This window comes from Pseudophaeobacter sp. 1A16562, assembly GCF_041008785.1.
Lineage (GTDB): Bacteria > Pseudomonadota > Alphaproteobacteria > Rhodobacterales > Rhodobacteraceae > Phycobacter > Phycobacter gallaeciensis_A.
Window position 1 is genome coordinate 171,240 of the sequence record NZ_JAXGFT010000006.1, and the last position, 54,510, is coordinate 225,749.

Annotated in this window: 59 protein-coding genes (2 of these 59 running past the window's edge); 21 read left to right on the top strand and 38 right to left on the bottom strand. The window is 61.0% G+C overall.

The window, feature by feature from the left end; all coding sequences use genetic code 11:
- The 10 genes from SM764_RS10580 to dctP form a co-directional block, all read right to left on the bottom strand.
- Nucleotides 1-805 carry the 5' portion of a glycerophosphodiester phosphodiesterase family protein gene (locus SM764_RS10580; RefSeq protein WP_369001760.1) on the bottom strand. The gene continues 98 nt to the left of window position 1, outside the view, so the window shows 805 of its 903 coding nt (coding positions 1-805); it begins with the start codon at nucleotides 803-805; its stop codon lies beyond the left edge, outside the window.
- A gap of 9 nt (nucleotides 806-814) precedes the next feature.
- A complete protein-coding gene (locus SM764_RS10585) occupies nucleotides 815-1,894 on the bottom strand; it encodes a sn-glycerol-3-phosphate import ATP-binding protein UgpC (protein WP_065271593.1) in 1,080 nt (359 codons plus the stop codon).
- A complete protein-coding gene (gene ugpE / locus SM764_RS10590) occupies nucleotides 1,895-2,743 on the bottom strand; it encodes a sn-glycerol-3-phosphate ABC transporter permease UgpE (protein WP_274830339.1) in 849 nt (282 codons plus the stop codon). It abuts the gene before it with no gap.
- Nucleotides 2,743-3,624 (bottom strand): sn-glycerol-3-phosphate ABC transporter permease UgpA, encoded by an 882-nt coding sequence (gene ugpA, locus SM764_RS10595; RefSeq protein ID WP_065271591.1) that lies wholly within the window; start codon nucleotides 3,622-3,624, stop codon nucleotides 2,743-2,745. Before ugpA ends, ugpE begins: the two co-directional genes overlap by 1 nt.
- A gap of 81 nt (nucleotides 3,625-3,705) precedes the next feature.
- On the bottom strand, nucleotides 3,706-5,019 hold the full coding sequence (gene ugpB, locus SM764_RS10600; protein WP_065273600.1) for a sn-glycerol-3-phosphate ABC transporter substrate-binding protein UgpB: 1,314 nt from the start codon (nucleotides 5,017-5,019) through the stop codon (nucleotides 3,706-3,708).
- Between the two features lie 447 nt (nucleotides 5,020-5,466).
- Nucleotides 5,467-6,984: a malonate--CoA ligase gene (locus SM764_RS10605; protein ID WP_369001761.1), complete on the bottom strand. Its 1,518-nt coding sequence runs from the start codon at nucleotides 6,982-6,984 to the stop codon at nucleotides 5,467-5,469.
- A 3-nt stretch (nucleotides 6,985-6,987) separates the two neighbouring features.
- On the bottom strand, nucleotides 6,988-8,244 hold the full coding sequence (locus SM764_RS10610) for a malonyl-CoA decarboxylase (RefSeq protein ID WP_369001762.1): 1,257 nt from the start codon (nucleotides 8,242-8,244) through the stop codon (nucleotides 6,988-6,990).
- A complete protein-coding gene (locus SM764_RS10615; RefSeq protein WP_369001763.1) occupies nucleotides 8,241-9,557 on the bottom strand; it encodes a TRAP transporter large permease in 1,317 nt (438 codons plus the stop codon). The genes SM764_RS10610 and SM764_RS10615 overlap by 4 nt, the downstream gene beginning before the upstream one ends.
- 3 nt (nucleotides 9,558-9,560) lie before the next feature.
- The gene (locus SM764_RS10620; RefSeq protein WP_065271587.1) at nucleotides 9,561-10,106 is read right to left on the bottom strand and encodes a TRAP transporter small permease; all 546 of its coding nucleotides are present in this window, start codon (nucleotides 10,104-10,106) and stop codon (nucleotides 9,561-9,563) included.
- A gap of 70 nt (nucleotides 10,107-10,176) precedes the next feature.
- Entirely contained in the window at nucleotides 10,177-11,163 is a 987-nt protein-coding gene (gene dctP, locus SM764_RS10625) for a TRAP transporter substrate-binding protein DctP (protein ID WP_369001764.1), read from the bottom strand.
- A gap of 136 nt (nucleotides 11,164-11,299) precedes the next feature.
- Between dctP and SM764_RS10630 the strand changes: the two genes are divergently transcribed.
- Nucleotides 11,300-11,956 (top strand): GntR family transcriptional regulator, encoded by a 657-nt coding sequence (locus SM764_RS10630; protein ID WP_369001765.1) that lies wholly within the window; start codon nucleotides 11,300-11,302, stop codon nucleotides 11,954-11,956.
- A 16-nt stretch (nucleotides 11,957-11,972) separates the two neighbouring features.
- Here SM764_RS10630 and speB read toward each other — a convergent pair whose 3' ends face one another.
- The 9 genes from speB to hmgA all read right to left on the bottom strand — a co-directional run bounded on the left by speB (nucleotide 11,973) and on the right by hmgA (nucleotide 20,274).
- Nucleotides 11,973-12,929, bottom strand: a complete 957-nt coding sequence (speB, locus tag SM764_RS10635; RefSeq protein ID WP_274830335.1) for an agmatinase — start codon at nucleotides 12,927-12,929, stop codon at nucleotides 11,973-11,975.
- 52 nt (nucleotides 12,930-12,981) lie between these two features.
- A complete protein-coding gene (maiA, locus tag SM764_RS10640; protein WP_369001766.1) occupies nucleotides 12,982-13,623 on the bottom strand; it encodes a maleylacetoacetate isomerase in 642 nt (213 codons plus the stop codon).
- Between the two features lie 81 nt (nucleotides 13,624-13,704).
- Nucleotides 13,705-14,247, bottom strand: coding sequence for a VOC family protein (locus tag SM764_RS10645; protein WP_274833316.1), 543 nt, complete (start codon nucleotides 14,245-14,247; stop codon nucleotides 13,705-13,707).
- Nucleotides 14,244-14,456: a DUF2783 domain-containing protein gene (locus SM764_RS10650; RefSeq protein ID WP_065271581.1), complete on the bottom strand. Its 213-nt coding sequence runs from the start codon at nucleotides 14,454-14,456 to the stop codon at nucleotides 14,244-14,246. Before SM764_RS10650 ends, SM764_RS10645 begins: the two co-directional genes overlap by 4 nt.
- A 5-nt stretch (nucleotides 14,457-14,461) precedes the next feature.
- A complete protein-coding gene (locus SM764_RS10655) occupies nucleotides 14,462-16,075 on the bottom strand; it encodes an FAD-dependent oxidoreductase (protein ID WP_369001767.1) in 1,614 nt (537 codons plus the stop codon).
- Nucleotides 16,076-16,277: 202 nt separating this feature from the next.
- The gene (locus SM764_RS10660) at nucleotides 16,278-17,228 is read right to left on the bottom strand and encodes an MBL fold metallo-hydrolase (RefSeq protein WP_341641840.1); all 951 of its coding nucleotides are present in this window, start codon (nucleotides 17,226-17,228) and stop codon (nucleotides 16,278-16,280) included.
- A gap of 4 nt (nucleotides 17,229-17,232) precedes the next feature.
- Nucleotides 17,233-17,589 carry a VOC family protein gene (locus SM764_RS10665; RefSeq protein WP_368948411.1) on the bottom strand — a complete coding sequence of 119 codons (357 nt, stop codon included), beginning with the start codon at nucleotides 17,587-17,589 and terminating at the stop codon, nucleotides 17,233-17,235.
- 3 nt (nucleotides 17,590-17,592) lie between these two features.
- On the bottom strand, nucleotides 17,593-18,849 hold the full coding sequence (fahA, locus tag SM764_RS10670) for a fumarylacetoacetase (protein ID WP_369001768.1): 1,257 nt from the start codon (nucleotides 18,847-18,849) through the stop codon (nucleotides 17,593-17,595).
- Nucleotides 18,850-18,918: 69 nt separating this feature from the next.
- Nucleotides 18,919-20,274 carry a homogentisate 1,2-dioxygenase gene (gene hmgA, locus SM764_RS10675; protein WP_369001769.1) on the bottom strand — a complete coding sequence of 452 codons (1,356 nt, stop codon included), beginning with the start codon at nucleotides 20,272-20,274 and terminating at the stop codon, nucleotides 18,919-18,921.
- A gap of 71 nt (nucleotides 20,275-20,345) precedes the next feature.
- Between hmgA and SM764_RS10680 the strand changes: the two genes are divergently transcribed.
- Together SM764_RS10680 and SM764_RS10685 are read left to right on the top strand one after the other, a co-directional pair.
- Nucleotides 20,346-20,786 carry a MarR family winged helix-turn-helix transcriptional regulator gene (locus SM764_RS10680; protein WP_369001770.1) on the top strand — a complete coding sequence of 147 codons (441 nt, stop codon included), beginning with the start codon at nucleotides 20,346-20,348 and terminating at the stop codon, nucleotides 20,784-20,786.
- A gap of 89 nt (nucleotides 20,787-20,875) precedes the next feature.
- Entirely contained in the window at nucleotides 20,876-22,102 is a 1,227-nt protein-coding gene (locus tag SM764_RS10685; protein WP_369001771.1) for an adenylate/guanylate cyclase domain-containing protein, read from the top strand.
- 42 nt (nucleotides 22,103-22,144) lie between these two features.
- Here SM764_RS10685 and SM764_RS10690 read toward each other — a convergent pair whose 3' ends face one another.
- From SM764_RS10690 to rplS, 4 genes are all read right to left on the bottom strand, one after another.
- The gene (locus tag SM764_RS10690; RefSeq protein ID WP_369001772.1) at nucleotides 22,145-22,954 is read right to left on the bottom strand and encodes a division plane positioning ATPase MipZ; all 810 of its coding nucleotides are present in this window, start codon (nucleotides 22,952-22,954) and stop codon (nucleotides 22,145-22,147) included.
- Between the two features lie 194 nt (nucleotides 22,955-23,148).
- The gene (locus SM764_RS10695; RefSeq protein ID WP_369001773.1) at nucleotides 23,149-24,789 is read right to left on the bottom strand and encodes a tetratricopeptide repeat-containing sulfotransferase family protein; all 1,641 of its coding nucleotides are present in this window, start codon (nucleotides 24,787-24,789) and stop codon (nucleotides 23,149-23,151) included.
- A gap of 268 nt (nucleotides 24,790-25,057) precedes the next feature.
- Nucleotides 25,058-25,279 carry a 50S ribosomal protein L31 gene (gene rpmE / locus SM764_RS10700; protein WP_274830325.1) on the bottom strand — a complete coding sequence of 74 codons (222 nt, stop codon included), beginning with the start codon at nucleotides 25,277-25,279 and terminating at the stop codon, nucleotides 25,058-25,060.
- Between the two features lie 11 nt (nucleotides 25,280-25,290).
- The gene (gene rplS, locus SM764_RS10705) at nucleotides 25,291-25,662 is read right to left on the bottom strand and encodes a 50S ribosomal protein L19 (RefSeq protein ID WP_065273597.1); all 372 of its coding nucleotides are present in this window, start codon (nucleotides 25,660-25,662) and stop codon (nucleotides 25,291-25,293) included.
- Between the two features lie 403 nt (nucleotides 25,663-26,065).
- Here rplS and SM764_RS10710 point away from each other — a divergent pair, with 403 nt between their 5' ends.
- The gene (locus SM764_RS10710) at nucleotides 26,066-28,153 is read left to right on the top strand and encodes a coiled-coil domain-containing protein (RefSeq protein ID WP_369001774.1); all 2,088 of its coding nucleotides are present in this window, start codon (nucleotides 26,066-26,068) and stop codon (nucleotides 28,151-28,153) included.
- 39 nt (nucleotides 28,154-28,192) lie between these two features.
- Here the strand turns inward: SM764_RS10710 and trmD are convergent, their stop codons facing one another.
- Nucleotides 28,193-28,990: a tRNA (guanosine(37)-N1)-methyltransferase TrmD gene (gene trmD, locus SM764_RS10715; RefSeq protein WP_274838249.1), complete on the bottom strand. Its 798-nt coding sequence runs from the start codon at nucleotides 28,988-28,990 to the stop codon at nucleotides 28,193-28,195.
- Nucleotides 28,991-29,045: 55 nt separating this feature from the next.
- On the opposite strand from trmD, the gene SM764_RS10720 reads away from it, so the two are divergent.
- Nucleotides 29,046-30,101, top strand: coding sequence for an aminoglycoside phosphotransferase family protein (locus SM764_RS10720; protein ID WP_368948404.1), 1,056 nt, complete (start codon nucleotides 29,046-29,048; stop codon nucleotides 30,099-30,101).
- Nucleotides 30,102-30,131: 30 nt separating this feature from the next.
- Here the strand turns inward: SM764_RS10720 and rimM are convergent, their stop codons facing one another.
- The 7 genes from rimM to ffh all read right to left on the bottom strand — a co-directional run bounded on the left by rimM (nucleotide 30,132) and on the right by ffh (nucleotide 34,855).
- Nucleotides 30,132-30,635 (bottom strand): ribosome maturation factor RimM, encoded by a 504-nt coding sequence (gene rimM / locus SM764_RS10725; protein WP_274838251.1) that lies wholly within the window; start codon nucleotides 30,633-30,635, stop codon nucleotides 30,132-30,134.
- Nucleotides 30,636-30,764: 129 nt separating this feature from the next.
- The gene (gene bluB, locus SM764_RS10730; protein ID WP_368948403.1) at nucleotides 30,765-31,421 is read right to left on the bottom strand and encodes a 5,6-dimethylbenzimidazole synthase; all 657 of its coding nucleotides are present in this window, start codon (nucleotides 31,419-31,421) and stop codon (nucleotides 30,765-30,767) included.
- 4 nt (nucleotides 31,422-31,425) lie between these two features.
- Nucleotides 31,426-31,803, bottom strand: coding sequence for a 30S ribosomal protein S16 (gene rpsP, locus SM764_RS10735; RefSeq protein WP_274833327.1), 378 nt, complete (start codon nucleotides 31,801-31,803; stop codon nucleotides 31,426-31,428).
- Between the two features lie 58 nt (nucleotides 31,804-31,861).
- On the bottom strand, nucleotides 31,862-32,161 hold the full coding sequence (locus SM764_RS10740) for a chorismate mutase (protein WP_065271567.1): 300 nt from the start codon (nucleotides 32,159-32,161) through the stop codon (nucleotides 31,862-31,864).
- Between the two features lies 1 nt (nucleotide 32,162).
- Nucleotides 32,163-32,765: a GNAT family N-acetyltransferase gene (locus tag SM764_RS10745; RefSeq protein ID WP_368948402.1), complete on the bottom strand. Its 603-nt coding sequence runs from the start codon at nucleotides 32,763-32,765 to the stop codon at nucleotides 32,163-32,165.
- A complete protein-coding gene (locus tag SM764_RS10750; RefSeq protein ID WP_368948401.1) occupies nucleotides 32,765-33,310 on the bottom strand; it encodes a GNAT family N-acetyltransferase in 546 nt (181 codons plus the stop codon). Before SM764_RS10750 ends, SM764_RS10745 begins: the two co-directional genes overlap by 1 nt.
- A 6-nt stretch (nucleotides 33,311-33,316) precedes the next feature.
- On the bottom strand, nucleotides 33,317-34,855 hold the full coding sequence (gene ffh / locus SM764_RS10755; protein WP_274868442.1) for a signal recognition particle protein: 1,539 nt from the start codon (nucleotides 34,853-34,855) through the stop codon (nucleotides 33,317-33,319).
- A gap of 315 nt (nucleotides 34,856-35,170) precedes the next feature.
- Between ffh and SM764_RS10760 the strand changes: the two genes are divergently transcribed.
- Nucleotides 35,171-35,710 carry a prolyl-tRNA synthetase associated domain-containing protein gene (locus SM764_RS10760; protein WP_274839984.1) on the top strand — a complete coding sequence of 180 codons (540 nt, stop codon included), beginning with the start codon at nucleotides 35,171-35,173 and terminating at the stop codon, nucleotides 35,708-35,710.
- 49 nt (nucleotides 35,711-35,759) lie between these two features.
- Nucleotides 35,760-36,209: a ribose 5-phosphate isomerase B gene (rpiB, locus tag SM764_RS10765; RefSeq protein ID WP_369001775.1), complete on the top strand. Its 450-nt coding sequence runs from the start codon at nucleotides 35,760-35,762 to the stop codon at nucleotides 36,207-36,209.
- Nucleotides 36,210-36,307: 98 nt separating this feature from the next.
- On the opposite strand, the gene SM764_RS10770 is transcribed toward rpiB, so the two are convergent.
- The gene (locus SM764_RS10770; protein ID WP_065271562.1) at nucleotides 36,308-36,889 is read right to left on the bottom strand and encodes an FMN-dependent NADH-azoreductase; all 582 of its coding nucleotides are present in this window, start codon (nucleotides 36,887-36,889) and stop codon (nucleotides 36,308-36,310) included.
- A gap of 130 nt (nucleotides 36,890-37,019) precedes the next feature.
- Between SM764_RS10770 and SM764_RS10775 the strand changes: the two genes are divergently transcribed.
- Together SM764_RS10775 and SM764_RS10780 are read left to right on the top strand one after the other, a co-directional pair.
- On the top strand, nucleotides 37,020-37,898 hold the full coding sequence (locus SM764_RS10775; protein ID WP_065271561.1) for a LysR family transcriptional regulator: 879 nt from the start codon (nucleotides 37,020-37,022) through the stop codon (nucleotides 37,896-37,898).
- Complete coding sequence (locus SM764_RS10780) at nucleotides 37,886-38,797, top strand: DMT family transporter (protein ID WP_369001776.1); 912 nt, start codon at nucleotides 37,886-37,888, stop codon at nucleotides 38,795-38,797. Before SM764_RS10775 ends, SM764_RS10780 begins: the two co-directional genes overlap by 13 nt.
- Before the next feature lie 18 nt (nucleotides 38,798-38,815).
- Here SM764_RS10780 and SM764_RS10785 read toward each other — a convergent pair whose 3' ends face one another.
- Nucleotides 38,816-39,166 (bottom strand): ArsR/SmtB family transcription factor, encoded by a 351-nt coding sequence (locus tag SM764_RS10785; RefSeq protein ID WP_369001777.1) that lies wholly within the window; start codon nucleotides 39,164-39,166, stop codon nucleotides 38,816-38,818.
- A gap of 276 nt (nucleotides 39,167-39,442) precedes the next feature.
- Here SM764_RS10785 and SM764_RS10790 point away from each other — a divergent pair, with 276 nt between their 5' ends.
- From SM764_RS10790 to SM764_RS10820, 7 genes are all read left to right on the top strand, one after another.
- The gene (locus SM764_RS10790; RefSeq protein ID WP_197492345.1) at nucleotides 39,443-39,787 is read left to right on the top strand and encodes an AtpZ/AtpI family protein; all 345 of its coding nucleotides are present in this window, start codon (nucleotides 39,443-39,445) and stop codon (nucleotides 39,785-39,787) included.
- A 40-nt stretch (nucleotides 39,788-39,827) separates the two neighbouring features.
- A complete protein-coding gene (locus tag SM764_RS10795; protein WP_347509732.1) occupies nucleotides 39,828-40,631 on the top strand; it encodes a F0F1 ATP synthase subunit A in 804 nt (267 codons plus the stop codon).
- Nucleotides 40,632-40,714: 83 nt separating this feature from the next.
- Entirely contained in the window at nucleotides 40,715-40,951 is a 237-nt protein-coding gene (locus tag SM764_RS10800) for a F0F1 ATP synthase subunit C (RefSeq protein ID WP_008205040.1), read from the top strand.
- A gap of 85 nt (nucleotides 40,952-41,036) precedes the next feature.
- Nucleotides 41,037-41,585 (top strand): F0F1 ATP synthase subunit B', encoded by a 549-nt coding sequence (locus SM764_RS10805; RefSeq protein WP_274833337.1) that lies wholly within the window; start codon nucleotides 41,037-41,039, stop codon nucleotides 41,583-41,585.
- A 4-nt stretch (nucleotides 41,586-41,589) separates the two neighbouring features.
- Nucleotides 41,590-42,150 carry a F0F1 ATP synthase subunit B gene (locus SM764_RS10810; RefSeq protein WP_065271557.1) on the top strand — a complete coding sequence of 187 codons (561 nt, stop codon included), beginning with the start codon at nucleotides 41,590-41,592 and terminating at the stop codon, nucleotides 42,148-42,150.
- 211 nt (nucleotides 42,151-42,361) lie between these two features.
- Complete coding sequence (locus SM764_RS10815) at nucleotides 42,362-42,568, top strand: hypothetical protein (protein ID WP_065271556.1); 207 nt, start codon at nucleotides 42,362-42,364, stop codon at nucleotides 42,566-42,568.
- Nucleotides 42,569-42,759: 191 nt separating this feature from the next.
- The gene (locus SM764_RS10820; protein WP_274830310.1) at nucleotides 42,760-43,134 is read left to right on the top strand and encodes a CZB domain-containing protein; all 375 of its coding nucleotides are present in this window, start codon (nucleotides 42,760-42,762) and stop codon (nucleotides 43,132-43,134) included.
- A 54-nt stretch (nucleotides 43,135-43,188) separates the two neighbouring features.
- Here the strand turns inward: SM764_RS10820 and SM764_RS10825 are convergent, their stop codons facing one another.
- On the bottom strand, nucleotides 43,189-43,959 hold the full coding sequence (locus SM764_RS10825; protein ID WP_065271554.1) for a FadR/GntR family transcriptional regulator: 771 nt from the start codon (nucleotides 43,957-43,959) through the stop codon (nucleotides 43,189-43,191).
- A 205-nt stretch (nucleotides 43,960-44,164) separates the two neighbouring features.
- Between SM764_RS10825 and SM764_RS10830 the strand changes: the two genes are divergently transcribed.
- From SM764_RS10830 to SM764_RS10850, 5 genes are all read left to right on the top strand, one after another.
- Nucleotides 44,165-45,424: an aminotransferase-like domain-containing protein gene (locus SM764_RS10830; protein WP_369001778.1), complete on the top strand. Its 1,260-nt coding sequence runs from the start codon at nucleotides 44,165-44,167 to the stop codon at nucleotides 45,422-45,424.
- A 51-nt stretch (nucleotides 45,425-45,475) separates the two neighbouring features.
- Nucleotides 45,476-45,763, top strand: coding sequence for a hypothetical protein (locus SM764_RS10835; protein ID WP_368948392.1), 288 nt, complete (start codon nucleotides 45,476-45,478; stop codon nucleotides 45,761-45,763).
- A 166-nt stretch (nucleotides 45,764-45,929) separates the two neighbouring features.
- Complete coding sequence (locus SM764_RS10840; protein WP_274868452.1) at nucleotides 45,930-49,385, top strand: chromosome segregation SMC family protein; 3,456 nt, start codon at nucleotides 45,930-45,932, stop codon at nucleotides 49,383-49,385.
- 105 nt (nucleotides 49,386-49,490) lie between these two features.
- Nucleotides 49,491-49,964: a YbjN domain-containing protein gene (locus SM764_RS10845; RefSeq protein ID WP_369001779.1), complete on the top strand. Its 474-nt coding sequence runs from the start codon at nucleotides 49,491-49,493 to the stop codon at nucleotides 49,962-49,964.
- Between the two features lie 78 nt (nucleotides 49,965-50,042).
- Nucleotides 50,043-50,420 (top strand): hypothetical protein, encoded by a 378-nt coding sequence (locus tag SM764_RS10850; protein WP_065271549.1) that lies wholly within the window; start codon nucleotides 50,043-50,045, stop codon nucleotides 50,418-50,420.
- Here SM764_RS10850 and SM764_RS10855 read toward each other — a convergent pair.
- The 4 genes from SM764_RS10855 to SM764_RS10870 all read right to left on the bottom strand — a co-directional run.
- Nucleotides 50,417-51,586: a lytic murein transglycosylase gene (locus SM764_RS10855; RefSeq protein WP_369001780.1), complete on the bottom strand. Its 1,170-nt coding sequence runs from the start codon at nucleotides 51,584-51,586 to the stop codon at nucleotides 50,417-50,419. The genes SM764_RS10850 and SM764_RS10855 overlap by 4 nt on opposite strands.
- A 43-nt stretch (nucleotides 51,587-51,629) precedes the next feature.
- Entirely contained in the window at nucleotides 51,630-52,544 is a 915-nt protein-coding gene (gene cbiB, locus SM764_RS10860) for an adenosylcobinamide-phosphate synthase CbiB (protein WP_369001781.1), read from the bottom strand.
- Entirely contained in the window at nucleotides 52,541-53,503 is a 963-nt protein-coding gene (locus SM764_RS10865) for a threonine-phosphate decarboxylase (RefSeq protein ID WP_368948387.1), read from the bottom strand. Before SM764_RS10865 ends, cbiB begins: the two co-directional genes overlap by 4 nt.
- Nucleotides 53,504-53,646: 143 nt before the next feature.
- Nucleotides 53,647-54,510: the 3' portion of a glutathione S-transferase family protein gene (locus SM764_RS10870; protein WP_369001782.1), read on the bottom strand. It continues 111 nt past the right edge of the window; 864 of the gene's 975 nt are visible here — the last part of the coding sequence; the start codon falls outside the window, past its right edge — the gene reads right to left on this strand; it ends in the stop codon at nucleotides 53,647-53,649.

The window sequence follows — 54,510 nt, forward strand, 5'->3', positions numbered from 1 at the left end:
CTTTGCGGATCGCCTCTTCGCCGCGCATGGTCCAGACCATGACCTGCAGGCCAAGGCTCCGGGCCAGCTCCCGATGGGCGGGCGTCAATTCCCAGAACAGCGGGCTCCAGACGGTTGCGCCGGTGTCGGCAAGATGGCGCAGCATCGCCTCTGGATCGGCAGGGGCGCCGTCCAGCCAGGGCGAGCCGTCGTAGAGGTTGCCTGAGGTGTGGATTTCGCGGCTCATCGACAGGTGCGAGCGGCGGAACTGCGGCGCTACGCGTTTAGCCGCCGACAGGATCTGCCAGTCAAACGCATGGATCAGGCAGTAATCCTGGGTTCCCGTGGCGGTGATGACATCGACCGCAGCGCGCACGAAATCCTCGGGCGCGGGTTCTGCGGCGTCTTCGGGGTCGTGCTTCAGCTCGACCAGAACATCGACGGGACGGTCGGCCTTGGCCACCAGATCCAGCACCTCGGACAGGCGCGGCACACGGGCGCCGGGCAGGTCCTGCTGCTGCGGGTGCTTCTTCGCGTACTCCGAACCCGGACGAATACCGCCCACGTCAAAAGCGCAAAGCTCCTCGTAGGTCAGCGCGCCGATGGCCGGGCCTTCCTCTGACAGGAACACACCCGCGCTGTCGCGGGTGGTGTCGGCCAGAAGACGGTGATTGTGGGTGACGACGGGCACGCCGTCGCTGGTCAACAGCACATCCAGCTCGATCCCATCCGCGCCGGAGGCGATGGTATGCGCGAACCCGTCCAGAGAGTTCTCGGGGAGAACATCCGGGGCGCCGCGATGTCCGAATATCTTGGGCAACTGCATGATCCGTCCTCAGGCCAGTCGTTTGCCAGAGGCCAGATCGAACAGGTGTAGCTGATCGGCGCCACAGCCCAGTTCCAGCGTCTCGCCGCTGTCATGCTGCTGCACGCCGGGCAGGCGCACGGCCAGCGGGACCGAGGTGCCGGAGACCTTGCCGTGGACCACGGTATCTGCGCCCAGCTGTTCGACGAAATCGACTTCCAGATGGAACTGCGCTGCGCCCGAGGCATCAAGCGACAGATGCTCGGGGCGGATGCCCATGGCGATCTTGGCGCCTGCCATTGTGGGGATCTCATCGGCAAAGCGGATGTCGCGGCTGCCATCAACCAGCAGGCTGCGGCGATCCTCGGTGACGGTGCCTTCGACCACGTTCATCGCGGGACTGCCGATGAAATCGGCAACAAACCGGCTGGCAGGACGCAGGTAGAGATCCATCGGCGTGCCGATCTGCTCCACCTTGCCCGCGTTCATGATGATGATCCGGTCCGCAAGGCTCATGGCTTCGACTTGATCGTGGGTCACGTAGATGAAGGTGGCGCCAAGGCGCTGGTGCAGGGCCTTCAGCTCGGCGCGCAGCTGGGTGCGCAGCTTGGCATCGAGGTTCGACAGCGGTTCATCGAACAGGAACACCTTGGGATCGCGCACGATGGCGCGGCCCATGGCGACCCGCTGGCGCTGACCACCCGAGAGCTGCGCCGGTTTGCGGTCGAGGTATTCCTCAAGCCGCAGGGTGCGGGCGGCCTCGGCGATGCGTTCGGCGATCTGGTCCTTCGGCAGGCCTTCGTTCTTGAGGCCGTACTCCATGTTGCCGCGCACCGACATATGCGGATAAAGCGCGTAGTTCTGGAACACCATCGCGATGTCACGCTCACCCGGTTCCAGATCGTTCACACGGCGCTCACCGATGCTCAGATCACCGGCGGTGATGCTTTCCAGGCCCGCAATCATCCGCAGGATGGTGGACTTGCCGCAGCCCGACGGGCCGACCAGCACGATGAACTCTCCGTCGGCAATATCCGCGTTCACATCGGATACGGCAGTGACGCCGCCGGGATAGGTCTTGCCCAGGGATTTGATGTTGAGAGTAGCCATTTATTTCTCGCTTTCGACCAGCCCTTTGACAAAGAGCTTTTGCATTAGAACGACGACCAGAACCGGAGGGATCATGGCAAGGACGGCAGTGCCCATGATGTAGTGCCAGACCGGCAGCGACTCGCCCGAGTTGACCATGCGCTGGATGCCCATGACGACGGTGTAGAGGCTTTCGTCGGTGGTGATCAGAAGCGGCCAGAGATACTGGTTCCAGCCGTAGATGAAGAGAATGATAAAGAGCGCCGCGATATTGGTGCGCGACAGCGGCAGCAGGATGTCCTTGAAGAAACGGATCGGACCTGCGCGGTCGATGCGGGCGGCTTCTACCAGCTCATCCGGGATGGTCAGGAAGAACTGGCGGAACAGGAAGGTGGCCGTGGCCGATGCAATCAGCGGGACGGTTAGACCTGCATAGGTGTTCAGAAGACCCATCTTCACCACCACATCGAATGTGGGCAGGATCCGCACTTCGACGGGCAGCATCAGGGTGACGAAGATCATCCAGAAAAAGCCCATGCGGAAGGGGAAGCGGAAATAGACGATGGCATAGGCTGACAGGATCGAGATGAAGATCTTACCGAAGGTGATGACCAGCGCCATGATCAGGCTGTTGAACATCATCATGCCGATCGGCACACCGCCGGCCTCGGGCAAGCCACCGGCCAGAAGCTGGGAATAGTTTTCCCAGGCCTGATCTCCGAACCACAGCGGGATCGGCGATTGCGACAGTGCGCCGGGACCGTGGGTCGAGGCGACCAGCGCCATCCAGACCGGAAAGCACAGGAACAGGACGCCGGCGATCAGGATGGCATGGGTAAAGAACGTCAGAATGGGGCGATTTTCGACCATCAGTATTGCACCTTGCGCTCGACGTAACGGAATTGGATGAAGGTCATCAGGATCACCATGCCCATCAGGATCACCGACTGAGCAGCCGAGGAGCCGTAGTCTTGACCAATAAAGCCAGTGTTGTAGACGCGGAACACCAGGATCGAGGTGGCGTCTGCAGGGCCACCTTCGGTGGTGGCGTGGATCAGGGCGAAGGTGTCAAAGAAGGCATAGACGAGGTTGACGACCAGCAGGAAGAAGGTGGTGGGCGTCAAAAGCGGGAAGGTGATCGACCAGAAGCGGCGCACCGGCCCGGCCCGGTCGATGGCGGCTGCCTCGATCAGGGACTTGGGAATGCTTTGCAGCCCGGCAAGGAAGAACAGGAAGTTGTAGCTGACCTGTTTCCAGGCGGCGGCCACCACGACGAGCAACAGGGCCTGATCACCGTTCACATAGTGGTTCCATTCGATCCCGATCCCTTTCAGCCAGTAGGCAACGATGCCAAGCGAGGGGTTCATCAGGAAGTACCAGATCACACCGGCAAGGGCGGGCGCGACAGCGTAGGGCCAGATCAGCAGGGTCCGGTATCCGGTCGCGGCCTTGATCACCCGGTTGGCGGCAACCGCCAGGATCAGCGAGATGGCCATGGCGAGGAAGGCAACCGAGAAACCGAACAGCAGCGTCGTGCGGAAGGACTTCAGGTAGCCGGGATCGCTGAACAGTTCGTAATAGTTGTCCAGCCAGACCCATTCACGGGAAAACCCAAAGGCGTCTTCGATGAAGAACGAACTTTCAAGCGCCTGATAGGAGGGCCAAAAGAAGAAGGCGATGGTGATCGCGATTTGCGGCAGTACCAGCAGGTATGGCAGCAACCGGGAGCGGAAGACGACACGCTTTTGCACGGGCAGGAACCTTTGGGGTGGTCTTTTTCAAAAAGGGGAGGCCCCGCCAGGGACCTCCCTATAGCCAACATGTGGGGATGATCAGTCGTTGGCTTTTTCAAACTTGCGCAGCAGGGCATTGCCGCGCTCTACAGCTTCGTCCAGGGCGGTCTTGGCGTCTTTGTCGCCTGCCCATACGGCTTCCAGCTCTTCGTTGATGATGTCACGCACCTGCACGAAGTTACCGAAACGGACGCCTTTGGAGGCCGGTGTCGGTGCGTTCAGGGACAACTGCTTGATCGCGGTGTCGGTCAGCGGATCGGATTCATAGAAACCCTGTTCCTTGGACAGATCGTAGGCCGCGGTGGTGATCGGAACATAACCGGTGTTCTGGTGCCAGTAGGCCTGCTGCTCGGGGGCAGAAACGAACTGGAAGAAGTCGGCGACACAGCTGTATTCCGCCTGCTCGTGACCGTTCAGAACCCACAGGGTCGCACCGCCGATGATCGAGTTCTGCGGCTTGTCCGCCACTGCGGTGTCAACCGGCAGCATGGTCTGGCCGAATTCGAAATCGGTGATGTCTTTCTTGAAGCCACCGTAATAGGCCGAGGAGTTGATCCACAGCGCGGTTTCGCCGTTCACGAACTGACCACGGCTGTCACCGCGACGGCCGCCGTATGCGAACAGGCCTTCTTTGCCCATGTCGGCGATACGCTGGATGTGGTTCACAACCGCGTCGTTGTTGAAGCTGAACTCGGTTTTCAACGAGGCAAAGCCGTTTTCCTCGGTGCCCATGGGCAGGTTGTGCCATGCCGAGTAGTTTTCGATGTTCGACCAGGACTGCCAGCCAAAGGAGAAGGGCTTTTCAACGCCGTTTGCCTTCAGGGCGCGGGCGGCTTCTTCGACTTCGTCCCAGGTGGTGGGAACGTCAACACCGGCAGCGTCCAGCGCGGTCTTGTTGTACCACAGAACCGGGGTAGAGGAGTTAAACGGCAGCGACAGCAGGTTGTTGTCGGTGTCGGTGTAGTAGGAGATCACGGCAGGCAGGTAGGCAGAGGGATCAAAATCGACGCCTGCGTCTTCCATCAGCTTGTAGACCGGGTAGATCGCGCCCTTGTCACCGGCGGCCATCATGGTGGCGGTGCCAACTTCGAAGACCTGCACAACGTGGGGCTGCTCGCCTGCGCGGAAAGCAGCAATAGCGGCGGTCATGTTCTCTGTGTAGTTGCCTTTGTAGACAGCGTTGATGTGGCAGCTGTCAGAACCGGCGTTGTATTCGGATGCGAATTTGTCGACGATTTCGCCCAGCTGACCGCCCATGGCGTGCCAGAACTGCACTTCGGCCTTCTCGGCGAATGCGGTGGTGCCGACCATGGCAAATGCAGTGGTCGCCGAAAGAATGGATTTGAGTTTCATGTTCATCTCCTGAGGCCACGGCAGATCAGTCCTGTCCGCAGCAATTCCCCGTTATTGATTCCGTATGAGTTCAATCACTCACATGAGGCGCATTATTCTGTCTTTGTAACGCTCATATGAATTCACTTTGCGTTCAGGTGAACATTTCGTCAAGACAGACATAGTCTGCCCAATTAATAATCTTTTACTGCCAACCGGCTTTGCGGCAGCGGTATATGATTGAAGTTTTTAGAATTTTATGTACCAAAATCTGCGGCTGAGGCAGGGCTGACGATGTCGTGAGCAGGCCCGGGAGCCGTTATTTTCTGTTGAAAAGCGCCATCTGAGATCGTCAAAAAGGATAACACCCCGGCGCCGTTGGGGCGGCCGGGTTGCGTTGCAAAAGATCTGATTCTGCCCGACAACCCCGCAAGATTGGGGCGCATATCCGGGCCATCTTCCGTGGCGTCAGGAAGCCTTGAAGGCGTCCTGGTACTGCTCTCTCAGGATGTTTTTCTGCACCTTGCCCATGGTATTTCGGGGCAACTCATCCAGCACCACCAGTTTGCGCGGGTGTTTGAACCGGGCCAGAACGTCACGCACCGCGTCCATGATCGCATCCGTGTCGGGGGTTTCGCCCGGCGCCGGAACCAGAACGCCCAGCACGGTTTCGCCGAAATCCGGGTGCGGTACGCCGATCACCGCGCTTTCCAGCACGCCGGGCTGTTCATCCAGCACCAGTTCGATTTCCTTGGGGTAGATGTTGTATCCGCCCGAGATGATCAGGTCCTTGTTGCGGCCGACGATATGGACATAGCCATCCGCGTCCACCATCCCGAGATCCCCGGTGATGAAGAACCCATCGCTGCGCAATTCGGCTGCTGTCTTCTCTGGCATTTGCCAGTAGCCCTTGAAGACGTTGGGACCGCGCACCTCGATTTGGCCGACCTCGCCTGCGGGCAGGGTGTCGCCCGACGCCGGATCGGTGATCTTCAGCTCCACCCCCGGCAGTGGGAAGCCGACGGTGCCCGCGCGGCGCTCGCCCTCGTAAGGGTTGGAGGTGTTCATGTTGGTTTCAGTCATGCCATAGCGTTCAAGAATACGGTGGCCGGTGCGTTCTTCGAATTGCACGTGGGTCTCCGCCAGCAAGGGCGCGGAGCCGGACACGAACAGCCGCATATGCCGGGTCAGATCTCCGGTGAACCGCGCATCTCCCAGAAGCCGGGTATAGAAGGTCGGCACCCCCATCATCGTGGTCGCGCGCGGCAGGTTCTCGATCACCGCATCAAGGTCGAATTTCGGCAGGAAGATCATCGCACCGCCCGCCAGCAGCGTCACATTGCTGGCGACAAACAGCCCGTGGGTATGAAAGATCGGCAGCGCGTGCAGCAGCACATCATCCGGGGTGAACCGCCACTCGGCCGCCAGCGTTTCCGCGTTCGACAACAGGTTGTTCTGCGTCAGCATCGCCCCTTTGGAACGCCCCGTGGTGCCAGAGGTATAAAGGAAGGCCGCCAGATCCTCGCCTTCCCTGTCGACCGTGTCGTAGGAAGTCGGCATCGCCGCCGCCTGGTCCATCAGGGTGCCAGAGCCATCTGCGTTCAGTGTCTCCAGCGCCGCGCCGAGAGGTTTGGTGATGGGGGCGACGGTCGCTTCCTTCCCGGTATCGCAGACCACGACCGAGGCGCCGCTGTTTTCGATGAAATAGGACAGCTCATCCGCCGTATAAGCCGTGTTGAGCGGCAGGAACACCAGACCGGCCTGCGCACAGGCCGCATATAGGGCCAGCGCCTCCGGGGATTTTTCCACCTGAACGGCAACGCGGTCGCCGGGTTGCAGCCCTTTGCCGGTCAGGACATGGGCGATCTGCGCGGCCATCTCAAGAAATGCCTGATGGCTGACCACCTGCCCGTCGGGCAAATACAGAAACGGGGTGGATTTTCCGGCATGGGCACCAAACAGCCCGTCATAAAGAGGATTTGCCATGGGCTAACTTTCTTCTGTTTTTTGCAGCTTTGATGCGGCGGCGAGGGCGCGCACCTCTGCCGTTGCGGCCACCTTTTGGGTGGTGGCGAATTGTTCGTGGTTCTGGGCAACTTTCTTCAGGTCATACAGGTAGTTGACCATCGCGCCGCCGGACTGGGCACGCCCCTTGTCCGAGGTATCCGCATCGGCGTGCACCGCATGGACAATGGCGCCGTTGCCCAGATGAAACCGTGCGACGGGATCAAAGGGCAGGCCACCGCGACCCTTGGCGTTGAGCAGATAATGGGCCGCGTCCGATTTCATCCGGTCCGGGTCGGAGGGAGCCCAATCCAGACCCTCCTGCCCGATCCAGCCCGCAAGCCCCGGAATGGGGGAGAGGGTAACAAAGGTTTTAAGCCCTGCCAGTTCAGCTGCCAGATCAGCGGCCACCTGTTTGATCAGCGAATTGCCAAAGGAAATACTGGCCAGGCCCGACTGGCAGTTGGAGATCGAGTAGAAGACCGCCGTGTCGGCCTCATCTGCGGTCATGGGGGTGCGATCCTCGGCCAAAAGCGCCTGAATCGATCCCGGTGTGCCCTTGGTCAGCGCCACTTCGACAAAGATTAGCGGCTCATCCGGCATCGCGGGGTGGAAAAAGGCGAAACAGCGCCGGTCCGCCGGTTGCAGCCTGCGGCGCAGATCATCCCAGCTGTGAATGGCGTGCACGGCTTCATAGGCGATGATCTTTTCCAGGATATTTGCCGGGCTTTGCCAGTTGATCGGGCGCAGCACCAGAAAGCCCCGGTTGAACCAGGAGGCAAAGAGATGCCGGAAATCCTGATCCAGTGCTTCAAGTTCGGGAATGCCCCGCCCAAGGCGCAACAGATCCGCGCGCATCCGCACCAGCGCACCGGTGGCACCCGGCACCCGGTTCAGGCGGCGGATCAACTCCTGCCGCCTGGGTTCGACGGCCGCCATGAAGGCGCGGTAGGTCGCCTTTGACGGGCTTTGCTCATAGGCATCCAACCCGCTGCGCACCGCCTCGGGGTCGATGTTCAGCTTGGTGGCGATATGGGTGAAGAACGCCAGTTTGTCCGCGTCCTCCAGTTGCTCGAATCCCGAAATCACCTCGCGCGCCAGCATCAGCTCAGACGTCTCGCCTGCCGATCCAACCAGATCCTCGGCCAGTTCGGCGATGGGCCGGTTGTCATGTCCTGCCGCGCCCGACCAGCGGTAGCGGCGTTCAAAGACGGTGGAAAGAAGATCTGCGAGAAGGGTCACATTGCACCTCCCATCACAAGGTTGGGCAGCCAGGTCGCCAGACCCGGGAACAGACACAGAAGCACGATGGCCAGCACCATGCAGGCCACGAAGGGCAGCGAGCCGGTCAGGATGGTCTTCAGCGAAATATCCGGCGCAATGCCGTTGATGACATAAAGGTTCAGACCCACCGGCGGAGAGATCAGCCCGATCTCCATATTGATGGTCAGAACCACGGCAAACCAGATCGGATCGAAACCGGCGGTGGTGATGATCGGCAACAGGATCGGCGCCGCCATCAGGATCACCGCGACGGGCGGCAGGAAGAAACCCGCGATCAGCAGGAAGACGTTGACCGCCCCCATCAGCACCCAGCGGTTCACATCCAGCGTACCGATCCATTCGGCAATCGACTGGGTGATGAAGAGCGAGCTGAGCATGTAGGAAAACACACCGGCGGCCGCGATGATGAAGAGGATCATCACCGATTCCTTGGTGCTGTCGCGCAGCACCACCCACAGATCGCGCGGGTTCCACAGCTTGTAGATCACCATCGCGATCAGCAGGCACAGAAGTGCTCCGACGGCAGCGGTTTCCGAAGGCGTCGCGATACCGCCGTACATGGCGTAAAGAACCCCAAGGATGATCAGCAGGAACGGCACCACGCGAGGCAGGATCTCGAACCGTTCGGCCCAGGTATAGCTGCCCGAGCCAAGACGCTCGGTGTCGCCCGAGCGCCAGGTCGAATAGAGCGACCAGGCCATGAACAGACCCACCAGCATGAGACCGGGAATGACACCGGCCAGGAACAGCCGCCCGATAGAGGTTTCGGTGGCAATGCCATAGACGATCATGGTGACCGAGGGCGGGATCAGGATGCCAAGAGTGCCACCGGCGGCGATGGAGCCAGCCGCTACGCCTTCGGGGTAGCCGCGTTTGCGCATCTCGGGGATGCCCATCTTGCCGATGGCGGCGCAGGTTGCCGGCGAGGATCCCGACATGGCAGCAAACAGTGCGCAGGCGCCAAGGTTCGAAATCACTAGCCCGCCGGGCACACGGGTCAGCCAGCGTTCCAGCGCCTCATAAAGATCCGCTCCGGCCCGGGTCGAGGCGATGGAGGACCCCATGATGATGAACATCGGGATCGACAGCAGGGCGAAATTATCCAGTTTCCCGAACAGGATTTCCGGCATCAGCTCAAGGCTGCGCATCCCGTCGAAGATCATCAGGAAACCGGCCGAAACGATCAGCAGCCCCAGGGCGACCGAGACGCCGGAAAACAGCACGAGGATGGTGGAAAGGGCAACAATGCCCCCAAGAACAAGTGGGTCCATAGGTCAGAGATCCAGGCCAAAGGGTTTGTCGGCGCCGGTCAGAAGCGCCACGAAGTCAGCAATCAGTTGCAGCAGAAACAGCGCAAACCCGACGGGAATGGCCAGATAGGGGATCCACAGGCGCACGCCCCATACGGTGTCCGAGCGCCAGCCGCGATCCCAGGCGAAATGCCAGTACTCGAACCCGTACCACAGCATTATCGCCATGATGCTGATCGACAGGAGTGAGGTCAGAACCGCCAGTCCAAACCGCGCGCGCGGCGGCAACGAAATCGGGATCAGATCGACATTCACATGGCCGCGCAGCCGCTGCACATAGGGCAGGCCGATTAGGGTTGCCGAGATGACCAGATAGATCACCGCCTCGGTCTGCCAGACGGTGGATCCGTTCAGCACAAACCGGATCACGATCATCTGGCAGGTAATCGCAACCGCTGCCATGATCATGGCAGCCGCGCACCAGCCGGCAAGTGTAGACAGGCCCGCAACGGCCCGCAGGAACGGATTGTTCCCGGTTTTTGCGATCGTGGCCGCGCTTTGTCCTGCCATTCCCGCCTCCTGAAGTTCTGAGATATTCAAAAAAAGGCGGGGCAGCTTCAGGCCACCCCGCCGGGTGTTATCACTCGACTGCGAGCGCCAAATCGAGAAGCGCCTGACCGTCCGAAACCTCATCCACGAATTTCTTGTAGGAGGTTTCCATGGCCAGCTTGCGCCATGCGTCGAAGTCATCGGCGCTCATCTGGGCGATTTCCACACCGGCGTCGGCAAAGACCTTGGCCGAGGCGGCGTCCTGTTTCTTGGCTTCTTCCAGGTAGTAGGCTTCGGCCTTTTCGGCAGCGGCCAGCAGCGCGTTTTGCTGTGCTGCGCTCAGCCCCTCAAAGGTGCTCTTGTTCATCAACAGAGGCTGATACATGAACCACAGGGCTACGTCGCCCGCCGGGGTGTAGCAGCTGACCTGTTCGTAGATCCGGTAGGACACGAAGGACGATGACGAGGTATTAGCGGCCTGCAGAACGCCGGTTTGCATGGCGTTGTAGATTTCCGAAGATGCCATCGAGGCGATGGAGGCACCGGCGCCCGCCAACATCTGTTCGAAGGCTTTGCCGGCCGCGCGGGTCTGCAGTCCTTCGATGTCGGAGGGTTTGGTGATGCACTTGTCCTTGCCTGCGAAACCGCCGGCCAGATAGCCGTGCACCAGCACCATCACGTCGTCGTCGGCCATCTTGGCCTCAAGCGCTTCCATGAAGGGCGAGTTGCTGAGCCGCGCGGCGTGGTCGTGGTTCTTCACCAGGCCGGGCATCAGCGTCAGGTTATAGGCGGGCTGCTGGCCGCCAGCATAGCTGAGCGGTAGAACGGTCATGTCCAGCTGGCCGCGGCTGAGCGGTTTATACTGCTCGCGCGGTTTGAACAGCGATTTGGAGCCGAAGATCTTGATGTCCAGATCGACATCGGCGGCGGCCACCTCATCGGCGACGATCTGCGCGACCTTGTGACGGATGTCCTTGTTCGACCACTGGTGCGACAGGCGCAGTTCGGTGGCATTGGCCAGCGCGGCCGACGACAAGAGCGCCGCGGCAGCGACCGCAGCTTTCAGCATGGTTTTCATTTTTTCCTCCCAGAAATTCCAGCCTTTGATGGCTGGAGATGCCCGAACGTAAACATCAGGTGTTTTTCAAGTCAATATTTTTGTATACAAGAATAGTCATGTTGAATTTTCAAAACCGGAGTGCTACTGAAAATACATGGGGCAACGTCGTGCAGATAGTATCGCTGAAGAGCTGGAAGAGCTGATCTTTGACGGCACTTTTGCGGATGGCGACCGCTTGGACGAGGTGCGCCTGGCCGAACAGTTCGGCGTTTCACGCACGCCGCTTCGTGAGGCATTTCAGCGGCTTGCGCTCTCTGGTCTGGTACAGCTGATCCCGCGACGCGGCGCCTTTGTACGTCAGCCCGGCCCGGTCGAACTGATGGAAATGTTCGAAGTCATGGCCGAGCTGGAAGCGGTCTGCGGACGGCTGGCAGCCAAGCGGATTTCGGATCAGGCGCTGGATGAGCTGAACGATGCCAATGCCAAATGCCAGGCAGCGGTCGATGCACAGGATTCGGATGCCTATTACGTGGAGAACGAGCGTTTCCACCGCATCCTCTACCGCGAATCCGGCAATGGGTTTCTGGAGCAGGAAGCCTGCAAATTGCACAAACGCCTGAAGCCCTTTCGCCGCCAGCAGCTGCGGTTTCGCGGGCGTCTGGCGCAGTCCATGGATGAACACAAGGCCGTGGTGCAGGCGCTGGTCCGAGGCGACGGCGAAGCCGCTGCCGACGCCCTGCGCGATCACGTCGCGGTGCAGGGCGAGAAGTTCCACACTCTGATGGCCAGCCTCAAAAGCGCCGCAGAATAAAGCCGCCGCAGCAGGTTCAATCGCGGTGGTGCAGGATGCGCCCGATGGTGTTCATCAGCAGTTGCGCCGCCAAAATGGATGTGCAGCCGGTGGTATCGTAATCCGGCGCCACCTCCACCAGATCAAGCCCGACGATATCGCCCCGCTGCGCCAGCGCGTCGATGATCTCCAACACCTCGTAATAGAGAAACCCGCCGTGGCTGGGAGTGCCGGTGCCCGGTGCGATTGAGGGGTCGAAGGCGTCGATATCTACCGTCAGATAATACCGCTCACCTTGCGGGATCCGATTGATCAGTGCCTCGGTGCCCATTTTGCGTACATGGCGGACCGACTGGATGTCCGACCCCATTGAGCGGGCGGCATCATAGCCGTCCTTGGCGGTGGAGGAGACGTTGCGGATGCCTATCTGGGTCAGCCCGGTGACATAGGGTTTTTCAGCGGCGCGGCGCATCGGGTTGCCATGGCCATAGCGGACCCCGTGACGCTCATCGACGAAATCGAGATGCGCATCGATCTGCACCACGTGGATCGGCTCCTGATCGTCAAAGGCATTGATGCAGGGGATATTGACCGAATGATCGCCGCCCAGCACCACCGGCAGGGCACCGGCCTTCAGGATCTTACGCACGCCGTATTCGATATTGGCGTGGCTCTGCAGGGTATCGGTATGGATGATATCCGCATCGCCAATGTCTACGATGGTCACCTTGGCCGGGTCCAGATAGGTGACGTCATCCTCGAAATCATAGGCGCCCGCATGGCCAAAGCTGAACAGGGTCGAGGCCTCGCGGATGGCGCGCGGCCCCATGCGTGCGCCCGACCGCCACTGGGCACCGAAATCGAACGGCGCCCCCAGAACGGCCGCATCCGCATCGATGGCGTCCCAGTCCTCCACGTAAGGATATTTGCCAAAGGTGCAGATGCCGACGAAAGGCAGGTTCAGCCGCCCGCTGTCATATCCGTGTTTGCTCATTCTGCGCTCCCCATTGTTGTTGCCGACAGTAAGGGGAAGCGCTGCGCCGGGGTCAAGCGGTGGGTTGCACCGCGTCCGGGTGGGCGGCAGCAAAGGCTGGATGCTGGGCGCAGGCTTCCTCGACCGCCAGAAGGCGTGGCATGTCCGAGATATCCGCTTCCCAGCGGCGGGCATTGTAGACCTGCGGCATCAGGCAGATATCAGCCAAACCCGGCGCATCACCCGTGCAATAGGGGGCCTGTTCAAACCCCGCCAGCAGCGCCTCGAACGCCTGCAGACCGGGGCGGATGAAATGCTGCATCCAGGCCTTGGGCATATCCTCGCGCCCACCGCTCAGCTGGGTTGCATGGCGGGCAACGGCGAGGTTGCAGACCGGGTGCAGATCGACGGCGATGGATTGCGCCAGCGCCTGCGCCTGTGCCCGCTTGGCAGGCTCTTTCGGCAGCAGGTTCAACGCGCGGGTCTGGTCCAGGTAGTCGAGGATCGCCAAGGATTGCGTCAGTCGCAGCCCGTCGATCTCCAGCACCGGCACAAAGCCCTGCGGGTTGCGCGCCAGATGTTCGGGGCTGCGTTGCTCTCCCTTTACCAGATCGACGGGGATGGACTGGTATTCGATCCCGGCAAGGTTCAGCGCGATGCGCAGCCGGTAGCTGGCCGACGACCGCCAGTAATCAAAAAGCACCACATCCGTCATCAGTCTCTCCCTCTTGTGCCTGCCTGATATGAAACCGCACCCGGGATCCCCGGATGCGGTGGCTGTCAGGTCGTCCGTTGTTCAGACGTTACTCAGTTCCTTGGCGTGCAGCCAGTCTGCGTGTTTGGGGGCCTTCTTGGTCTTGGACCATTCCTCCAGCATCTCCCATTTCACCGCGTCCAGTTTTTCCAGCAGCGCCTCTTCCTTGGGATCTGGGCAGGCCAGTTCCACCCGGTGGCCGTTCGGGTCGAAGAAATAGATCGAGTGGAAGATCGAATGATCCGTCACACCCAGCACCTCGACGCCGTTCGCCTCAAGATGGTCCTTGAATTCGATCAGCGTGTCGCGGTCCTTCACCTTGAAGGCGATGTGCTGCACCCATTCCGGGGTGTTGGGGTCACGGCCCATTTCCGGCTTGGTCGGCAATTCGAAAAAGGCCAGGACATTGCCGTCGCCCGCATCCATGAAGACATGCATGTAAGGGTCGGGTTCATGTGTGGACGGGACGTGATCCTCGGCAATGGCCAGGACAAAGTCCATCTTCAGCATCTTGTTGTACCACTCCACCGTTTCCTTGGCGTCCTTGCACCGATAGGCGACGTGGTGGATTTTCTCGATTTTCACTTGCTCTCCTCCGAAGGCTGAAGCGCGGCGGCAGCCAGCGCCTGTTTCAGGATCGCGCGTTTCCCAATGTGGTTGGACAGGACCAGCACCAGCCGCGCATTGAGCGCGTCGCTGTCGGCCTTGGAAAGGCCTTCGTGTGCGGCCAGAAGATCGGCGTAGAAATCGTCTGCGCCGTCGATGTTCGGGGTCAGGATCAGTTGGTCGGACATCCGTGTTACTCCTTGCCCACGGCGCGGCGGATGGCGGCGCGGAACTGGTTGTCGTCATAGGAGGGGCGGCGGGCGGCCACGTGCTGATCCGGGCGGATCAGGTAAACGCCGCTGGCATTGTCGCCGAGGTAACGTTCCTTCAGGGCCTGGGTGCGGTCGTCCTTGACCGACAGCGCCAGCCGGGTGACTTCGATGCCGTCTTCCTCGATCATATCGGGGGCCTCGGCGTCGATGGTCAGCAGAGTGAACTTGTCCGCCAGTTTCGGGAGCAGGAACTCATCGCCAAGGGGCGCATCGGGGCAGGGCGATCCGGGGCGGGTGCGCTCTGGCCCATCTGGCAGGGCATCGGCGGAATTCAGGTGAGATCCGTCATAGGTGCAAGGCACCGACAGGCGGCCGGAGTTCACCAGCGGGCGGGCAAATTCGTGATGTTCGCTGAGGTCCAGAACCGCATCGCGCAGCACGCGGGACATTTCCGATTTCGGGGTAATGAAATCGGTGGAGCGGCTGGAGTTCAGGATATTCTCGTCGGCGCCATAGACCCGTTCCTGATCATAGCTGTCGAGCAGGCTTTCGGGGGCCTTGCCCTCCATCACCAGTTTCAGCTTCCAGCACAGGTTATCGGTGTCCTGCAGGCCCGAGTTGGCACCGCGCGCCCCAAAGGGAGAGACCTGATGGGCCGCATCGCCCGCAAACAACACGCGGCCATGGCGGAAGTTTTCCATGCGGCGGCACTGGAAGGTGTAGATCGACACCCATTCCAGTTCGAATTTCACATCCTCGCCCAGCATTTCCTTGAGGCGGGGAATGACGTTCTCGGGGCGTTTCTCGCGCTCCTTGTCGATGTCCCAGCCCAGCTGCAGGTCGATGCGCCAGACGCCATCAGGCTGTTTGTGCAACAGCGCCGACTGGCCTTTGTTGAAGGGCGGATCGAACCAGAACCAGCGTTCGGTGGGGAAGTCGGCCTCCATCACCACATCGGCGATAAGGAAGTTGTCCTCGAACACGCGGCCCACGAAATCGAGCCCCAGCATCTGCCGGGTCGGAGAGCCGGCGCCATCGCAGGCGATCAGCCAGTCTGCCTCGATATTGTAAGACCCTTCGGGCGTGTCGATTTCCAGCGTCACGTGATCGGGGTGGGTGCCGATAGCGGAGACCTTGTTGCGGCCGCGGATCTCGATCGGGGCGCCTTCGGCCTGCAATTCCTTGACCCGGTTCACCAGGTACTCTTCGAAGTAATACTGTTGCAGGTTGATGAAGGCCGGACGTTTGTGGCCTTCCTCCGGCAGCAGGTTGAATTCATAGACCTGACGATCATCGAAGAAGACCTTGCCGATGTTCCACTGCACGCCCTTGTCCACCATCGGCTGACCGCAGCCAAGGCGGTCAAGGATCTCCAGCGGGCGTTTGGCGAAACAGATCGCGCGGGAGCCGAAGCTGACCTTGTCGTTGTCATCCAGGATCACCGCCTCGATGCCCTGCTGGGCCAGGTCGATGGCTGCGGCAAGGCCGACCGGGCCTGCGCCAATGATCACCACCTTGCGCCGCACCGGCGCCGGGGCGTCCTGATCCGCATGGCGTTCATACGGGTACAGGGGCACTTCAAAGATCTTGTTCATCTGGTGTCCTCCCAAAGGGTGCCGCTTGGCACAGCTTCTCCGGTTCCCGGCCATGGGGTTGGCCGGGAGGCTGTTGTCATCGTCTCATGTCTTTGTGCGGGGCGGTACGATCTGGATCAAACCGCCCCACAGGTTGGATGGAACCCGGGGCTCCGCCCGTTCGCGGCCCAATCGCTCCACTGGAGCGATTGCGGAACGCCGCTCACCCCTGCAGGGCGTCCCACATTTCCAGATCGCGCTGGGCAGTCCAGATGCGGGGGGTGTCGATACCGCGGGCCTCGTCATAGGCGCGGGCAACGTTGAAGGGCAGGCAGTGTTCGTAGATCGCGTAGTCTTTGAACTTGGGATCGCACTCTTCGCGCACCGCGTCCCAGGCCTCTTTCAGGGTGCCGTTGCGGGCAGCCACGCGGGCGGCGGGGCGGTAGGTGCTTTCGACGAAATCACGGGTGTTCTCGATGGCGGCGTTGACCATCTCCTTGCCGACGAGCGCGTCGCCACGGCCCGGCGCGATGGCATCCACGTCAAAGGATTTGATGGCGTCCAGCGTGTCGCCCCAGTCGCTGAAGTGACCGTCGCCGCAATAGCAGGCCGAGTGGTATTCCACGATATCGCCAGTGAACATGACGTTCTGATCCGGCACGTGGATCACGATGTCGCCCGCGGTGTGGGCGCGGCCCAGGTGCATCAGGTCAACCCGGCGGTTGCCAAGATAGATGGTCATATCGTCGGAAAACGTGGTGGTGGGGTAGGTGAGGCCCGGAATGCTTTCGTGGCCTTCGAACAGGCGCGGGAAGCGCTGGAACTCGCTGTCCCAGTCCTCCTGGCCGCGTTCCACGACCATGGCGCGGGCGGTGTCGCCCATGATGATCTGCTGCGCGCCAAAGGCGGAGGCGCCCAGAACCCGCACCGCGTGGTAGTGGGTCAGCGCCACATGGGTGATCGGCTTGTCGGTGACCGAGCGCACGCATTCGATCACCTTGTTTGCCAGACGCGGGGTGGCCTGCGCCTCGACGATCATCACGCTATCATCGCCGATGATCACGCCCGAGTTCGGATCGCCCTCGGCGGTGAAGGCGTAAAGCCCTTCGCCCACCTCGGTGAAGCTGATCTTCTTTTCCGTCATGTCGCCTTGCGACGCGAATGCCTTTGCCATGTGTTCAGTCCTTTTGCAGAAACTCAAGCCGGTTGCCGAAGGGATCTTCGGCAAAGAACCGGCGGCGGTTCTTGATGGTGTCGTCCCAGCGCGGCGACTGGCCAGTGGCCGCGATCCGCGCTGCGATCGTGTCGATGTCGTCTACCGCAAAACCCGGATGGGCCTTGCGTGCGGGGGTGAAACCCTCTTCCACGCCCAGATGCAGCTCGGATCCGGCCAGTGACAGCCACAGGCCGCCGCGCGCTTTCAGCGCTTCGGGCTTTTCGATCTCGGCTAGACCAAGGCCTTCACACCAAAAGGCGCGGGCCTTGATCTCTCCATCCTTGGGGATGGCAATCTGGATATGGTCGAGGGATATCACGGATCAGCGCTTGTAAGGGTCGTCCAGCGCGGGCAGCACTTTGCCCACACAGTCACCAAAGCCGATCATGTAGCCGTCGCCCTTGGCCGCACCCTTCAGGGTCAGCGTGTCGCCATCAACGATGAAGGAACGCTCGTCGCCGGTCTCCAGCGTCAGAGGCTCCTTGCCGCCCCAGCTGAGTTCCAGAAGCGAGCCGCGGCTTTCCTTGGTCTCGCCCGAGATAGTGCCAGAACCCAAGAGATCACCGGCATTCATCGGGCAGCCCGAGGTGGTGTGATGCGCCAGCTGCTGCGCGGCGGAATAGTACATCTCTTTGTAGTTGGTGCGCGCGATGGTGGTGGCTGGTTTGCCTTCGGGCGCCATGGTGACCTCAAGGTCGATGTCATAAAGCATCGGCCCGCAGTCCTTGATGTGGTCCAGAAGCTCGACCTCGCGGGGGGGCGTGTCGCAGCGGAAGGGTTCAAGGGCTGCCTTTGTCACGATCCAGGGGCTGATGGTGGTAGCGGTCGCCTTGGCCTGGAAGGGGCCAAGCGGCTGGTATTCCCAGGCCTGGATATCACGCGCGGACCAGTCATTCAGCAGCACGTAGCCAAAGATATTGGCGTCGGCCTCGGCCACGGTGATCGGCCCTTCGGAGGGGGTGCCGACGATGGCGCCCATTTCCAGTTCGATATCAAAGCGCGCGCAGGGTGCCCAGCGGGGGGCGTCGTCATTCGGCCCTTTCAGCTGACCCCAGGGGCGGCGCACATCGGTGCCGGACACCACAACGGACGACGCGCGGCCATTGTAGCCGATCGGAATGTGCAGCCAGTTCGGCGGCAGGGCGTTTTCCGGGCCGCGGAACATGGTGCCGACGTTGACGGCGTGGTTCTTGCCTGCATAGAAATCGGTGTATTCGCTGACCATCATCGGCATGTGCAGCTCGGCGTCCTTCATCGGCACCAGGAGCGGCTCGACCTTGGCCTGTTCGGCAGCACCTTCGGAGAGAAGTGCCATCAGGCGCTCGCGCAGGGCGGCCCAGACGGCGGGGCCTTCCTCCATCAGGTCGTTCCAGAAGGGCACTTCGAAGAGGGCGTAGTCGGTCAGGTCGATGAGACCCGCCTCTTCGGCGGCCTGCATGTCGAGGATCATATCGCCAATGGCGACGCCGCAGCGGGGATCTTCCTCACCGACGGAGAAAACGCCATAGGGCAGGTTGTTCAGCGGAAAGGGCGTGTCGGCGGAATTGGCCGAGGCGACCCAGGATTTCAAAAGGGGCATGGTGTCTCCCAAGTGTTATGTGCGGGCGCCGGGATCACCCCGGCGCTGAAAACGGCTATGGCTACAGGCTTACTTCAGGCCCGGCGTGCCGTCGAATTTCTTTTCGATGTCGGCCCAGCAGTCGATGTAATCGTCCTGAAGCGGCGCTTCCTTGGCGGCGAATTCGGTCAGGTGCTGCGGGAAGCGGGTTTCGAACATGAAGGACATGGTGTTTTCCAGCTTCTCCGGCCCGAGGTTCGAGTTCGACGCGCCTTCGAATGCGTTCTTGTCCGGCCCATGCGGCAGCATCATGTTGTGCAAAGACATGCCGCCGGGGATGAAGCCCTGGGGTTTCGCGTCATACTGGCCATAGATATTGCCCATCAGCTCGGACATGATGTTCTTGTGATACCAGGGCGGGCGGAAGGTGTTTTCCGCCACCATCCAGCGTTCGCGGAACAGCACGAAGTCGATATTCGCGGTGCCCGGCTGGCCCGAAGGCGCGGTCAGCACGGTGAAGATCGAGGGATCGGGGTGATCGAACAGGACCGCGCCGACCGGGCAATAGGTGCGCAGATCGTACTTCACCGGCGCGTAATTGCCATGCCAGGCGACCACATCCAGCGGCGAATGGCCGATCTTGGTCTCGTGGAACTGGCCGCACCACTTGATGGTCACGGTCGAGGGCACTTCGCGATCCTCGAACGCCGCCACGGGCGCCTTGAAATCGCGCGGGTTGGCCATGCAGTTGGCGCCGATCGGGCCGCGGCCCGGCAGTTCGAACTTCTGACCGTAGTTTTCACAGACGAAACCACGGGCGGGGCCTTCCAGAACCTCGACCCGGTACAGAAGACCGCGCGGCAGGATGGCGATCTCTTTCGGTTCCAGATCGATGATGCCCAGCTCGGTGCAAAACCGCAGGCGGCCTTCCTGCGGGACGACCAAGAGTTCACTGTCGGCCGAGAAGAAATAGCTGTCCTTCATCGACTCGGTCACCAGATAGACATGGCTTGCCATGCCGACCTGGGTGTTCACATCCCCGGCGGTGGTCATGGTGCGCATACCCGTCAGCCAGGTCAGCGCCTCGCCGCTGTGGGCCACCGGATCCCAACGATACTGACCAAGCGAGGTCACATCGGGATCGACGCAGGGCGCGGATTTCCAATAGGGCAGGTCGATCTTTTCATACCGGTGCGAGTGCTTCACCGAAGGGCGGATGCGGTAGCACCAGGTGCGCTCGGGGCGTTCTGCGGTGAAGGCGGTGCCGCTCAGCTGTTCGCCGTAAAGACCGTAGTTGCATTTCTGCGGGCTGTTCATGCCCTCGGGCAGGGCACCGGGCAGGGCCTCGGTTTCATAGTCGTTGCCAAAGCCGGGCATATAGCCCTCGTGCGGGCCGGCAAGCGAAGGGGCCTGGACCATTTCATGTGGATGTGCAGGACGATTCATGGCGCGTTCCTCCTTTTCTGCTTGTGGGGGTAATAGTTGTTTTTGTAACTAACAAGGGCAAGGAGATGCAAATGACCCAAAAAGATGATTTCGTTTTGCAGGATTTTCTGCCCTTCCTGCTGAACCGCGCGGCCGAGGAAAGCTCGCTCGCCTTTCAGTCCTATTACAAGAATCGCTATGGAATGCTGCGCAACGAATGGCGGGTGCTGTTCCACCTGGGCACTTATGGCACGATGACGGCCAAGGACATCGGCCAGCGGGCGAAGATCCACAAGACCAAGATCAGCCGGGCGGTGGCAAAGCTAACCGAGCGCCGTTTCATCACCCGCAACAGGGATACGGCGGACCGGCGGTCGGAGCACCTGAAGCTGACCCCGGCGGGGGAGGCGGCCTATCGCGACCTGCGCGGGCAGGCGGCAAGCTATGACAAGCAGTTGGCGGCCCGGTTCAGCCCAGAAGAGGAACAAACCCTGCGGCGCATGTTGCGTCAACTGGCTGGAATCGAGGAATAGACATTCGGGCTTCGGCATCCCAGATACTGCCGGACACAGAGAGTGCCGGATACTGGCAAAACACCCGCGCAAACCGAGGACCCTTTCCCGTGGATCAGACAGACAGCCGAACCCCCGCCTTGATCTCCTGGCTGACCGAGCAAGGACTGCGTAGCCATGAGCGCGAAGGTTTCCTGCAGGCGTTTTGCGAGCAGATGGTCGCCCTCGGCATGCCCCTGTGGCGGTTTCATCTGGCGCAAAGAGCCTTTCACCCGCAGTTCGGCGGGATCGGGTTCAGCTGGACCCGCACTGGTGGGATGTCTCAGGAACGCTACGAGCACCGGCAGGCCCCGCGCGATGCCTGGCTGCAAAGCCCGCTGTTCCATCTTCTGGCTGAGGATCTGGAGGAATTCCGCTCGGATCTGAATGATAAGCATGTCGTCCGTTTTCCGATGCTGGGGGATCTGCGGGCGCAGGGCGTGACCGACTATTTCGCCTTTGGCCTGCGTTTTTCCGACGAAAAGGTCCCGCTGGATCCCAGTAGGCCCTCCGAAGGGGTGTTGATTTCCCTGAGCAGCGATCACCCGGACGGTTTCAGCGAACGCGATCTGTCCTTGCTGCGCAGTATCGCGCCGCATCTGGGTCTGGCGCTGAAGTCGATGTCAAACCAGCAGATGGCCAAGGATCTGCTACAGGTCTATCTGGGGCGGGATGCCGGGCGGCGAGTGCTGTCTGGCGAAATCCAGCGCGGGTCGTCGGACCGGATCAACGCGGTCATCTGCCTGTTCGATCTCAAAGGCTTTACCAGCCTCGCCGAGCAGGTGCCGGGCCCCGAGGTGATCGACATGCTGAACGATTATTTCGGCATTGCCGTGACCGTGATCCAGTCCCACGGGGGCAATATCCTGAAGTTCATGGGCGATGGGATGCTAACGATGTTTAACCTCGGTTCGCTCAGCAAGGACGCCAAGGCGGCGCTGGATGCGGCGAGTGAGCTGCGTCAGAAGATCCGCCTGCGCAATATCGAGCGGGCCGAGGCAGGGCTGCCTGCGCCGGGGTTCACCCTGGCGCTGCACGCCGGGGACATTCTTTATGGCAATATCGGTTCGGAAAACCGGCTGGATTTCACTGTGATCGGGCCGATCGTCAATCAGACGGCGCGGATCTCCGGCTTGCACCACTCGGTCGGGCAAAGCGTGATCCTGTCCCAGGAGGTACAGCGCGCCGGGGCAGAGGCGGGGCACGATCTGGTGTCTCTCGGCCGCTATATGCTGCGCAGCGTGGCCGAGCCGATCGAGTTGTTCACCATCTACGAGACGCCGGATCAGCCTCGGTAAGGACTGATCCGGCGCCAAAGAGGGGAGCGAGCCGGGCAGGACTCAGATATTGATCTCGACGCCCGGCAGGTTCAGCTCTTTCATCATGTCCCGCAGCTCTTGCCGGGCAGCGATGTTGGAGATGTTCAGCTGTTTGACGCCCACGTCCTTGAGATCAAGCAGAGTCAGGCCGCGCGGGAAGAGTTCGCGGAAAATCACGCGCTCGGAAAAGCCCGGCGCAACGCGGAAGCCGATCCGTTTGGACAGCATGTTGATGGCGCGCTCCATCTTTTCCTTGTTGACCATGCGCTGGGTGCCGACGCGGTTGCGGATGACGATCCAGTCGATGGGTTTCAGCCCGGCCTGCGCCCGCAACTGGCGCGCATTCCAGACCATTTCCGAATAGACCGACGGGCCGGTGATCTTGTCGCCCTTGTCATCGGTATGGGCCAGCAGGTCGAAATCGACGAAACTGTCGTTCAGCGGCGTGATCAGCGTATCGGCCAGCGAATGCGCCACCTGGCTCAGCCGGGTGTGCGAGCCGGGACAGTCGATCAGGATGAAATCATTGTCCGGCTCCAGGCTGGAGACGGCCGCCGACAGACGGTGATCATAGATGTTTTCACCCGGTTGCAGGCTGTTGGGGTCAATGTCCGGCAATTCGTGCAGATCGACAATCGGCAGTTCCAGCCCGGCCTGGGTCATGAAGGCCTTGCGGTTCTCCAGATACCGGCCAAGCGAGCGTTGCCGCAGATCAAGATCCAGCGCTGCCACCTTGTGCCCCAGCCGTGCCAGAGCGGTTGCCACATGCATGGAGACGGTGGATTTCCCCGCACCGCCCTTTTCGTTGCCGACGACAATGATATGCGCCATTCAATGATCCCTTTAGTTCCCCGCGCCGCGGGAGCGATTTTCTGCGGACTATAGACAGTGCCCGAATCAATGAAAAGCGTTGAACTACCCCAATTAGAGCCTGATTTTTTGCCGCATCAGGCGGGGGCACCAGTGCAACTGATGCACTGCCGCAGGATGCCATGTGTTAATTGGCACACTTCGTTCCGGCGCAGTTAAAGCGCCAATTGGTTCAACTGCTCGAATGCCGGTGCAAGATGTGTCTCATAGGGCAACCAATCCGGGGTCGAGCGATGATAGATGGGCTGTCGCGCCTGCTGCAACGATGCCGTTTGAATGGCGCTCTCACGGTTTTCTGGATGCAGGCAGTCATCGGACCATTCCAGCCCACAGAAATCCACCAATGGCCGGATGTGCTCTTCGGGATCTTTCGTGAGCGCGTGATAGTCCAGTTGATGGATCTGGTCCGGAAACAGCCGCATCCAGTGTTGCATCAGGTCCCGCGTTAGAGCCTGGTATTGGGCAATGTCGCTGAGATCATAGCTGAACCCATTGCCACTACCCGCCATGCAAACCTGATAAAGAGACCAGAGCTGATCGCGGGGCATGCGCGTGGTGTAGACGATCCGCGCCTCGGGGAAGGCTGCCAGAAGGCCGCCGACCCAACGAAAGTTGAGCGGCATCTTGTCGATTACAACAGGTGCGCCATTGGCGTGACCCTGCATGGCCTGCCCAACTGCGTCTCGCAGGGCCTGTGCGTCGGCTTGTGTGAATTTCGTTTGCTTCTTTGTTGCCATTTGCTGCATCAGCTTGGACATGGCAGTTGTGGAATACTGCAATTCGCCAGCGCCTGTCACACCTTCGCAGCCGCATAGGATGCGTTCCGTTACAGTTGTGCCTGAGCGCGGCAGCCCGACGATGAAAATTGGCCGAAAGCCGAGCTCTGATGTGGCAACCGGTGCCGGTTCAGCAAAGGTATGCTTCAGGTACGCAAATATGCCTTCGTCCTTCTCGATCGAATATCTGATCGTTTGCTTCTTGAGGCTGTTGCCCTGTTCCAGATGCTCAAATGCGGCGTCGTACTGCCTGGTATCATTCAGAGCTTTGTAGAGCGCAAAGCGCAGTTCGCTTTCTGCGCTGGGCTGCAGGTCGCCCTCGTTGAGGAGTTGTTGCATGTCTCTCAGGTGGGGATGATCCTTGTCATAGGTGATCACCAGGGACATGTTGCGGTGCACGGGCGTCAGCCGGGGATTTAGGTCCAGAGCGTTCTGGAAATGCTGCTTTGCGGTGTCATTTTTGTTTTCGGATAATGCAATGAGGCCAAGCTGATATTGGGCTTCTCCACCAGCTGGTGAGGCCGGGGTCACCGAATTATAGCAGGCCTTCGCCTCTGTCAGACGGTTAAGGCGGCGTAGTGATAGGCCCAGTACGTTGAGTAATTCATCGGTAACCGGATTGTTCTCGATAAGAGCTGAGATGATATGCACGGCTTCCGCATAGTGGCCTTGTTCGTTCAGGGACATGGCCAGTGCTCTGCTCGCCGCCGGGTTTTTCGGATCTAGGACGACGGCCTTGCTCAGGTGTTCGGTTGCGAGATCAAGGTAATTGAGTTGAAGAAGTATAGCGCCGATATTGAAATGCCCGATGGCGGGATTGCCTCCAGCCTCCAGACTGCGTTTGAAGAAATCCAGAGCGCCTGACAGGTTGCCTTGGGCCTTCAGGCACGCGCCCTGCAAGTCCAGCAATGGGACCAAATCGGGGGAACGTTTCGCCAGAGCTTGTGCTTTGGACAGGGCGTCTGAGATCCTGCCTTCTCGGAAAAGAGTAACCGCCGCAGTGACTTCCGATTGGCTCACGGGGGTTCCATGCCCTCGATTCCCCGCCAAAGCCTCGGGGAGGTTTTTGATGCGGGAAGGGCTGGCTTGGGAGAGCATTGGCTGCGGCCTTTCGTTTCAGTGTATCCACGATTTCGAAAAACTGTGCCCCAAAAAGCTTGTCAATTTGAAAAGATTTTACAATTTTCGCTCGGGCTATGCATGGCCTCTATCTAATTTGTGCTTGCGCCAAAAATAAAAAAAACCGCCCCGAATGGAGCGGTTTTCGTTTCGAAATCGACAATTGGTCTTAGAAGCCCAGACCTTCGTATTTCTTTTTGAACTTGGACACGCGGCCACCGGCGTCCATCAGGCGGGTCGAACCGCCGGTCCATGCGGGGTGCACGGAGGGGTCGATGTCCAGCGACAGCTGGTCGCCTTCTTTGCCCCAGGTGGAACGCATCTTGATGACGGTACCGTCGGTCATTTTGACGTCGATGAAGTGGTAGTCGGGATGGGTGTCGGCTTTCATGATACCACTCCTTACGCTTTGGCTTTGTAGTTTGCGTCTTCAGCGATACGGGCGGATTTGCCGCGACGCGAACGCAGGTAGTACAGCTTGGAACGACGCACGCGGCCACGGCGTACGACGGTGATGCTGTCGATGTTGGTCGAATGCAGCGGGAACACACGCTCCACGCCTTCGCCAAACGAAATCTTGCGGACGGTGAAGGAACCGGCGATGCCAGAACCGTTCTTGCGGCTGATGCAGACGCCTTCGTAGTTCTGAACACGGCTACGCGAGCCTTCGGTCACTTTGTAGCCGACGCGGATGGTGTCACCGGCTTTGAAATCGGGGATCTCTTTCCCCAGGGCGGCAACTTGTTCCGCCTCCAGCTGTGCGATCAGGTCCATCTGATCTTCTCCTATTTTGCTCGTGGTTGTTCCACGAAGTTTTGCGCGGATATGAGAGCTCTTGGTCTTCACCGGGTCCCGCTTGTGCAGCCCGCCAGAGATCACACCGATCGTTCCTGAGTGCCGATCCGCGCCCTGTCAGATGACCGAAGAAGGTCAGCCAGGATATGCGCACATAGGCAAAACGCCCGGAACCGAATCCGGTACCAGACGAGCGGCTTTTAGGCCTGTGGCGCCAATGTTTCAAGGGAATTGTGCCGGAACCTCACTTCTGTGCAACGCTTTTGTTTTGCTCGCGGGGGCTTATGGGGCTACCGTTTGGGGGAATTGATAGATCAAGTTGTTGCGCCGGCTCTTTCTGGCCGTGCTGTTTAAATGTGCCTCATGGGTAGGAGGAGTGACCATGCCTTTCAAAAAGCTGGATATTTTCAATAGTGAACAAAGCTACAAGGCGGAGCTGAAGAAGGAACTCAAAAAGCTCGACGCGAGCCTGAGCGAGTTTCATTACTACGATCAGGTGGCGCTCAATGGCGCGCCGCAGACTATTCTGGTGGTCGGAGAGACCGCCGCGCCGTTGCTGAAAGAGCTGAAAGCCAAGGCCAAGACGCACGCCGTCGGCCGCTGTTTTGTTGAGGATGGCACCCTGAAGCTGAGCCCGGTTAAGGGCAAGATTCTGGAAAAGAATCTGAAGCCGGTTATGAAGGGCACGCAATTCGCCTATAAGATCGTGGACGCCGATGTGGACGCAGGCGGGGCGGACAGCGCCGATGGTAAGTTCGAAAAACGGCTGCAGGCGGTGGTGTCGCGGTTTGACAAGATCAAGGGCAAGATCACCGACGAGGAACGCAAGGAGCTGCGCATCCTGTTCGGCCAGATTGAGGAGCAGAAGGACAGCGCGGTGGACAAGGCAGCCGCGATCTTGAGCAAACTCAACACCCGGATGGAAGAGCTGATTGGCCTGATCGGCGGCGGATCGGAGGCGTCGCGCGAAGAGGTCAACGCCAAGACCCGGCTGAAGGCGACCACGGCCCGCTTTGACAAGGTCAAAGGCAAGATCATGGACGACGAGCGCAAGGCGCTGCGTCAGCATTTCGCAGCCGTCGTCGAGCATTTCAAAAAGGGTGAATGGGCCGACGGACAGAAACGGCTGGAGCAACTGGACAAGGAAATGGTCGGCTATGTGAAGGAGGCGCTGGCTTCTGAGGAGCAGAGCGCCGAGAAACGCAGTTCTGACTTTGACAAATCCGAAGCAGGTCAGGCTGCCAAGGTGCTCGCCTCGCGCATCAAATCCGAAGCGGAAAAGTTGAAGAAACTGGAGGCCGCCGTGACCCGTGAGGCGGGCGTGCTGAAGGATCTGCAGGACACTCTGTCGGGGCTGACCAAGCCAAAGGACATCGCCTCCAAGCAGCGCCAGGTCGATGCCAGTTCAGATCGGCTCGACAAGGCGCGTCAGGTGCTGGAGACCTCGCGCAGCGAGCTGCTTGAAAACATCGAAAAGATGAAAAGCGAGAAGCTGGAGAAGGAAAAGGCATTCGTCACCGCACTGGGCAATATCAAATCACGCATCTCGGCGCTGGATGAGATGCTCGACAGCGTACCGGTGGATCAGGCCCGGGCCCAGATCGAGGCGCTGATCAAGAAACAGGCCGAGGCGCAGGCCTGGCAGGAGGAGCGGCTAAAGGCCGAAGAGGGTGGCGAGGGACATGGCACCGGCCGCCACGGCGCACAGACCGGGATGGAGCGCCAGGCGATGCGCGCCTCAACGCAGGATGGCGTCACCCCGGATCAGGATGGCAATACTTCGGGCGTCAGCCGTCAGGAAAAAGGTGTGACGCAGACGGAAACCTGGAACCAGGTCAAGGTCACCTACACCGAAGAAGACGGCAAACGCGTGATCGCCGATATCGACAAGACCGCGCAGAATATCGTCAACAAGTTCGACAGGACCCAGTACAGCGGCGGCAAAGGGTCGATGTGGGCCACGCCGGTGCTGGAAAAGGAAGCGGTAGAGGCGGCGCTGGACGTGGCCAACAAGCTCAAGGATTTCACCCATTGGTCCGAGGGCAACACCTCGGACCACACGGCGGTCACTACCGAGTTCAAGAATCTGACCGTGCTCTTGGGCAAGCCATCCAGTTCGGTTGGCTGGGGCTACGCGGTCGAGCGGGATGGCGATGCTGTCGATGTGTCCACAGTGAAGAGCGAACTGAAGAAATTCGAAACCGGCGCGCAGACCATGGACCAGCTGTTCAAGGCGCTGAACGTCAAGTTCATCGAACGCGATGGCGGGGTAAAGATGATCCCGCATTGCCGGGTAGTGCTGGAGCGCGGCGCGGGCGGCGGCGCCTGGAAACTGAAGACGCATTATCCCGACGATAGCATTTCCTCGGGGCAACTGGGCTGGGAGACCGAGCGCAAGCAGTCCAAGGGGGACATCACCTTCCGCAAGGGGACGGACCTGACCGTCAAGAAGAACAACGCCGCGCCCTGACGCGGCGGGGCCGGGGGCTGTATAGGTCCCGTCCCCGGATCAGTCCTTCTTGGTCTCGCAATAGGCGTCCCACAGGTCCGGGCGGCGCGCCTTGGTGATTTCTTCACTCATCTGGTGACGCCATTCGGCGATCTTGCCGTGATGGCCGGACATCAGGATCTCGGGGATCTCGCGGCCCTTCCATTCGGCGGGGCGAGTGTATTGCGGATGTTCCAGCAGCCCGGAGGAAAAGCTTTCCTCCTCGGTTGAGGCCTGGTTGCCCAGGACGCCGGGGATCAGTCGCACGGTGGCGTCGATCAGGGCCTGCGCTGCGATTTCACCGCCGGTCATCACGAAATCGCCGAGGCTGACTTCCTGAATGCCATAGTGTTCCAGCACCCGTTCATCGACGCCTTCGAACCGCCCGCACAGCAGGGTCATGCCGTCGCAACGCGCAAGGTTCTGCATCATCTTCTGGTCCATGCGCCGCCCGCGCGGCGACAGGTAGATCAGCGGCCAGTTGCCCTGCACCCCATCCATGGCATGGTCGATCGCCTCGCCCAGCACATCGGGGCGCAGCACCATCCCGGCGCCGCCGCCTGCGGGGGTGTCATCCACGTTACGATGCTTGCCGACGCCGAACTGGCGCAGGTCGATGGTCTCCATCTGCCACAGCCCTTCCTGCAGGGCCTTGCCGGTAAGGCTTTCGCCCAGCACACCGGGAAAGGCGGTGGGGAACAGGGTCATGATCTTGACCTTCCACACCCCGGCCAGATCCGGAGTCGGAGTCATCAGTTCACGCGGTTTCAGCGTTGGGCGGATCGCCTTGCGGCCATGGGATTTTGTCGGGTTGCTCATATCCCGTTGTTTAGTTGAAACTGGGCCGGTCGCAACAGAAAGCTTTGCCCCTGCCATGCCCGATGAAATGATGAACCGGCTGCCTGCCTTCCACCAGAAGCCATCCGTGGCAGAGGTGGAGCAGCGTGCGATGGCGCTTTGGCCGCAGATCGCTGCAGAAACCGGCCTGCCGCCGGATGGGGCCGCTTTCAGTATGATGCAGGTGAATTCGTCCCGGCAGGACAGCCGCGCGGTTCTGGGGATCCGGACGGCGGACGAACGTCGTTTCGTGCTGCGGGCGGATTTTTCTGAGGGCAACCTGGCGGCCTTGCGCGCCCACCACGAACGCCACCGCGCGGCGGCGCAGGCGCTGCGCGATGTACCGGGCGTCAATGTGCCGGACTTGATCTGGCTGGATCCGGAGCGCCCCATCGCGCTTTTTGAGTTTGCGCCCGGCGAAACGGCTTATCGCGAGCTGTCCTTTGCGGATCACGGTCTGGGCAATAGGGCGGTTCTGCTGCGCCGGATTGGCGGTGCCGTGGCGCAGTTGCATGCGGCCGGAGCAGTGGAGCAGCGCCGGTTTTGGCCAAAACCGCATCTGGCGCGGGTGCAGGGCCGGGCTGCCAAGGTGCGGGCGGGCGATTTGCAGATCCGCAGGCCAAATAGGTTTCTGGGTCTCTGTGCGATGCTGCACCGCTTCGCGCGGGAGGCGCGAGGGCTGCCCTATCAGGCGGCGCTGCAGCATGGGGATCTGCATTTCAGGAACATTCTGATCACCGAGGATCTGGTCTCGTTCATCGATTTTTCCAACGCCCGATTTTCCCTGCCGCATTCGGATATTGCCAATCTCTGGCTGGCGAACCTGCCTGACCATTTGGCCACAGGGGACGGGGCGCAGGGGCAGGCGGTTGGATTTGGCGGCGTCGCGTGCAGCGACTGGGCCGCCTTTGAGCAAGGCTACGGGCAGGCCGTGACGCAAGATCCGGTTTTCCGGTTCCTGTTTCTGCATCGCCTCTACCGCTCATGGCTGCGCCTACCCGCACCGGGGGCTGAGCTGCAGGAGCGGGACATAACCCTTCTGAGTGGGGTCGAGACGGTTTTTGACTGGTTTCAAAGAAACCATACCGACTGAACAGTAAGGATTGGCAGGCGCTGCAGTTGCTCAGAACAGCCCTTCGGGCGGGTCGGCGATGATCCGGCCCTGTTCCAGATCCACTGTCGGGACCGCCGCAAGGGTAAAGGGCAGCAGAACCGTGTTCTTCATCCCCGGGCCGTGCAGTTCCAACAGATCGGCAGCGCCGTGGTTCTGTACCGATTTCACCTGCCCCAGCAGGGTGCCGCCGGTATCATAGACATCAAGACCGATCAGGTCGGCATGATAATACTCATCATCGGGTAGGCTCGGCAGACGGTCGCGCGGAGCAAACAGGCGCAGCCCCTTCAACGCATCGGCCTGTTCCTTGGTCTCCACCCCGCCCAGCCGAGCGGCAAAGCCGTTCTTGACCACCGATGTTAGGGACACGGTATAGCTCTGGCTGCCGTCCTCAGAACTGAGCGGGCCATAGGTTTCGATGTCCTCGGGATTGGCGCAAAAGCTTTTCAGGCGGACTTCACCCCGTACCCCGAAGGCGCCGGCCACCGCGCCGATGCAAATCAGATCGCTCATGGCTGTATCCTGTGTAACTGTTGATCGCAGACCGGTTTCATCCAACCCTATCTGAGCCATTGGGGTGTTCATGACAAGGCGAAGTTTCGCTGGCCGCCTCCCAGAGGTCGGCAGATGCCGTCTTGCGGATCAGCGGGTTTCGACCGGCAGGCCGTCCCGGCGGCTTTCCCAGCCTTGCTGTTCCAGTTCCGGGGTCTCGTCCTCGGTGACTTCGGGGTGGCCAATGCAGAAATAGCCGATCAGCTGCCAACCTTCCGGGGCCTTTAGATCGCGGTTCAGCTGCTCGGGATCCAGCACCGAGACCCAGCCAAGGCCCAACCCTTCGGCGCGCAGCGACAGCCAGAACAGGGTGATGGCGCAGACAACGGAATAACGCCGCATTTCCGGCATGCTGCCTGCGCCCAGACCGTGCCCCTTGCTGGTGGCATCGTCGCAATAGATCGCCAGTTGCACCGGGGCCTCCTGCATGCCTGAGAGTTTCAGCCCGGCATAGTGTTTGGCCTGCGCGCCAGAGTAGCCTTGCAAAGCTTCGGCGTTGGCGGCTTCGAAATTCTTCAGAGCTGCGGCGCGGGCGGTATCGCTTTCGATCCGCAGGATGCGCCAGGGTTCGCTGAGCCCCACCGAAGGCGCCAGCAGAAATGCAGAGAGGCAGCGCGCAAGCACTGCCTCGTCCACAGGGTCCCTGCGGAAACGGCGCACATCGCGCCGAAGCCGCATCAACCGGTCCAATTCGCTGCGAAAGCCCTCAGGGAAGGCGCCCTGATCACGGGTCTTTCGCAGCGTCATGGTCTTATTCCGCGTCTGCGGGTGCTTCAGCGGCTTCAGCAGCTTCGGCGGCCTTGGCGGCTTTCTCTTCTGCGCGCTCTTGCGCTTTCTTGCCGGGAACAGCTTTCTTGGGGTTGCTGCGCTCGGTCTTGGCGCGCACACCGGCAGCTTCCAGCATCCGGGCGATACGGTCGGTGGGCTGGGCGCCCTTGTCGAGCCATGCCTGAACACGCTCCATGTCCATTTTCACGCGCTCTTCGCTGTCTTTGGGCAGCAGCGGGTTGTAGGTGCCGAGCTTCTCGATGAAGCGACCGTCACGGGGCATGCGGCTGTCAGCAGCCACGATGCGGTAGAAGGGACGCTTTTTAGAGCCGCCGCGGGCCAGACGAATTTTCATTGCCATGGTTTCATTCTCCTTTGATGGCGTTGAACGGGATTTCCGGTATTCGGTTCGATCCCGCTTATTCTTGGTGTTTCTTGTGGTGGCGAATGACCTCATCGATGATGAAGTTCAGGAACGCCTTGGCAAATTCAGGGTCGAGGTCCGCCTGAGTTGCCAGGTCTTCAAGCCGTGCGATCTGCTTTGCCTCGCGGGCCGGATCGGACGGGGGAAGGTCGTGTTCGGCTTTCAGCTTGCCCACTGCCTGGGTGTGCTTGAAGCGTTCGCCGAGGGTATAGACAAGGATCGCGTCCAGCCGGTCGATGCTTTCGCGGTGCCCTTTCAGGATTTCGGCGGCGCGTGCAACAGGATCATTGCTCATGTCAGTCAATGGCCCATCCTTTCGGTTTGAACAGCGGGTCGGCGTAGTGGCTGATTTCCATCTCGATGCCATGGGCTATCTGGCTGCCCTTCAGCGCCTCGGGCGAGGGGTGCCGGTAGACCGCGTCGCTGCCGTCGATGGTCTCGGCGTCATTGTCCTTCTTGGCGCCAAGGCGTTCGGCCAGGCGAATGGAATCGAGGTTCTTGGGGTCGATGTAGCTGACCGCCCCATTCCAGCCCAAGGTGTCGTAGAAATATCTCCGCGCGGCGCTGGTCGCCTCCAGCGCGTAGCCTTTTCCAGCCTTTTCGGGCCAGATGATCCAGGCGATTTCACGCTCGGGCCAGCCTGCGGGTTTCCAGCCGCCCGCCATGCCGTAGGTCTCGTCCGTGACCTTGTCGTGGATCATCCACATGCCAAAGCCGCGGATCTGCCAGTGGCCGATTTCAGCGGCATAAAGCATCCAGGATTCATACGGGTTCAGCGGCCCGCCCATGAAACGCGCGCGATAAGACGAAAATGTCGCCTTAAAGTTTGGATAATCCTCGGGCTCGGGGCCGCGGAGGATCAAACGCTTGGTTTCAATGGTCGGGATGGAGGCTGGCATCAGGCATAGGCCTCCATGCCGCCGTCGGTGACCTCTGCCGGGGACAGGTGACGCCAAAGCTCCAGCGTGCCAAGGCGCGGATGAGTGTAATCACCATCGCGGCGCGCACCAAGCCGTTTCGCCACCGCCCGCGAGGCGTGGTTTTCCGGGTTCACCAGGCTGATCACGGTGTCCCAACCCAGAACGTCATAAGCAAAAGAGCGCGCTGCGGTGGCTGCCTCGGTGGCGTATCCCTTGCCGCCGAAACCTTCGAACAGGTCCCAGCCGATTTCCGGCTCGGGCCAGCCGTGCGGGTTCCAGAGGCCAATGTTGCCCGCAACCTTGCCGGTGGATTTCTCGTCCACCATCCAGCGGCCATAGCCCAGCATATGCCAGTGACCGATCTCGCAGGCGAGGTGGCGCCAGACCTGCTCGGGCTTCATCTGGCCACCGACGTAGGTGGCGCGTTCGGAGGCGTAGAATTCGCACATCACGTCGAAATCCGACATGTCAGGCGCGCGCAGGATCAGGCGTTCGGTTTCGATGGTAGGAATAGTCACGGTCATGAGCTGTTACTTCTTCTTGCCAAAACCGGAGAGACCACCGGGCAGTCCGCCCATGCCGCCAAGACCTGGCAGACCGCCGGGCAGGCCACCCTTGCCGCCCATCGCCTTGGCTGCGGCTTCGAGCGCCTTGGGGTCCATCTGGCTGGGATCCATGCCGCCGGGCAGACCACCTGCCATATCGGGCATACCGCCGCCTTTGCCAAACATGCCCTTCATGGCCTGTTTCAGCATCTTGCCTTTGCCCATCTTGCCCATCTTCTTCATCACATCCGCCATTTGGCGGTGCATCTTCAGAAGCTTGTTGAGGTCGGAGACCTCCATGCCGGAGCCGGCCGCGATGCGTTTCTTGCGCGAGGCCTGCAACAAGGCAGGGTTGGCACGTTCTTTCTTGGTCATCGACTGGATCATGGCGATCTGGCGCTTCAGCACCTTGTCGTCCATGCCGGAATCCTCGACCTGTTTGGCCATCTTTGCCATGCCGGGCATCATCTGCATCATGCCCTGCATGCCGCCCATCTGGAGCATCTGTTCCAGCTGCATCTTCAGGTCATTCATATTGAAATGACCCTTCATCATGCGCTTCATCATACGCTCGGCCTGTTCGGCCTCGATGGTTTCCTGGGCCTTTTCGACCAGCGCAACGATATCGCCCATGCCCAAAATCCGGCCCGCGATCCGGTCCGGCTCAAAGGTCTCGATGGCGTCCATCTTTTCGCCCAGGCCGACAAAGCGGATCGGCTTGCCGGTGACGGCGCGCATAGAAAGCGCCGCACCGCCGCGTCCGTCGCCGTCCATCCGCGTGAGGACCACGCCGGAGATGCCGATCTTGGCGTCGAACTCCTCGGCGACTTCGACTGCGACCTGACCGGTCAGACCGTCGACAACCAGCAGGGTTTCACGCGGCGAGACGACATCGCGCACGTCTTCGACTTCCTGCATGAGGACTTCGTCGATCTGCAAGCGACCGGCGGTATCCAGCATATAGACGTCATAACCACCCAGCGCCGCCTGCTGTTTGGCGCGCTTGGCGATGTCGACGGGTTTCTGGCCCGGTACGATGGGCAGGGTGTCGACGCCGATCTGGGTGCCGAGAACGGCCAGCTGATCCATCGCCGCCGGGCGATAGACGTCGAGCGAGGCCATCAGGACCTTCTTGCCGTCTTTTTCCTTCAGCCGTTTGGCCAGCTTACCGGTGGTGGTGGTCTTACCCGAGCCCTGCAGACCGACCATCAGGATCGGTGCGGGCGGGTTGTCGATTTTTAGCGCGCCGGGATCGCCTTCGCCCTGCAGAGTCTCGACCAGCGCATCGTGCACGATCTTGACGACCTGCTGGCCGGGGGTGACCGATTTGGTCACGGCCTGACCGGTGGCCTGGTTTTGCACCTTCTTGACGAATTCGCGGGCGACCGGCAGCGATACGTCCGCCTCCAGCAGCGCGACGCGCACCTCGCGCAGGGCGGTCTTGACGTCTTCCTCGGACAGGGCGCCCTGTTTCGTCAGCCGGTCAAATACACCGGAAAGGCGTTCGGATAGATTTTCAAACATGCCTTGCGGCCTCCTTGAGCCGGTTACGGTTTCCTGCCCCCGAATGTAGGGACCATGACGCCCATGCACAAATGCCCCCACGGGCGTAACACGCTGGTGGAGGGCGATCCCCGGCGAATGCACGGGGACCGGAAGACTCGGGCGATCTTCCGGAAAGTTGGCTGTCGATACGCCGGATGGGGGCAGGAGTCAACCGCGCGGACCAGAGCAGACCGGTGCAGAGCGCGCCTGCGATGGGGCCGCATTGTGCCTGCGGCCGATTTGCGGCAATAGAGGTGCCAACTGGACAGTTCAGATAGAGCGGAATATGAGCCTATGGAAGCGAAAGTGGACGCCACAGTCGATCAACATGATGACATGCCTGTTTCCTCGGACGCGCTCTTGGCGCGGCTGGAGGATTGGGGGCTGACCTACAGGCTGCATGAACATGTGCCGCTGCGCACCGTGGAAGAGGCCAAGACGGTCGAGGCCGACATGGCCGAGCCGGGTGTCTCGGCGCTGAAGATCAAGAACCTCTATTTGCGTGACCGCAAGAAGCGGAATTATCTGATCTCGGTCGAGCAGGACCGCGAGGTTGACCTCAAGGCACTGGGCAAGGAGATCGGCGCGCCCGGGCTCAGCTTTGGATCGGCAGACCGGTTGATGGAGCATCTGGGCATCCGGCCCGGCGCTGTCAGCCCGCTGGCGATGATCACCGGCGTCGAAAAGAATGTGACATTCTATCTGGATCGCGCCGCGCAGGACGTGGATGTGATCAACATGCATCCGCTGGTCAACGACCGCACCGTGGTCATGCCGCGCGGCGATCTTCTGGCATTCTTCGACCGCATCGGGGTTGCGGTAAACTGGATCTGAGGCACAGCCGCCGTCTGATCCGCAACATCATCAAGGGAACACCTTCATCATGGCAGACACCAAACGTATCGTTCTTTCCAGCGATCATGCCGCGATCGACATGCGGCAGGCCATCGCCAAGCATATCGAGGCACGGGGCTGGGAGGTGGTTGACATCGGCCCGACCACGCCGGAAAGCACCCATTACCCCAAGCACGGCGAAGCAGCGGCGCAGAAAGTGGCTTCGGGTGACTGCGACCTGGGCATCATCCTGTGTGGCACCGGGCAGGGCATCATGATGGCCGCGAACAAAGTCAAAGGCATCCGCTGCGGCGTTTGCTCTGACCCGTTTTCGGCCCGGATGATCCGCGAACACAACGATGCCAATATCCTGTCGATCGGTGCCCGCGTGGTGGGTGAAGGTCTGGCGCTGGAGATCGCTGACGCTTTTCTGTCTGCCGAATTCGAAGGTGGCCGCCACGCAACACGCGTCGACATGATCAAAGAGATCGAGGCCTGATCGCCCGGCCTGTTGCCATTCAGGCAGCATTTTAAACGCAAAGAGCCCCCGATGCGGGGGCTCTTTTGTTTTTTGTGTGTCCCGAGAAGGGCCGGGGATCAGGCCGCCAGCGACTCGATCTGGGTGTTGGCGCGCGCCAGGGCTGCATCCGCATCGACGGCCAGCGTGTCAGCTGCCACGATTTCGACGTCGGTGATGCCCATGAAGCCCAGCATGTAGCGCAGGTAGCCGGAGGCAAAGTCGATGGAGGAGCCGATTTCGGTACCGCCGGAGGCGAGGGCGATAATCGCGCGCTTGCCCTCCAGCAGGCCAACCGGGCCTTGATCGGTGTATTTGAAGGTCACGCCGACGCGGGCAACCAGATCGATCCAGGCCTTGAGGCTGGAAGCAACGGCAAAGTTGTAGATCGGCGCGCCGATGACCAATGTGTCAGCGGCTTTCAGTTCTTCCACCAAGGCATCGGACTGGGCCAGAAGCTGTTTCTGCTCGTCGCTGCGCTGATCGGCCGGGGTGAAGTTGGCATTGATCCAGTCCTCGCTCAGCATCGGCAGCGGCGTGGCCAGATCGCGGCGGACAACTGTGTCTGCTGCCAGGCGGTCAACGATCTTGGCGCTGAGGTCACGGGACACCGAACCTTCGCGGCGGGCCGAGGAGTCGATATGCAATACGGTCTTGGTCATTGTCTTTTTCCTGTTCACGAGTGAAGCTCTGCTATTGAGATGTACGATTGCAAAACTGAACACAATCGCTGATAAATCACAGCTCGTGTGCGTGCGTGCGCAACTGGGTAATTTGCAGACGGAGACCGGAATGGAAAACTGGGATGAGGTGCGTACGGCCTATCAGGTGGCTCGCATGGGAACGGTCAGCGGCGCGGCAGAGGTTCTGGGGGTCCACCACGCCACGGTCATCCGCCATATCGACGCAATCGAAGCCCGGATGGGGGTGAAACTGTTCCAGCGTCACGCGCGCGGCTATACCCCGACCGAAGCGGGGCAGGATCTGCTGCGGGTGGCGCAGACCACGGACGATCAGTTCAGCCAGCTGGCCGGGCGGCTCAAAGGGCAGGGGGATGAAGTCACGGGTGAACTGGTGGTGACCTCTCTGTCGTCCCTGTCGCATCTTCTGGTGCCGGTGCTGACCGAGTTCCAGCAGATGCATCCTGGATTGATCATCCGCTATCTGACCGGTGAGCGCCTGTTTCGGCTGGAGTATGGTGAGGCGCATGTGGCGCTGCGGGCAGGCAATGCCCCCGATCAGCCCGACAACGTGGTACAACCCTTCCTGAGTCAGCGAGTGGGGCTGTTCGCCACCCAGAGTTACGTGGATAAGCACGGCATGCTGAACGGTGTCGAGGATCTGCCGAACCACCGTTTCGTCGGCAGCGACAACGCAGACAGCCGGGCGCCCTTTAACAGGTGGCTGCGGGATCACACGACGCCCGAGACGATCATGTTCCGCTGCACGGACGGTGTCGCGATGCAGGAGGCCATTCTGGCCGATGCCGGGATCGGTTTCATGTCCCTGTGGGAAGCCGCCCGGCACAGTAATCTGGTGCCAATGATGGAGCCGTTGAAGGAGTGGGAAGGCAGCCTCTGGCTGGTCACCCATGTCGACCTGCACCGCACCAATAAGGTGCAGAGCTTCCTGAAGTTCCTGAAGGAAAGGTCGAAAGAATGGGTGGCCTGACCCCGGCGCTGCGCGGCCACATCGCCATGCTTTTGTTTTCGGCTCTGGTGGCGGGGTCTTTCTCGCTTGGGGTCATGGTTGCCAATGAAATCGCCCCGGCGGCGCTCAATGCGGCGCGGTTTGCCCTTGCGGCGGTGCTGATCGGGGCTGTGGCGCTCGGCACGCGGAAGTTCCGCGCCAGCCATTTTCGCGCTCCCTGGCGGTTTCTGGTGCTGGGGGGACTGTTCGCGGCCTATTTTGTGCTGATGTTCTATGGGCTGAAGACAGCGGATCCGGTCAGCGCCTCAGCGGTCTTTACCCTGACCCCGGTGATGAGCGGGGTCTTCGGCTGGATCCTGCTGCGGCAGGTGACAACGCCGCGTATGGCGCTGGCGCTGGCCATCGGAGTCACCGGCGCGCTCTGGGTCATTTTCCGCGCCGACTGGTCCGCCTTTACCGCCTTTGAGATCGGGCAGGGCGAAATGATCTATTTCATCGGCTGCGTTTCCCACGCGGTCTATACCCCTATGGTGCGCAAGCTGAACCGGGGCGAGCCTGCGGTGGTCTTCACCTTCGGGATGCTGATCGCTGGCGGGGTGATCCTGACCGTCTTTGGCTGGAACGATATCCGCAGCACGGATTGGATGAACCTGCCGGGCATCGTCTGGATCGGACTTTTCTATCTGGCGATCTTTGCCAGCGCGACGACCTTTGTGCTGCTCCAATATGCGACCCTGCACCTGCCCTCGGCCAAGGTCATGGCCTATACTTATCTAACGCCCAGCTGGGTGATTGTCTGGGAAATCGCGTTAGGGCGTCCGGTGCCATCTGGGCTGTTGCTGGTAGGGATCGCTCTGACGGTCATCGCGCTGGTGCTGCTGCTGGAAAATGACGCGAAACCGGCCCGCGCCCCGACCTGAGCGCCGGGCCCGATGGGATTATTCGCTGGCCTCAGCCGTATCGTTGCCCAGTTCGGTGGCGAGAAACCGTTCAAAGGCATCAAGGTTCACCGGTTCGAACTGGCCGAAGCCCTGCATCCAGACCGAGGCGCTGCGCAGGGCGTCCGGTTGCAGCTTGCACCATTTCACCCGACCGCGTTTTTCCTGCGCGATGAGCCCGGCCCGGGTCAGGATGGTCAAATGCTTGGAAATCGCAGCCAAAGACATCTCGAAAGGATCGGCCACATCAGTGACGGCCATGTCGTCTTCGAGCAACATGGTCAGGATCGCCCGCCGGGTGGGATCGGCGAGAGCGGCAAAGACGGTATCGAGATCGGCGCGGTTAGTCACCCTTTGGCGTTAGACGCAGCGCGCCCACCGGTCAAGGCCCAGCATGCTCTGTCGTATGGCTGCGCTTAGGCGCTGTTTTCTTACTTAACCGGAAAGTTGAATAAGGGTTTTTGCTAGGAATCGACGCAGCAGGCCCCCTGTTCGACAAATCCGGTGAAGGCGACGGTTTGGAATGTAGTTTAATTTCAATGCGGTAGACTGCTTGTCGCAGCCCTATCTGGACAATTGACTCTGAGCGCCGCACCCCTTAGCACCCTCTTCAGAATTCACGTGAGGATGGCGCCCGTGACAGATGACGACCAAAAGCAGCGCATGGCGCAGCTGGAGGCAAAGCTGGCGGAGGCGCGTAAGGCCCAAGAGCCCAAGCCGCGCGTGGATGAACACTACTCTCTGGCCAATCAGGCCTGGCGGATGGTGATCGAATTGGTAGCCGGTCTCGGGATCGGCTTTGGCATCGGATACGGGCTGGACCACCTGTTTGGAACCCTGCCCATCTTCATGGTGCTGTTCATAATGCTGGGGCTTGCCGCTGGGGTGAAGACGATGCTTCGCACGGCGCAGGAGATCCAGAACGAGAAACTGGCCGAAGAGGCCGACAAAAATGCGCAAGACCGGGGCTGACCCTAAGGGGGAAGGCACTGGCGACAGGAGACACGGACAGATGGGCAAGATTTTCTTTTACGCGGCACTGGTGCTGGCCCTTGTAGCAGGGGTTGTGTTTGCACCCGAGCATGCCGCCCTGGCGATCCACCCGATGGATCAGTTCATCGTGACCCCGCTGTTCGGCGGTGACCACATTTCCTGGTACACCCCCACCAACGTGACCCTCTGGATGGGCCTCGCGGTTGTTGCAGTCTTCGCGCTGCTGGTTCTGGGCTCTTCGCGCCGCGCCATCGTGCCGAGCCGTGCCCAGTCGGTTGCGGAACTGGCCTACGGCTTCATCTACAAGATGGTTGAAGACGTTGCAGGCAAGGACGGTGTGAAGTTCTTCCCCTACATCATGACCCTGTTCATGTTCATCGTGATGGCGAACTTCCTGGGTCTGCTGCCGATGTCCTTTACCACCACCTCGCACATCGCCGTGACCGCGGTTCTGGCTGCGCTGGTGTTCTTCACCGTGACCATCGTCGGTTTCGTCAAGAACGGCGCCGGTTTCCTGGGCCTGTTCTGGGTGTCGAGCGCGCCGCTGCCGCTGCGCCCCATCCTGGCCATCATCGAACTTATTTCCTACTTCGTGCGCCCCGTCAGCCACTCCATTCGTCTTGCGGGTAACGTCATGGCTGGCCACGCGGTTCTGAAGGTGTTCGCAGGTTTTGCCGCTGCTCTGGGCGCATTCAGCTTCCTGCCGATCTTTGCCATCACCGCAGTTTACGCTCTCGAAGTTCTTGTGGCCTTCATCCAGGCCTACGTCTTTACCATCCTGACTTGCGTGTACCTCAAGGACGCACTGCACCCGAGCCACTAAGGCAGGATCGTTCCCTCATCCGGGTGAGCTGTCCGGCTCACCCGAGACCCTAAATCACCAATTCCATCGTAAGGAGAAAACCCATGGAAGGCGATATCGCACAACTCGGTCAGTTCATCGGCGCAGGCCTGGCAGCAATCGGTTCCGGCGCAGCCGCAATCGGTGTGGGCCACGTAGCCGGCAACTTCCTGGCAGGCGCTCTGCGCAACCCGTCGGCAGCCGCCGGCCAGACCGCAACTCTCTTCATCGGCATCGCCTTTGCAGAAGCTCTGGGCATCTTCTCGTTCCTGGTCGCTCTGCTGCTGATGTTCGCTGTCTAAGACCTCAGGAACCTCAATCCTTACGGCCGGGCAGTGCGGATCATCGCGCTGCCCGGTGTAACGGCAAGTTCCCAAGGAGAACGACATGGCATCAAATACGCAAGAGGCAGCACACGGCGCGGCGGACGCAGCGCACGGGTCTGCACCGGGCATGCCGCAACTGGATTTCTCGACCTTCGGAAACCAGATCTTCTGGCTCGCCGTTGCGCTGGTCGTGATCTACCTCATTCTGTCGCGCGTGGCTCTGCCCCGCATTGCGGCGGTACTGGCGGAACGCCAGGGAACGATCACCAATGACCTCGCCGCGGCTGAAGATCTGAAAGCCAAAGCGGTCGAGGCCGAAAACGCATATAACAAGGCTCTGGCCGACGCACGCGCCGAGGCGCAGCGTATCGCCGCCGAGACCCGCGCGGAAATTCAGGCCGATCTGAACGATGCAATCGCCAAGGCGGATGCACAGATCGCCGATAAGGCCGCCGAGTCCGAAAAGGCCATCGCAGAGATCAAAGCCGGCGCGCTGGAAAGCGTGAAGGTTGTGGCGACCGACACCGCAGAGGCGCTGGTTGCAGCACTGGGCGGCAAGGCGGACGCGAAAGCGGTATCGGCTGCGGTCGATGAACGGATGAAAGGATAAGGACATGCGCACAGTTCTGGCAATTGCCCTGACCCTTGGCGCCACTTCCCCGGCCTTTGCCGCAAGTGGTCCGTTCCTGTCCATGAGCAACACCAACTTTGTTGTTCTGATCGCCTTCCTTCTGTTCGTCGGCATTCTGCTGTTCGTGAAGGTGCCGAGCCTGCTGGGCAGCCAGCTGGATTCGCGCGCCGAAGGTATCCAGAAAGAGCTGGACGAAGCCCGCGCCCTGCGGGAAGAAGCCCAGACCATCCTGGCCTCCTACGAGCGTAAGCAGCAGGAAGTCCAGGCGCAGGCCGACCGCATCGTTGCGGCCGCCCGCGAGGACGCCGTCAAAGCCGCAGATGAAGCAAAATCCGATCTGGAAACCTCGATTGCACGCCGTCTGGCTGCAGCCGAAGAGCAGATCGCTTCTGCCGAAGCATCGGCTGTGAAGGAAGTGCGTGATCAGGCCATTTCCATCGCGGTTGCAGCTGCGGATCAGGTTATCGCCAAGCAGATGACTGCAACCGAGGCGAACAAGCTGATCGACGCGGCCATCGCGGATGTGGACGCCAAACTGCACTGATCCACAGTCAGTTTAAAACTTTAGAAAACCCGGGCGCTAACGCCCGGGTTTTTGCGTTTCCGGGGTCTTCTGCGGGCGGGGACCGTTTCCCATCCTTTTGGATAGGAGGGCTAACCCGTCAGCATCGCGGACTGTTCTCCTGCCGTGCTGCGGCGCCCAGGCCTGTCGGGTATGGTGGATTGAGCAACGTTCAATGGAACCGGAGGACGCTATGACGCCGCAGCAAAGCCGCCTGAAGACATTTCACCCGATGGGACCGTCGGGTGCGTTTGAACCGCTGGCAATCGCCGTGGCGCTGGAAACCGCAGGTGCAAGCATCATCGACACGCAATGCCTTGGTGCCTTGGGACCGGTTCGCAAACGGCTGGCAGAGACCGATCCGTCGCGTGGCTTCCTGATGGATTTTGCAGCCGCCTGAAGAAGATTAAAACGGGTTGCAACGCGCCCCTTCTCCCGCCCGGATGGACGTCCCTGTGCTCTCTCCACAGGCGGCGCCACCGGGCCGGTAGTATTTCACGGATCAGCAGCCCGGCGGCGTTAACCATCATTTACGTATGCTCGGTTATGGTTTTATGGTTGTTATGAGTAGCAGTTTTGAAAGGTGTCCGGATGGACAAGGTAGATCTGGACCGGCAGATTAAAGACGCGGTCGGCGCGCATGGATGCTGGAAACTACAGCTGAAAGAGGCCGTTGCGACCGGCAAGCTGCCTTGGTCCGCAGAGCAGATTTCCCAAGACGACCAATGCACTTTTGGAAAATGGCTGGTAAAGCTGCGCCAGGATCCCGAAATCGGTGACTCTCCGTACTTTCAGGCTGTAGCGCAGGCGCATAGTCGTTTTCATCAGGCGGCGGGCCATATCGCGACCTGTGTGGAAAAGAACCGGCGTGATGCGGCGGCAGAGCTGCTGAGCAGTGGCGATTTTCAGAAGATCGCGGATCGACTTGGCAAGGCGATCATCGACTGGCGGAAAAGCTTGCACTAGGCAGCAGATAACTGCGCCACGTGGGCGCAGTCGTCCAAAGTCCGCCCGTCTGGGTCAGGATTTGCTTTTTTCGTGTTCCAGCCGCTGCCGGGCAACATCGGCGTTCCGCTCGGCGCGCTGGTGGTCCATCAGGGCCTGTTTCACATAATCCAGATGCCGTTCCACGGCTGCGCGCGCTGCCGCGGGATCACGCGCCTGCAGTGCGGCATTGATGGCTTCGTGCTGCTCCAGGATCGCCTCATACGAGGTATACTGCTGAAACATGACCTTGCGATTGTAGAACACCCCTTCGCGCAGAAGATCGATCATCGACCGCATCATATGCAGCATCACCACGTTGTGGCTGGCATCCATGATCGCGGAATGAAACTGCGCATCCAGCTTTGCAGCTTCTTCGGATTCGGCGGGGTTTCCAGCGGCTTTCATCTTGTCAAAGATGGTCTGGATTACTTTCAGATCATCGTCTGACCCCAGCCGCGCTGCACGTTCGGCGGCCAGACCTTCCATGTCGCGGCGGAAGGACAGGTAATCGAACAGCGCCTCATCATGGCTGGAAAACAGCTGCACCAGCGCGGGGGAAAAGGCCGAGCCCAGAACATCGCCGACAAATACACCTGATCCCGCTTTCGAGGTCAGAAGCCCGCGTTCCTGCAGCTCGCCGATGGCTTCGCGCAGCGAGGGGCGTGATACGCCCAGACGTTCCGCTAGTTCCCGCTCGGCCGGCAGGCGCTCACCAGGCGACAGGATACCTCGCAGAATCAACTGCTCGATCTGGCGCACGACCGAGGTCGAGAGTTTTTCCGGCTGAACTTTCTGAAACGGCATCGGAGCCTCGGGATCTGTGTATTGCAGGACGGGAGTGGTTTTCCCGAATTGGTCAAATCATATGACCGCATCTCAGGCAAGACCGCAAGTCATGCGCAAGATCCGTAAAAGCGCGATCACCTTTTTGAAATAAAAGGTCAGTTATATTGACTTACCTGCAAGAAAGATTGCCAATCGCCCAAAGGCGTGCAGTCAGGAGGGTCTCATGCAGCTGAAAGACATATTTGCCAGTCGTGCGATGCGGATGAAGGCGTCGGAAATCCGCGAGTTGCTGAAACTTCTGGATCAGCCGGGCATTCTGTCCTTTGCAGGTGGCATTCCCGACCCGGACCTGTTCCCGGCCGAGGCTTTTGCCGAAGCGTTCCAAGGGGCCTTGTCCGGCGGACAGCAAGCACAGTCCCTGCAATATTCGGTCAGCGAAGGGTACCTGCCGCTGAAAGAATGGATCGTTGGCCAGATGGCGCGCATGGGCGTTGACTGTGATCCGGACAACATCCTGATCACCTCAGGCTCGCAGCAGGGGCTTGATTACCTTGGCAAACTGTTCCTGTCGCCAGGGGACACCGCGCTCGTGACGGCGCCGACCTATTTGGGGGCGCTGGCGGCCTTCAACGCCTACGAACCGCGCTATGATCAGCTGAACCTTTCCGGGAACCGCACGGCACAAAGCTATCGCGATGGCGCCGCACAGAATGGTGGGGCGGTCAAATTCGCCTATCTGTCAGCCGATTTTGCCAACCCAACCGGCGAGACCGTCGCTCAGGCCGACCGGGAACGTCTGCTGGATCTCGCCGAGGACCTGCAATGCGCCATCGTCGAAGACGGTGCCTATCAGGATCTGCGCTATGACGGCGATCCGGTGCCGCCCATTCTGGCGCTTGAGCAGGCGAAGAAGGGAACGCTGGACAACTGCCGCACAATCTACTGCGGTACCTTTTCCAAGACCCTGTCGCCAGGGCTTCGCGTTGGCTGGATCGTCGCGGCCCGGCCGGTGATTGCACAGATGGTGCTGATCAAACAGGCGGCAGATCTGCACTCGCCAACCCTGAACCAGATGGCGGTAAACACCGTCGCACGACAGCAGTTCGACAGCCATGTGGAAAAGGTCCGCGCCGCTTACAAGGCGCGCCGGGACGCCATGCTGCGCGCGCTGAAGCAGCACATGCCGCCGGGCGTGGATTGGACCCGCCCCGAAGGCGGGATGTTCATCTGGATTACTCTGCCTGCGGGGCTGGACGGGGCACAACTTCTGGCGCGCTCGCTGGACAGCGTGAAGGTGGCCTTTGTGCCCGGTCAGGCCTTTTTTGCCGATGGCGGTGGCCCCAACACGATCCGGCTCAGCTACTCGGTGCTGGATGAGGCGGCGATCGAAGAGGGGATTGCTCGTCTAGCCCGTCTGATCGCAGAGACTCTGGCAGAGCAGGACGCTGTGTCGCCTCGGCAGGTCAGCGCAGAGGTGGTATAGTTCCCCCTGAGCCTCTCCTATCGATGGGGAGGAAACAACCGCGAGGCAGCCATGCGTGTGCTGAGTCTTCTGTGCATTCTGTTGGTGGCAGGCTGTGATGCCCCGAGTGCGCATTTCCGGGGCATTCCGCCTGCGCGGATTACGGTCGAGGGCAGCACCTTTGATATCCGCCAGCGCGGAACTCTGGTCGAGGCGGTGCGCATCAACCCGCAATATGCGCCCCGGCTGGGACCACTGCGGCACCGGGCCAGACGGGCAATGGCGGCCTCTACCGGCTGCCGTGTCCTCTGGGTCAGCGGTGATCAGGCGGTGCTTGTCGGGCGTTTGTCCTGCCCGTAAAAGGCCAGTTCCGGCAATTTTTCCCGCTGAGGCTGTATTTCTCGGGGTTATCCACAAGATATAGTGGCCAAAGCAGGCAGGCTTGCCCGATTTGGGGGCTGTAGCGTTGACTCAAGACCCGCGAACCTGCTGAGGTTCACTATCATGGAATCACTCAGGGGCAGCTTTGCGCTTTTCCAAACTCAGGCTCAACGGCTTCAAAAGCTTTGTCGATCCGACCGATCTGATCATCGCGGATGGGCTGACCGGCGTTGTCGGGCCGAATGGTTGTGGCAAGTCGAACCTTTTGGAAGCGCTGCGCTGGGTGATGGGTGAAACCCGCGCCCGGGCCATGCGTGGCGGCGGTATGGAGGACGTAATCTTTGCCGGGACGACCTCCCGTTCGGCGCGCAATTTCGCCGAGGTCAGCCTGCAGATCGACAACAGCGACCGGCTGGCACCCTCGGGGTTCAACGACAGCGATCAGCTGGAAATCGTGCGCCGGATCACCCGCGATGTGGGCAGCGCCTATAAATCCAACGGCAAGGATGTGCGCGCGCGGGACGTGCAGATGCTGTTTGCCGATGCCTCGACCGGGGCGCATTCGCCTGCGCTGGTGCGGCAGGGGCAGATTTCCGAACTGATCAATGCCAAACCCAAGGCGCGCCGCCGTATTCTGGAAGAGGCGGCCGGCATCTCGGGTCTTTATCAGCGCCGCCACGAGGCAGAGCTAAAGCTGAAGAACACCGAACAGAACCTGCTGCGCGTGGATGATGTGATCGAACAGCTGGCGGCGCAGCTTTCGCAGCTGGCGCGCCAGGCGAAACAGGCGCAGCGCTATCGCGATATCGGGGAAAAACTGCGCCTCGCCGAGGGCATGCTGCTGTACCGCCGTTGGCGCGAGGCAGATGACGCCCGCGCCGCCGCCGAGGAAGAGCTGAGTACCCGCGTCACCCAGGCGGCTAAGGCTGAGGCGCTGAGCCGCGCAGCGGGCGCCAAGCGGGCCGAGGATGAGGCCGCCCTGCCGCCCCTCCGCGAAGAGGAAGCCATCGCGGCGGCAATCCTGCAGCGGCTGATGGTGCAACGCGATGCGCTCAGCGATCAGGACGCCCAGGCACGTCAGGCCATTGAACGGCTGACCTCCCGTATTCAGCAGCTCGGCAACGATATCGAGCGCGAGACCGGGCTGAATCGGGATGCGGGCGAAACCATCGAACGGCTGGATTGGGAACAGCGGGAACTGGCCAAGGCCAGCGAAGGCCACGAGGATCGTCTGGCCGAGGCCTCTGATCTGGCGCGCGATGCCGGGCAGATCCTTGAGGCCCGCGAGGACCACCTGTCGCAGGTGACCGAGGATGTGGCCCGTCTGGTGGCCCGTCACCAATCAGCGCGGCGTCTGGTCGAGGATTGCCAGCGTGCGCTGCAACGGGCCACGGACGAAGGCGAGAAATCCCGCGGCGCCCAGGCAGAGGCCGAAGAGGCACTGGAGCAAGCAACCGAACGGTTCGATGAGGCTGTCACTGCCGAGGAAGACGCCCGCGAGGCCGCAGAGGCCGCCGAAGAGGCACTCGCTGCTGCCGATGAAATGCGGGCGGACACGCAGGAACGCGAAACCGAGGCGCGCGCGCAGCGATCTGAGGCCGAGGGCGAGTTGGGCACCCTGCGGGCCGAGGTCACGGCACTGGCGAAACTGGTGGAACGGGACACTGCTGAAGGCGGCCAGATCCTGGATGAGCTGAGCGTGGCCCCGGGTTATGAAAAGGCGCTTGGCGCGGCGCTCGCCGATGATTTGCGCGCGCCGATGGCCGATGTGGACGGGCCGACCGGCTGGGTCACACTGGCGGGATATGATCGCGATGTGCCTTTGCCTGATGGGGTAGAGCCGCTGGCGAAATATGTGTCTGGCCCGGTAGCGCTGGGGCGGCGGATCGGACAGATCGGATTGGTAGATGGTGACACGGCCCGCGATCTGCAGTCGCAGCTGCAACCGGGGCAGCGTCTGGTAACGCTGGAGGGCGATCTGTGGCGCTGGGATGGCTATCGGTCTTGGGCCGAAGATGCGCCAAGCGCCGCCGCCCTGCGGCTGGAACAGCTGAACCGGCTAGAGGCTCTGAAACAGGATCTGGAACGCGTTGGTGCCCGCGCAGATGGCGCCCGCGCCGCCCATGATGCGCTGCTGCGCAAGTTGGAAGAGGTGTCTCAGGCGGATCAGCTGGCTCGCCAGGCCCGCCGCGCCGCCGATCAACGCGTTGCCGATGCCGCCCGGGCGCTGAGCAGGGCGGAGGCTGACCGGAATATGGCCGAGGGCAAGCTGGAAACCCTGGGCATCGCGGTGACCCGGCATGAAGAAGACGCCATGGCCGCCCGCCTGCAATTGACAGATGCCGAGACCGCGTTGGAAGAACTCGGGGATCTGGAGCAGGCCCGCGCCATGGTCGAGGAGATCAAGCAGCAGGTGGAGGCGGCGCGGATCACCATGCTGACCCACCGCTCGGCCCACGACGAGCTGCGCCGCGAAGGCGAAGCACGCACCAAACGGGCGCAGCAGGTCACCAAGGACCTGTCGGGCTGGCGTCACCGGCTCGACACGGCCGAGCGCAGGATCGCTGAGTTGGCCGAACGGCGCGAGGCCTCTCAGGAAGAGCTGGAAGACGCCCACGCGGTACCCGCCGAGATTGCCGAAAAGCGCGAAGAGCTGAACGAGGCCATTGAAGAGGCCGAAGCACGCAAGGCGGCAGCGACCGATGCGCTGATCGCGGCAGAGGCGGTGCTGCGCGAGACGGTGCAGGCTGAACGCGATTGCGAGCGTCTGGCCTCCGAAGCGCGCGAGGCGCGGGCCAGATCCGAAGCCCGGTTCGAGGCAGCGCGGGAAACCGTGACCCATGCTGCGGAACGGATCGCAGAGGAGCAGAACTGCGCGCCGCAGGTACTACTAGAACAGCTTGATACCGACCCTGATCAGATGCCCACGGCCGAGACGCTGGAGGCCGAGGTCTCCCGTCACAAGCGGCAGCGGGATGCGCTGGGTGCGGTAAACCTGCGGGCCGAGGAAGATGCCCGGGAGATCCAGACCGAACATGACGAGTTGGTGTCGGAAAAACAGGATCTGGAAGAGGCCGTGCGGACCCTGCGCAGCGGGATTGCCAGCCTCAACCGCGAAGGGCGCGAGCGGCTGCTGACCGCGTTTGAGCAGGTCAACGCCAGTTTCGCGATGCTGTTCACCCATCTGTTCGGTGGCGGCGAGGCCAACCTCGTAATGGTCGAAAGCGACGATCCGCTGGACGCCGGGCTGGAGATCATGTGCCAACCGCCGGGCAAGAAACTATCGACCCTGTCGTTGCTCTCCGGCGGTGAGCAGACCCTGACGGCGATGGCGCTGATCTTTGCCGTCTTCCTGTCGAACCCGGCGCCGATCTGTGTGCTGGACGAGGTCGACGCGCCGCTGGATGATGCCAATGTGACCCGGTTCTGCGATCTTCTGGACGAGATGTGCCGCCAGACTGATACCCGGTTCCTGATCATCACCCACCACGCGGTCACCATGGCCCGCATGGACCGGCTGTTCGGGGTGACGATGCAGGAAAAAGGCGTCAGCCAGCTGGTTTCTGTCGATCTGAAAAAGGCAGAAGCGCTGGTCGCCTGATCCTCGATCTAAGCAAGGCGACTTTAGGTTATGGCGCGGGCGACTTCCTTGTGTGGCCGAGACGTCCTGCTTAGGATCGGTACAAGTGTTTTCAGGAGACCTAGTATGTACCCTTCACGATGCCTCGCCATCCTCACGGCCGCTGCGCTGACTCTGCCCATTGCAGCACAGGCCGAACCCGTTTTTGCGACGGATGGCGATAGCCTTTACAGGTTCTTCGAAAATGAAGGGGCAGAGGTCGAAGCGACAACGGACAATGTTGGCGATCCCAAGCTGCGCGTGAATTATTACGGCAGTGATTTCTCAGTCTATTACTACGGCTGTGACAACAACACCGACTGCAACGCGGTCCAGTTCTTTTCCGGCTACCAGACCGAAGGATCGGTACGGCTGGCAAAGATCAATGAATGGAACACGGAGAACCGGTTTGCACGTGCCTATATCTCGGATGAAGGGTCGGCCCGCATCGAGATGGATATCTATCTGGGCCGGGACGGTGTCAGTGCTGATGACTTTGCCCAGCAGGTGTCACTCTGGGCACGGGCGATGAAAGACTTCGAAACCTTCATCGACTGGTAGGCACGCCCGCGGAACAGGTATTTTCGGCGTCACCGGATCGTGACCTGCGCCCGGCGGCTTTTGCGATATACCGGGGGCATGACACGTGTTTCCCTTATTGCCTGCTCTCTTGCCGCCGCCACGATCTGTCTTGGCGCAGGCCCGGCCGATGCGGAAGACTGGAATCTGAAACCCGCCGACCAACCCTTTGCTCCGTCTGAGCTCGCGGCGCTGCCTGGGCAGGCCTTTGTGTTCTTTGATGACGGAGAGGCGCGGTTCGGCAAGGATGGTGCCTATTCCTATACCAACTCGGCCGCCAATGGCGGGGCCACCAGCTGGGGCAGTTACCGGATCGCACAAGATGGCAGCGTCTGTATCGATTATGTCGACGGGTTCTCGCGCTGCGATCTCTATGTGCACAGCCATGGCCGGGTGGTGCTGATCAACCAGGCTGGCGACAGGTTTCCTGTGCGTTAGAGCCGGTTTAGCAGGGCCGGTGTGGGCCAGGCGTCAGCGGGCAGGCCAAGGCGTTCTTGCTCTTTTTGTACCGCGATCCGGGTCTTGGCGCCCAGAATGCCGTCGATGTCTCCCACGTCGTGGCCGCGCGCCTGCAGTTTCTGTTGCAACTGTTTCATCCCGGCGCCGCTGAGGCCCTGATCGGGGCTTCCGGCGTCATAGATCGCCGCGCCTTCCAGCCGAGTGGCGAAATAGGCTGCGGTCATCACGTAGGTAAAGCTTTGGTTCCATTCGAAATAAACATCGAAATTGGGATAGGCGAGAAAGGCAGGTCCCTTATGGCCCTGCGGGACGATCAGCGAGGCGCGCATGGCTGGATCGGGCAGGCGCCCTTCGCGGGGCACGAGGCCCATTCGCTGCCAGTCCGCCACCGACAGCTTTTGCGCAGGTCCGGTGAGCGACAGGTCCAGACCCTTGGGCAGGGTTACCTCCTGAATCCAGGGCTGACCCGGCTGCCAGCCCAGATGCGATAGCATCTTGGCTCCCGACATCAGGGCATCCGGCGCCGAGGTTTTCAGGGTGACATGCCCGTCGCCATCGGCATCAACGCCATTGTCCAGAATATCGCGGGGCAGCATCTGTACCATGCCGATCTCTCCGGCCCAGGCGCCAGTGGTGCGGGCCGGGTCAAAATCGCCGTGCCGGAACAGCTCAAGCGCGGCAAAAATCTGCGGGCGGAATAATTCGGGACGGCGGCAGTCATGCGAAAGGGTAACCAGCGCATTGCGGGTGTTGAAATCGCCCTGAAAGGCGCCAAAGTCGGTTTCAAATGCCCAGAAGGCCAGAAGTACACCGCGGTTGATGCCGTAGGTGTTTTCGATGCGGCGGAAGGTGCTGTCATGCTTTTTCGACATGGCCCGGCCCCGGTCGATCCGGTTCTGGGAAATCAGTCGCCGCGAAAACTCGATAAAGGGTTTCTGAAACACACCCTGCGCCCGGTCTGCGCGCAGCACCTTGGGGTCCTGTTTGGTGCCTTTGAAGAACGCATTCACGGTGGCAGCATCGTAGCCCGCGGTCACCGCTTCCTGTTTCAGGCCCTGTACGAAGTCGGAAAAGCTGCCGCCACATTGGGCGAAGGTGCCGGTGGGCAGCATCGCGGCTGCCAGGGCCAGGATCAGTTTGCGCATGTCTTGGGCGTCCTTTCTAGACCGTGATTGCCCCAAGTGTGTGCTAGAAGATCACCGCAATAGCAACCGTCAGCAGCAGGGCAAGCCCCCAGGTTTTCCACAGCATTTCGGTGCAGCGCCGGATTGCCTCGGCGCCGAGCCCCTTAGCTCCGTCCTCATGAACCCAGGGAAACTCCTGCATCTCGCCGTCATAGGAACGCGGTCCCGACAGGGCCGCATCAAGCGCCCGCGCCATGGCGGCCTCAGGCCAGCCGGCATTCGGGGAGCGATGCTTGCGGGCATCCTCGGCAATCGCGGACCAGTCGCGCAGGCTTCCTCCGGCCAGCGCCATCAGAAGCGACGTCAGCCGCGCCGGGATCCAGTTCACCAGGTCATCGAGCCGCGCCGCCGCCCAGCCAAAGTTGCGATAACGCGCGTTGCGGTAGCCGATCATGCTGTCGGCGGTGTTGATCATCTTGTAGGCCAGCAATCCGGGCAGCCCGGCGATCAGAAACCAGAAGGCGGGGGCGATCACACCGTCTGACATGTTTTCGGCGCCGCTTTCGATGGCGGCGCGGGCGACCTGCGGTCCAGTCATCTCGGTGGTGTCGCGGCTGACGATCATGGCAACCGCAGCGCGCCCGCCTTGCAGACCATCCCTTTGCAACCCCTGAACCACCGCCTGCAGATGATCGCAGAGCGAGCGCTGGGCGATCAGGATTGCGGCCACGAGGATCTCCATCAAGGCGCCAAAGAGTGACAGCAGCCAACCGATCAGCAGTCCGGTGATGACAAGGACCAGAACGGAGACCACGCCCTTGGCCCGGCGCCCGGCGCCGGAGTTTAGCCCTGCATCGAGGGCACCAACCAGTTGCCCCATCAGCACCGCCGGATGCGGTAATCTGTTCCACAGCCAACGGGGTTCCCCCAGAATGGCATCTAGGATCAAGGCGGGGATCAGAAGGGTTGCGGTGATCAAAGGGCGGTCTCCAGCCGGTCCCAGCCTGCTGCCGGAGGCAGGCCAAGGCGCAGGTAAGTGTCTGAATAGGGGAAGATGCGGCTCCAGATATGGGCGCGGGCCAGCCGCTGCTGCCATTCGGCGGCGTCATTTACGTGATAGAGACGGAACAGATCGGTACCGCCTGCCAGTTCCGCGCCTTTGGGCAGGATCATCTCGTCCATCCGCGCAGCGTCCTCAGCCAGCCTTGCCCGGGTCTGTGCCGCCCAATCGGTATCCGACAGCGCCCGAACCCCGGTCTTCAGCGCTGGGCCGGACACCGACCAGGGGCCTTGCAGTTCAGAGAGGCGGGAGATCAGCTCCGGATCACCGATGGCAAAGCCAAGCCGCAGACCGGCCAGCCCCCAGAACTTGCCAAAGCTTTTCAACACCAGCGTGCCGGGTTCTGCCGCCAGATGGATCAGGCTCTGATCAGGGCAGATGTCGCAGAAGCTTTCATCGATGATACGGAAAGGCGCAGCCAGCTCTTCGGCTTGCCACTGGCGTCCGGTCGGATTGTTGGGGTGTACCGCGACGCAGGCTTCGGCGGGGCCTTGGCCCGTGACGCTCCAGCCATGGGCGCGAAAGGCGGCAGCGTGCTCGTTATAGGTCGGTGTCTCAATCCGCACCCAGCGCGGATCGGCCAGCGCAGGGGCCAGGGCAATCAGGGAGGAGGCACCGGGGGCAGAAAGGATCTCGGCTCCCTCCGGAACATTCCAGAACCGGCGCGCTGCCTGATGCAGATCGTGGCTTGCAGCGCTGTCAGGCAGCGCCGACCAATCGGCTTCTGTGAAACGTGGAAGCGGGTAGGCGGCCGGGTTGATGCCGGTGGAGAGGTCGATCCAACCCTCCCGTGTCCCGCCGTATTGTTCCATCGCGGCCGCGAGATTGCCGCCGTGATCGCGCTGCGCGTTCTTGCTTGCTGTATTGCTTGCTACCATTGCAGGCCCTGACTCGTGAAAAGGCCACGGGACATCCCGGTGCCGGACCCGGGCCGTATGAAACAGCCCGGGTGATAAGGCAACCGAATGTCGCAATCAGAAGCTGCAATGCAGGCCCGAAAGCCCCAAAAGTAAGGAATTCCTTAGCCTCGCCCGTGCGGTTCCAGCCAGTCGATCACCGGGTTGATGGGCAGAATCCGGTTCGGGTTAATGGTGTCATGGCTATAGTGATAGTGGCGCACGATGTGATCCATACCGATGGTCTGCTGCACACCGGGCCACTGATACAGTTCGCGCGTATAGGCCCAGAGGTTCGGGTAATCGATGATGCGCTTGCGGTTGCATTTGAAATGCAGGTGATAGACCGGATCGAACCGCAGGAGGGTGGTGAACAGGCGCCAGTCGGCCTCGGTCACGCGTGTGCCCAGCAGGTAACGATGCTCGGACAGGAGGTCCTCCAGCCAATCCAGCGTATCGAAGAGCGGGGTGACTGCCTCGTCATAGGCGGCCTGACTGGTGGCAAAGCCGCAGCGGTAGACGCCATTGTTCACCGTGTCATAGACGCGCGCGTTCACCGCTTCGATCGGCTCCCGCAGCTCCTCGGGCCAGCAATCGTCCCGGTTACCGGTCAGATCATCAAAGGCCGAGTTGAACATGCGGATGATTTCCGAGCTTTCGTTCGACACGATGGTTTCGCGCTGCTTGTCCCAGAGGATCGGCACCGTGACGCGCCCGGAATAGCTCGGATCGGCGCGGGTGTAGATCTCGTAGGCGTAATCGTGACCGAACAGGGTGTCGCCGGTGGCACCATGTTCGTCTTTCTCAAAGGTCCAGCCCCGGTCCAGCATGTCGGGATGCACCACTGAGACTGAGATATGGTCGGTCAGCTCTTTCAGCTGGCGAAAGATCAGCGTCCGGTGGGCCCAGGGGCAGGCGAGAGAGACATAGAGGTGATACCGCCCGCTTTCGGCGGAAAATCCCGAATCGCCCGATGGTCCGGCGCTGCC

Bases quoted from the DNA above. Each gene is read 5' to 3' on its own strand.
- SM764_RS10585 (WP_065271593.1), bottom strand. From the start codon at position 1,894: ATGGCTACTCTCAACATCAAATCCCTGGGCAAGACCTATCCCGGCGGC.
- ugpE (WP_274830339.1), bottom strand. From the start codon at position 2,743: ATGGTCGAAAATCGCCCCATTCTGACGTTCTTTACCCATGCCATCCTG.
- ugpB (WP_065273600.1), bottom strand. From the start codon at position 5,019: ATGAAACTCAAATCCATTCTTTCGGCGACCACTGCATTTGCCATGGTC.
- SM764_RS10605 (WP_369001761.1), bottom strand. From the start codon at position 6,984: ATGGCAAATCCTCTTTATGACGGGCTGTTTGGTGCCCATGCCGGAAAA.
- SM764_RS10615 (WP_369001763.1), bottom strand. From the start codon at position 9,557: ATGGACCCACTTGTTCTTGGGGGCATTGTTGCCCTTTCCACCATCCTC.
- SM764_RS10620 (WP_065271587.1), bottom strand. From the start codon at position 10,106: ATGGCAGGACAAAGCGCGGCCACGATCGCAAAAACCGGGAACAATCCG.
- dctP (WP_369001764.1), bottom strand. From the start codon at position 11,163: ATGAAAACCATGCTGAAAGCTGCGGTCGCTGCCGCGGCGCTCTTGTCG.
- SM764_RS10630 (WP_369001765.1), top strand. From the start codon at position 11,300: ATGGGGCAACGTCGTGCAGATAGTATCGCTGAAGAGCTGGAAGAGCTG.
- speB (WP_274830335.1), bottom strand. From the start codon at position 12,929: ATGAGCAAACACGGATATGACAGCGGGCGGCTGAACCTGCCTTTCGTC.
- maiA (WP_369001766.1), bottom strand. From the start codon at position 13,623: ATGACGGATGTGGTGCTTTTTGATTACTGGCGGTCGTCGGCCAGCTAC.
- SM764_RS10650 (WP_065271581.1), bottom strand. From the start codon at position 14,456: ATGTCCGACCAACTGATCCTGACCCCGAACATCGACGGCGCAGACGAT.
- SM764_RS10655 (WP_369001767.1), bottom strand. From the start codon at position 16,075: ATGAACAAGATCTTTGAAGTGCCCCTGTACCCGTATGAACGCCATGCG.
- SM764_RS10660 (WP_341641840.1), bottom strand. From the start codon at position 17,228: ATGGCAAAGGCATTCGCGTCGCAAGGCGACATGACGGAAAAGAAGATC.
- fahA (WP_369001768.1), bottom strand. From the start codon at position 18,849: ATGCCCCTTTTGAAATCCTGGGTCGCCTCGGCCAATTCCGCCGACACG.
- hmgA (WP_369001769.1), bottom strand. From the start codon at position 20,274: ATGAATCGTCCTGCACATCCACATGAAATGGTCCAGGCCCCTTCGCTT.
- SM764_RS10680 (WP_369001770.1), top strand. From the start codon at position 20,346: ATGACCCAAAAAGATGATTTCGTTTTGCAGGATTTTCTGCCCTTCCTG.
- SM764_RS10690 (WP_369001772.1), bottom strand. From the start codon at position 22,954: ATGGCGCATATCATTGTCGTCGGCAACGAAAAGGGCGGTGCGGGGAAA.
- rpmE (WP_274830325.1), bottom strand. From the start codon at position 25,279: ATGAAAGCCGACACCCATCCCGACTACCACTTCATCGACGTCAAAATG.
- rplS (WP_065273597.1), bottom strand. From the start codon at position 25,662: ATGGACCTGATCGCACAGCTGGAGGCGGAACAAGTTGCCGCCCTGGGG.
- SM764_RS10710 (WP_369001774.1), top strand. From the start codon at position 26,066: ATGCCTTTCAAAAAGCTGGATATTTTCAATAGTGAACAAAGCTACAAG.
- trmD (WP_274838249.1), bottom strand. From the start codon at position 28,990: ATGAGCAACCCGACAAAATCCCATGGCCGCAAGGCGATCCGCCCAACG.
- SM764_RS10720 (WP_368948404.1), top strand. From the start codon at position 29,046: ATGCCCGATGAAATGATGAACCGGCTGCCTGCCTTCCACCAGAAGCCA.
- rimM (WP_274838251.1), bottom strand. From the start codon at position 30,635: ATGAGCGATCTGATTTGCATCGGCGCGGTGGCCGGCGCCTTCGGGGTA.
- bluB (WP_368948403.1), bottom strand. From the start codon at position 31,421: ATGACGCTGCGAAAGACCCGTGATCAGGGCGCCTTCCCTGAGGGCTTT.
- rpsP (WP_274833327.1), bottom strand. From the start codon at position 31,803: ATGGCAATGAAAATTCGTCTGGCCCGCGGCGGCTCTAAAAAGCGTCCC.
- SM764_RS10740 (WP_065271567.1), bottom strand. From the start codon at position 32,161: ATGAGCAATGATCCTGTTGCACGCGCCGCCGAAATCCTGAAAGGGCAC.
- SM764_RS10745 (WP_368948402.1), bottom strand. From the start codon at position 32,765: ATGCCAGCCTCCATCCCGACCATTGAAACCAAGCGTTTGATCCTCCGC.
- SM764_RS10750 (WP_368948401.1), bottom strand. From the start codon at position 33,310: ATGACCGTGACTATTCCTACCATCGAAACCGAACGCCTGATCCTGCGC.
- ffh (WP_274868442.1), bottom strand. From the start codon at position 34,855: ATGTTTGAAAATCTATCCGAACGCCTTTCCGGTGTATTTGACCGGCTG.
- SM764_RS10760 (WP_274839984.1), top strand. From the start codon at position 35,171: ATGGAAGCGAAAGTGGACGCCACAGTCGATCAACATGATGACATGCCT.
- rpiB (WP_369001775.1), top strand. From the start codon at position 35,760: ATGGCAGACACCAAACGTATCGTTCTTTCCAGCGATCATGCCGCGATC.
- SM764_RS10770 (WP_065271562.1), bottom strand. From the start codon at position 36,889: ATGACCAAGACCGTATTGCATATCGACTCCTCGGCCCGCCGCGAAGGT.
- SM764_RS10775 (WP_065271561.1), top strand. From the start codon at position 37,020: ATGGAAAACTGGGATGAGGTGCGTACGGCCTATCAGGTGGCTCGCATG.
- SM764_RS10780 (WP_369001776.1), top strand. From the start codon at position 37,886: ATGGGTGGCCTGACCCCGGCGCTGCGCGGCCACATCGCCATGCTTTTG.
- SM764_RS10790 (WP_197492345.1), top strand. From the start codon at position 39,443: ATGGCGCCCGTGACAGATGACGACCAAAAGCAGCGCATGGCGCAGCTG.
- SM764_RS10795 (WP_347509732.1), top strand. From the start codon at position 39,828: ATGGGCAAGATTTTCTTTTACGCGGCACTGGTGCTGGCCCTTGTAGCA.
- SM764_RS10800 (WP_008205040.1), top strand. From the start codon at position 40,715: ATGGAAGGCGATATCGCACAACTCGGTCAGTTCATCGGCGCAGGCCTG.
- SM764_RS10805 (WP_274833337.1), top strand. From the start codon at position 41,037: ATGGCATCAAATACGCAAGAGGCAGCACACGGCGCGGCGGACGCAGCG.
- SM764_RS10810 (WP_065271557.1), top strand. From the start codon at position 41,590: ATGCGCACAGTTCTGGCAATTGCCCTGACCCTTGGCGCCACTTCCCCG.
- SM764_RS10815 (WP_065271556.1), top strand. From the start codon at position 42,362: ATGACGCCGCAGCAAAGCCGCCTGAAGACATTTCACCCGATGGGACCG.
- SM764_RS10820 (WP_274830310.1), top strand. From the start codon at position 42,760: ATGGACAAGGTAGATCTGGACCGGCAGATTAAAGACGCGGTCGGCGCG.
- SM764_RS10825 (WP_065271554.1), bottom strand. From the start codon at position 43,959: ATGCCGTTTCAGAAAGTTCAGCCGGAAAAACTCTCGACCTCGGTCGTG.
- SM764_RS10830 (WP_369001778.1), top strand. From the start codon at position 44,165: ATGCAGCTGAAAGACATATTTGCCAGTCGTGCGATGCGGATGAAGGCG.
- SM764_RS10835 (WP_368948392.1), top strand. From the start codon at position 45,476: ATGCGTGTGCTGAGTCTTCTGTGCATTCTGTTGGTGGCAGGCTGTGAT.
- SM764_RS10845 (WP_369001779.1), top strand. From the start codon at position 49,491: ATGTACCCTTCACGATGCCTCGCCATCCTCACGGCCGCTGCGCTGACT.
- SM764_RS10850 (WP_065271549.1), top strand. From the start codon at position 50,043: ATGACACGTGTTTCCCTTATTGCCTGCTCTCTTGCCGCCGCCACGATC.
- SM764_RS10855 (WP_369001780.1), bottom strand. From the start codon at position 51,586: ATGCGCAAACTGATCCTGGCCCTGGCAGCCGCGATGCTGCCCACCGGC.
- SM764_RS10865 (WP_368948387.1), bottom strand. From the start codon at position 53,503: ATGGTAGCAAGCAATACAGCAAGCAAGAACGCGCAGCGCGATCACGGC.